The sequence below is a fragment of the Streptomyces sp. NPDC091387 genome (genome assembly GCF_044756945.1).
Classification (GTDB): domain Bacteria; phylum Actinomycetota; class Actinomycetes; order Streptomycetales; family Streptomycetaceae; genus Streptomyces.
In genome coordinates, this window is record NZ_JBIVTZ010000025.1 from 1 (window position 1) to 57,367 (window position 57,367).

47 protein-coding genes, 5 tRNA genes and 2 pseudogenes (1 of these 54 cut by a window edge) are annotated in these 57,367 nt (G+C 71.1%); 30 read left to right on the top strand and 24 right to left on the bottom strand.

The annotated features are described in order from the left end of the window. Positions 1 to 485 precede the first annotated feature (485 nt). The 6 genes from ACIQM0_RS35045 to ACIQM0_RS35070 form a co-directional block, all read right to left on the bottom strand. Complete coding sequence (locus ACIQM0_RS35045) at positions 486 to 866, bottom strand: GntR family transcriptional regulator (protein ID WP_401294618.1); 381 nt, start codon at positions 864 to 866, stop codon at positions 486 to 488. Then, the gene (locus ACIQM0_RS35050; protein WP_401294620.1) at positions 863 to 1,534 is read right to left on the bottom strand and encodes a hypothetical protein; all 672 of its coding nucleotides are present in this window, start codon (positions 1,532 to 1,534) and stop codon (positions 863 to 865) included. The genes ACIQM0_RS35045 and ACIQM0_RS35050 overlap by 4 nt, the downstream gene beginning before the upstream one ends. 432 nt (positions 1,535 to 1,966) lie before the next feature. Continuing rightward, positions 1,967 to 3,898 carry a caspase family protein gene (locus ACIQM0_RS35055; protein WP_401294622.1) on the bottom strand — a complete coding sequence of 644 codons (1,932 nt, stop codon included), beginning with the start codon at positions 3,896 to 3,898 and terminating at the stop codon, positions 1,967 to 1,969. A 119-nt stretch (positions 3,899 to 4,017) separates the two neighbouring features. After that, on the bottom strand, positions 4,018 to 4,560 hold the full coding sequence (locus tag ACIQM0_RS35060) for a hypothetical protein (protein ID WP_401294624.1): 543 nt from the start codon (positions 4,558 to 4,560) through the stop codon (positions 4,018 to 4,020). Then, positions 4,557 to 4,802, bottom strand: a complete 246-nt coding sequence (locus ACIQM0_RS35065; protein ID WP_401294626.1) for a helix-turn-helix transcriptional regulator — start codon at positions 4,800 to 4,802, stop codon at positions 4,557 to 4,559. Before ACIQM0_RS35065 ends, ACIQM0_RS35060 begins: the two co-directional genes overlap by 4 nt. Before the next feature lie 158 nt (positions 4,803 to 4,960). Continuing rightward, on the bottom strand, positions 4,961 to 5,581 hold the full coding sequence (locus ACIQM0_RS35070; protein ID WP_385030300.1) for a YceI family protein: 621 nt from the start codon (positions 5,579 to 5,581) through the stop codon (positions 4,961 to 4,963). A gap of 225 nt (positions 5,582 to 5,806) precedes the next feature. Here ACIQM0_RS35070 and ACIQM0_RS35075 point away from each other — a divergent pair, with 225 nt between their 5' ends. Then, positions 5,807 to 6,328, top strand: a complete 522-nt coding sequence (locus ACIQM0_RS35075) for a hypothetical protein (protein ID WP_363030139.1) — start codon at positions 5,807 to 5,809, stop codon at positions 6,326 to 6,328. Between the two features lie 85 nt (positions 6,329 to 6,413). Here ACIQM0_RS35075 and ACIQM0_RS35080 read toward each other — a convergent pair whose 3' ends face one another. Further along, positions 6,414 to 7,061, bottom strand: coding sequence for a peptidoglycan-binding protein (locus tag ACIQM0_RS35080; protein ID WP_401294629.1), 648 nt, complete (start codon positions 7,059 to 7,061; stop codon positions 6,414 to 6,416). Between the two features lie 262 nt (positions 7,062 to 7,323). Between ACIQM0_RS35080 and ACIQM0_RS35085 the strand changes: the two genes are divergently transcribed. Beyond that, positions 7,324 to 7,737, top strand: a complete 414-nt coding sequence (locus tag ACIQM0_RS35085; RefSeq protein ID WP_401294631.1) for a hypothetical protein — start codon at positions 7,324 to 7,326, stop codon at positions 7,735 to 7,737. A 79-nt stretch (positions 7,738 to 7,816) separates the two neighbouring features. Here the strand turns inward: ACIQM0_RS35085 and ACIQM0_RS35090 are convergent, their stop codons facing one another. Continuing rightward, a complete protein-coding gene (locus tag ACIQM0_RS35090; RefSeq protein ID WP_401294633.1) occupies positions 7,817 to 9,046 on the bottom strand; it encodes a glycoside hydrolase family 64 protein in 1,230 nt (409 codons plus the stop codon). Positions 9,047 to 9,453: 407 nt separating this feature from the next. Here ACIQM0_RS35090 and ACIQM0_RS35095 point away from each other — a divergent pair, with 407 nt between their 5' ends. The 9 genes and pseudogenes from ACIQM0_RS35095 to ACIQM0_RS35135 all read left to right on the top strand — a co-directional run bounded on the left by ACIQM0_RS35095 (position 9,454) and on the right by ACIQM0_RS35135 (position 25,318). Continuing rightward, positions 9,454 to 13,323, top strand: coding sequence for an endo-alpha-N-acetylgalactosaminidase family protein (locus tag ACIQM0_RS35095; RefSeq protein ID WP_401294635.1), 3,870 nt, complete (start codon positions 9,454 to 9,456; stop codon positions 13,321 to 13,323). A gap of 155 nt (positions 13,324 to 13,478) precedes the next feature. Further along, entirely contained in the window at positions 13,479 to 15,806 is a 2,328-nt protein-coding gene (locus tag ACIQM0_RS35100; RefSeq protein ID WP_401294719.1) for a polysaccharide lyase 8 family protein, read from the top strand. Between the two features lie 87 nt (positions 15,807 to 15,893). Further along, positions 15,894 to 17,284, top strand: a pseudogene (locus ACIQM0_RS35105) (serine protease). Next, positions 17,281 to 19,579 (top strand): annotated as a pseudogene (locus tag ACIQM0_RS35110) (tetratricopeptide repeat protein). The pseudogenes ACIQM0_RS35105 and ACIQM0_RS35110 overlap by 4 nt, the downstream one beginning before the upstream one ends. A 41-nt stretch (positions 19,580 to 19,620) precedes the next feature. Beyond that, entirely contained in the window at positions 19,621 to 21,051 is a 1,431-nt protein-coding gene (locus ACIQM0_RS35115; RefSeq protein WP_401294637.1) for a hypothetical protein, read from the top strand. Next, complete coding sequence (locus ACIQM0_RS35120; protein WP_401294639.1) at positions 21,051 to 22,067, top strand: hypothetical protein; 1,017 nt, start codon at positions 21,051 to 21,053, stop codon at positions 22,065 to 22,067. The genes ACIQM0_RS35115 and ACIQM0_RS35120 overlap by 1 nt, the downstream gene beginning before the upstream one ends. Next, positions 22,064 to 23,311 carry a carbohydrate ABC transporter substrate-binding protein gene (locus ACIQM0_RS35125; protein ID WP_401294641.1) on the top strand — a complete coding sequence of 416 codons (1,248 nt, stop codon included), beginning with the start codon at positions 22,064 to 22,066 and terminating at the stop codon, positions 23,309 to 23,311. The genes ACIQM0_RS35120 and ACIQM0_RS35125 overlap by 4 nt, the downstream gene beginning before the upstream one ends. Positions 23,312 to 23,464: 153 nt before the next feature. After that, complete coding sequence (locus ACIQM0_RS35130; protein WP_401294643.1) at positions 23,465 to 25,048, top strand: acyl-CoA carboxylase subunit beta; 1,584 nt, start codon at positions 23,465 to 23,467, stop codon at positions 25,046 to 25,048. A gap of 66 nt (positions 25,049 to 25,114) precedes the next feature. Next, a complete protein-coding gene (locus ACIQM0_RS35135; RefSeq protein WP_362965348.1) occupies positions 25,115 to 25,318 on the top strand; it encodes an acyl-CoA carboxylase subunit epsilon in 204 nt (67 codons plus the stop codon). A 113-nt stretch (positions 25,319 to 25,431) separates the two neighbouring features. Here the strand turns inward: ACIQM0_RS35135 and ACIQM0_RS35140 are convergent, their stop codons facing one another. From ACIQM0_RS35140 to ACIQM0_RS35175, 8 genes are all read right to left on the bottom strand, one after another. After that, positions 25,432 to 26,013: an ATP/GTP-binding protein gene (locus ACIQM0_RS35140; RefSeq protein ID WP_123461870.1), complete on the bottom strand. Its 582-nt coding sequence runs from the start codon at positions 26,011 to 26,013 to the stop codon at positions 25,432 to 25,434. Next, positions 25,994 to 26,683 carry a DUF742 domain-containing protein gene (locus tag ACIQM0_RS35145; RefSeq protein WP_401294645.1) on the bottom strand — a complete coding sequence of 230 codons (690 nt, stop codon included), beginning with the start codon at positions 26,681 to 26,683 and terminating at the stop codon, positions 25,994 to 25,996. The genes ACIQM0_RS35140 and ACIQM0_RS35145 overlap by 20 nt, the downstream gene beginning before the upstream one ends. Positions 26,684 to 26,772: 89 nt before the next feature. After that, entirely contained in the window at positions 26,773 to 27,186 is a 414-nt protein-coding gene (locus ACIQM0_RS35150; RefSeq protein WP_037779127.1) for a roadblock/LC7 domain-containing protein, read from the bottom strand. 10 nt (positions 27,187 to 27,196) lie between these two features. Then, a complete protein-coding gene (locus tag ACIQM0_RS35155) occupies positions 27,197 to 30,418 on the bottom strand; it encodes a nitrate- and nitrite sensing domain-containing protein (RefSeq protein WP_401294647.1) in 3,222 nt (1,073 codons plus the stop codon). A 347-nt stretch (positions 30,419 to 30,765) separates the two neighbouring features. After that, positions 30,766 to 31,347, bottom strand: a complete 582-nt coding sequence (locus ACIQM0_RS35160; protein ID WP_073738725.1) for an ATP/GTP-binding protein — start codon at positions 31,345 to 31,347, stop codon at positions 30,766 to 30,768. After that, positions 31,328 to 31,735, bottom strand: coding sequence for a DUF742 domain-containing protein (locus ACIQM0_RS35165; protein ID WP_073738726.1), 408 nt, complete (start codon positions 31,733 to 31,735; stop codon positions 31,328 to 31,330). The genes ACIQM0_RS35160 and ACIQM0_RS35165 overlap by 20 nt, the downstream gene beginning before the upstream one ends. Positions 31,736 to 31,868: 133 nt before the next feature. After that, positions 31,869 to 32,282 carry a roadblock/LC7 domain-containing protein gene (locus tag ACIQM0_RS35170; RefSeq protein WP_024495006.1) on the bottom strand — a complete coding sequence of 138 codons (414 nt, stop codon included), beginning with the start codon at positions 32,280 to 32,282 and terminating at the stop codon, positions 31,869 to 31,871. 9 nt (positions 32,283 to 32,291) lie between these two features. Then, a complete protein-coding gene (locus tag ACIQM0_RS35175) occupies positions 32,292 to 36,092 on the bottom strand; it encodes a nitrate- and nitrite sensing domain-containing protein (protein WP_401294650.1) in 3,801 nt (1,266 codons plus the stop codon). Positions 36,093 to 36,677: 585 nt separating this feature from the next. Between ACIQM0_RS35175 and ACIQM0_RS35180 the strand changes: the two genes are divergently transcribed. The 9 genes from ACIQM0_RS35180 (at position 36,678) to ACIQM0_RS35220 (ending at position 40,584) form a co-directional block, all read left to right on the top strand. After that, positions 36,678 to 36,869 (top strand): hypothetical protein, encoded by a 192-nt coding sequence (locus tag ACIQM0_RS35180; protein WP_363025016.1) that lies wholly within the window; start codon positions 36,678 to 36,680, stop codon positions 36,867 to 36,869. An 83-nt stretch (positions 36,870 to 36,952) separates the two neighbouring features. After that, a complete protein-coding gene (locus ACIQM0_RS35185; RefSeq protein WP_401294652.1) occupies positions 36,953 to 37,729 on the top strand; it encodes a fumarylacetoacetate hydrolase family protein in 777 nt (258 codons plus the stop codon). Then, positions 37,722 to 39,194, top strand: coding sequence for a glutamate--tRNA ligase (gene gltX / locus ACIQM0_RS35190; protein ID WP_401294654.1), 1,473 nt, complete (start codon positions 37,722 to 37,724; stop codon positions 39,192 to 39,194). The genes ACIQM0_RS35185 and gltX overlap by 8 nt, the downstream gene beginning before the upstream one ends. Before the next feature lie 88 nt (positions 39,195 to 39,282). After that, positions 39,283 to 40,002: an HAD family hydrolase gene (locus ACIQM0_RS35195; protein WP_401294656.1), complete on the top strand. Its 720-nt coding sequence runs from the start codon at positions 39,283 to 39,285 to the stop codon at positions 40,000 to 40,002. Between the two features lie 87 nt (positions 40,003 to 40,089). Then, a tRNA-Gln gene (locus ACIQM0_RS35200) sits at positions 40,090 to 40,161 on the top strand. 33 nt (positions 40,162 to 40,194) lie between these two features. Next, a tRNA-Glu gene (locus ACIQM0_RS35205) sits at positions 40,195 to 40,267 on the top strand. 60 nt (positions 40,268 to 40,327) lie between these two features. Further along, positions 40,328 to 40,400, top strand: a tRNA-Glu gene (locus tag ACIQM0_RS35210). A 12-nt stretch (positions 40,401 to 40,412) separates the two neighbouring features. Further along, a tRNA-Gln gene (locus tag ACIQM0_RS35215) sits at positions 40,413 to 40,484 on the top strand. A 27-nt stretch (positions 40,485 to 40,511) separates the two neighbouring features. Next, a tRNA-Glu gene (locus tag ACIQM0_RS35220) sits at positions 40,512 to 40,584 on the top strand. Positions 40,585 to 40,785: 201 nt separating this feature from the next. On the opposite strand, the gene ndgR is transcribed toward ACIQM0_RS35220, so the two are convergent. Further along, complete coding sequence (gene ndgR / locus ACIQM0_RS35225) at positions 40,786 to 41,502, bottom strand: IclR family transcriptional regulator NdgR (RefSeq protein WP_024490257.1); 717 nt, start codon at positions 41,500 to 41,502, stop codon at positions 40,786 to 40,788. 174 nt (positions 41,503 to 41,676) lie between these two features. On the opposite strand from ndgR, the gene leuC reads away from it, so the two are divergent. The 4 genes from leuC to ACIQM0_RS35245 all read left to right on the top strand — a co-directional run bounded on the left by leuC (position 41,677) and on the right by ACIQM0_RS35245 (position 44,889). Beyond that, a complete protein-coding gene (leuC, locus tag ACIQM0_RS35230) occupies positions 41,677 to 43,140 on the top strand; it encodes a 3-isopropylmalate dehydratase large subunit (RefSeq protein ID WP_401294659.1) in 1,464 nt (487 codons plus the stop codon). A 5-nt stretch (positions 43,141 to 43,145) separates the two neighbouring features. Continuing rightward, positions 43,146 to 43,739: a 3-isopropylmalate dehydratase small subunit gene (gene leuD, locus ACIQM0_RS35235; RefSeq protein ID WP_401294661.1), complete on the top strand. Its 594-nt coding sequence runs from the start codon at positions 43,146 to 43,148 to the stop codon at positions 43,737 to 43,739. 104 nt (positions 43,740 to 43,843) lie between these two features. Continuing rightward, on the top strand, positions 43,844 to 44,071 hold the full coding sequence (locus ACIQM0_RS35240; RefSeq protein WP_123461880.1) for a hypothetical protein: 228 nt from the start codon (positions 43,844 to 43,846) through the stop codon (positions 44,069 to 44,071). 143 nt (positions 44,072 to 44,214) lie between these two features. Further along, complete coding sequence (locus ACIQM0_RS35245; protein WP_401294663.1) at positions 44,215 to 44,889, top strand: HU family DNA-binding protein; 675 nt, start codon at positions 44,215 to 44,217, stop codon at positions 44,887 to 44,889. A gap of 117 nt (positions 44,890 to 45,006) precedes the next feature. On the opposite strand, the gene ACIQM0_RS35250 is transcribed toward ACIQM0_RS35245, so the two are convergent. Together ACIQM0_RS35250 and cofC are read right to left on the bottom strand one after the other, a co-directional pair. Then, positions 45,007 to 45,210 carry a hypothetical protein gene (locus tag ACIQM0_RS35250; RefSeq protein ID WP_362963580.1) on the bottom strand — a complete coding sequence of 68 codons (204 nt, stop codon included), beginning with the start codon at positions 45,208 to 45,210 and terminating at the stop codon, positions 45,007 to 45,009. A 10-nt stretch (positions 45,211 to 45,220) separates the two neighbouring features. Continuing rightward, positions 45,221 to 45,904, bottom strand: a complete 684-nt coding sequence (gene cofC, locus ACIQM0_RS35255; RefSeq protein ID WP_401294665.1) for a 2-phospho-L-lactate guanylyltransferase — start codon at positions 45,902 to 45,904, stop codon at positions 45,221 to 45,223. A 159-nt stretch (positions 45,905 to 46,063) separates the two neighbouring features. On the opposite strand from cofC, the gene ACIQM0_RS35260 reads away from it, so the two are divergent. The 3 genes from ACIQM0_RS35260 to ACIQM0_RS35270 all read left to right on the top strand — a co-directional run bounded on the left by ACIQM0_RS35260 (position 46,064) and on the right by ACIQM0_RS35270 (position 49,075). Further along, positions 46,064 to 46,816 carry a lysophospholipid acyltransferase family protein gene (locus tag ACIQM0_RS35260; RefSeq protein WP_401294667.1) on the top strand — a complete coding sequence of 251 codons (753 nt, stop codon included), beginning with the start codon at positions 46,064 to 46,066 and terminating at the stop codon, positions 46,814 to 46,816. Next, complete coding sequence (locus tag ACIQM0_RS35265; protein ID WP_401294669.1) at positions 46,813 to 47,823, top strand: NAD(P)H-dependent glycerol-3-phosphate dehydrogenase; 1,011 nt, start codon at positions 46,813 to 46,815, stop codon at positions 47,821 to 47,823. Before ACIQM0_RS35260 ends, ACIQM0_RS35265 begins: the two co-directional genes overlap by 4 nt. Before the next feature lie 94 nt (positions 47,824 to 47,917). Next, positions 47,918 to 49,075 carry a D-alanine--D-alanine ligase family protein gene (locus tag ACIQM0_RS35270; protein ID WP_401294671.1) on the top strand — a complete coding sequence of 386 codons (1,158 nt, stop codon included), beginning with the start codon at positions 47,918 to 47,920 and terminating at the stop codon, positions 49,073 to 49,075. 48 nt (positions 49,076 to 49,123) lie between these two features. Here ACIQM0_RS35270 and ACIQM0_RS35275 read toward each other — a convergent pair whose 3' ends face one another. Next, positions 49,124 to 49,609: a DUF3515 domain-containing protein gene (locus ACIQM0_RS35275; protein ID WP_401294673.1), complete on the bottom strand. Its 486-nt coding sequence runs from the start codon at positions 49,607 to 49,609 to the stop codon at positions 49,124 to 49,126. Positions 49,610 to 49,629: 20 nt separating this feature from the next. Further along, complete coding sequence (locus ACIQM0_RS35280) at positions 49,630 to 49,863, bottom strand: Lrp/AsnC ligand binding domain-containing protein (protein WP_363025037.1); 234 nt, start codon at positions 49,861 to 49,863, stop codon at positions 49,630 to 49,632. 319 nt (positions 49,864 to 50,182) lie between these two features. Between ACIQM0_RS35280 and ACIQM0_RS35285 the strand changes: the two genes are divergently transcribed. Then, positions 50,183 to 51,154, top strand: coding sequence for a thiamine-phosphate kinase (locus tag ACIQM0_RS35285; RefSeq protein ID WP_123461888.1), 972 nt, complete (start codon positions 50,183 to 50,185; stop codon positions 51,152 to 51,154). A gap of 10 nt (positions 51,155 to 51,164) precedes the next feature. Beyond that, positions 51,165 to 51,974, top strand: a complete 810-nt coding sequence (gene thiD / locus ACIQM0_RS35290; RefSeq protein WP_401294676.1) for a bifunctional hydroxymethylpyrimidine kinase/phosphomethylpyrimidine kinase — start codon at positions 51,165 to 51,167, stop codon at positions 51,972 to 51,974. Between the two features lie 84 nt (positions 51,975 to 52,058). Here the strand turns inward: thiD and rpmB are convergent, their stop codons facing one another. Further along, positions 52,059 to 52,244, bottom strand: coding sequence for a 50S ribosomal protein L28 (rpmB, locus tag ACIQM0_RS35295; RefSeq protein ID WP_003965989.1), 186 nt, complete (start codon positions 52,242 to 52,244; stop codon positions 52,059 to 52,061). Positions 52,245 to 52,502: 258 nt separating this feature from the next. On the opposite strand from rpmB, the gene ACIQM0_RS35300 reads away from it, so the two are divergent. Beyond that, positions 52,503 to 54,149, top strand: a complete 1,647-nt coding sequence (locus ACIQM0_RS35300; RefSeq protein WP_401294678.1) for a DAK2 domain-containing protein — start codon at positions 52,503 to 52,505, stop codon at positions 54,147 to 54,149. A gap of 50 nt (positions 54,150 to 54,199) precedes the next feature. Here the strand turns inward: ACIQM0_RS35300 and ACIQM0_RS35305 are convergent, their stop codons facing one another. Beyond that, positions 54,200 to 57,154: a tetratricopeptide repeat protein gene (locus ACIQM0_RS35305; protein WP_401294680.1), complete on the bottom strand. Its 2,955-nt coding sequence runs from the start codon at positions 57,152 to 57,154 to the stop codon at positions 54,200 to 54,202. Next, positions 57,151 to 57,367: the final stretch of an HSP90 family protein gene (locus ACIQM0_RS35310; RefSeq protein WP_401294682.1), read on the bottom strand. 1,661 nt of this gene lie beyond the right edge of the window; 217 of the gene's 1,878 nt are visible here — the last part of the coding sequence; its start codon lies beyond the right edge, outside the window; its stop codon occupies positions 57,151 to 57,153. Before ACIQM0_RS35310 ends, ACIQM0_RS35305 begins: the two co-directional genes overlap by 4 nt.

Consider the following 57,367-nt stretch of genomic DNA (forward strand, 5'->3'; position numbering starts at 1 on the left):
ATGTCGCAATCCACACCGAACCCGGAAGGCCCTCACTTGTTCAAGATCACCCAGCCGTGGGATCCGTCACCAACCTCCGTGGACAGAACACCTAGGCCGGAAGTACAGCAGAGGAGTACCGCGAGCACAGCGACTCTCAGCAACCGCTGTTGGCCGCTACAGCCTTCCTGGACAGCCGGGCAGGCCTCAGCGATCGCTGTGCCGGTGGTTCCCATCGAGGGTGCAGTCAGCGGGAAGCGCCAGTGTTGAGCTCTCGCGCCTCTGCCCAGTCGATTGCCACGGACAAAGAGCCAGACTCAGTCCCACCGAGTCTGGCTCTTTGTCGTTCTCACCCGCCGATCGCGAGTGTGTGGCGAGCGAGCAAGCCCCCATCGTCGGAGGCGTTGGCGATTATTTCGGAATTCACTCCGACAGGGTTCACGCGGAAGCTGTCCCGTCCATGGCGCTTGCGTGCCATGCGCCCGCCCCGGGACGAATCCGCTGCGTCATTTCTCCGGGGGTGCGCTGAGGGCGACACGGACAGCGGCGAGCAGTTGGGCATCGTCTGCCCCAAGTCGGCGGCCGGTAGTGACGAATGTCCGGGCTGCCTGGACGAGCCCCGACTCAGGGGCGGGTGCGTGGCCCGGAGCGACGCGGGTCCCTGCACCACGCCGACTACGCACCAGGCCAGCTGATTCCAGTTCTCGGTAAGTACGGGCCACAGTGCCCGTGGCCAGTCCAAGGTCCGCAGCGAGTTGGCGCACGGTCGGAAGCCGGTCGTCCTCGACGAGATGGCCGCCGATAATGAGGTCGGCGATTTGGATGCGTACCTGTTCGTACGGCGGGACAGGACTGGCGGTGTCCACGCAAACGCTCAGCGCCTTCATACGGGAGCACCGCTGAGGCCGGGCAGGCGCGTCAGACGGACGAGCAGGTAGATCAGCCCAGCCGCGGAACTGGCAACCACTAGGTAGACGAGGATGCTGGGCGCCGCCAGCCCATGGTTGTTGCATGGAGCCGAGGCCAAGGACTCAAGGTAGATGCTTGCGATCGCGGCGGATGCGAGCAGGGATGACGCCACCAGGCACCCCCAGACCAAGGTCACCGCTTCGGCAGAGGCCGCGCGCAGAGCGTGGTCCGCCGCATCCGGAACCGGACTGCCGGGCAATGCGGGCCGGGTCACGATCCTCCGAACGGCGAAGAGGCACACTCCTGCTCCGCCGACGACGCAGACGACCACACCCAGGACCGCTGAAAGGATCTCCCGCTGCGAGACTACGAACTCCACGTCGCCCGGACAAGCGGCGTGGATGAAGCTGTCCGGGCCGACCATACTGCGCGTCACGGTGATGACGAACGTGAGGAGCACAGCCAAGGCCAGGACGAGTGCGCCGAGCAAGAGGCTGTACCGGCGAGGAAGGTAGTCCCGCACATGCCGCGGCGTCAGCATGGCCGCGCGCACTGCCCCCTCGGGGCGGGGGGCCCGCAGTTCACCGATCAGGACACCGGTGATGACGCACACACCGAAGACCGTTCCTGCCAGCAAGGCACTCATTTCGAACATGAGGCAGCTGGCAGCGGCCAGGCCCGCCGCCAGGCCTCTTGTCCGCCACCGTGAGGCATGTTGGTGGTATCGCCCAAGTGCGCCAGCGAGAGGGGCCTCTCCTTGGCGCCGCGGACGCAAGAGCACCAGCAGCCCGACGACGAACGGCGCTGCAAGGAGAAAATTGATGGTCGGGACCACAAGACCTCCATTACTTGTATCAATGGCTTGCCACAATCTGACCGGTCGATGATCGATGTGTCAAGCTATTGATACAAGCTGGAACCGATCACCGTCCTACCCCTCTCGCTGTTCTGCGCATCAGCGACTGGCGGCAGCACTGGCCTTGGCGGGACCCGGGCCCGGACCAGGCGACGTCACCCGACAGGACTCGAACCCCGGTGTGTCGCCGGGTCCGGCCGCGCCGGTGTTCCGAGATGCGATCTACCGGGTGATGCTCCAGAGCTGTACCGCTCTGCCGCTGACGCCGGCGAGGTGCGTGCCGTCGGGGCTGAAGGCGATGTCCATGGTGCTGCCGGCGCCCGGGGTCGTTCTGAGGGGCGTGGCCTTCTGCGCGTCCCACAGCCGGATGGCGTCCAGGCCGGCGCTCGCGAGTACCTTCCCGTCGGGACTGAAGGCCAACGCGGTGATCGATTCGGTGTGTCCCTTGAACGTCTTCGTGCCGGAGTCGGGGCCGGTCCAGGTCCGGATCACCTTGTCGTACCCTCCGGCAGCCCTGACGTAGTCCTTGGGGACGTACGCCACCGCGGTGATGGCGTCGGACGACAGCTTCTCGTCGCGCCAGGTCCAGCTGCCGCCCACGTCGTACTCCGCGGCCGATCTCTCGTAGCTGCCGCTGAGGACGCTCTCCCCGTCGGGGCTGAAGGCCACGGCGAGCACGTCCTCCTTCTGGTCCTCGAATGTTTCGAGCGCACTGCCGACGCTGACGCTCCACAGGCGGACGGCGTCGCCTTGGCCACCGCTCACGAGCGTTCCCCCGTCCGGGCTGAAGGCCACCGAGTAGACCTCGCCGGGGTGGCTCAGGGTGTGGAGCGACGTGCCGCTGGACACGTCCCACAGGCGGACGGTCCTGTCGCTGCTGGCACTGGCCAGAGTGGAGCTGCCCGGATCGAAGGCCAGGCTCGTGATCCTCTCGCTGTGCCCGGACAGGATTCGCACCCTCTTGGCGGTATCGGCGTTCCACAGGTAGATGCTCCCGTTCTCGGTCCCGCTGGCGATGAGGCGGCCGTCGGGTGCGTAGGCGACAGCCGAGAGGAAACCGCTCTGCCCGACGTACGAGCGCGCGAGTGGGACCCGGACCCCCTTGTCCCCGGAGTGCGTCCGGGGTGTCGGGTCCGGGCCGGGCTGCTTGGGGGGTTTGCCGCTGGACGGGGTGGGGGACGCGCTCGGTGCGACCGCCGGTGACGGCCGCACCCGAGGCGCCGCCGAGCGGCCTCCGGATGCCCGGTCGTCCGTACCCTGAGCGGGCGGGCCGTCCGGGATGACCGGAGTGGCGAGGGCCAGCGTCACGAGGGGCATGCCGAGCACCCTCAGGACCCGTGCGGCCTTTCGCCGGCGCGCGGTTGACACCTGCGGGCCACGAGCCCGGAATCCGCCTCCGGCCGGCGCGCCGTGCGCCCGGTTCCGCACCCAGGGGAGCTGGCCCGCGGCGTTCTGGCCGAACTGCTGGGGCTCCGGATCTCCGCGCCGCAGGAGGGTGGCACGGGCGGCTCGCCAGGTCTGGCCCAGGGTGAGCTCGGGACCCGCCGAGGGGATGCCTTGTTCCAGCACCCCGATCAGCGCGCCGGTGAACTCCGGGTAGGGCCGGCCGTCGTGGGCGAAGGCCCGCTGGGTGCTGGAGGCGGAGGTGAGGAGATAGCTCCCCTCGATCGCCGCCTGCTGCAGCTCCTCATGGGGAGCTGCCTGCTGCCCCATGCCGCCCGCCGGCCCGCTGTAGCAGCAGTCGAGCAGAACGATCCTGCGGCGCGCCTGGTGTCCGGCGGTGAGGATGTCCCGGATGTCATGGTAGGCGATGCTGCCGATCTGCGGATGCTCGTCGTCGGCACCGGTCAGCGCCAGGTGCAGCTGCTGGGCGCTCCCGCCCCTGCTGCGCAGACCATGCCCCGCGAAGTAGAGCAGGAACGTGTCCGTCGTCTCCCGTGCGGCCCGCTTGACGGCCGTGAGGATGTCATCGCGAGAGGCCTGCGCTCCCAGCACCGTGACATGGCGCTGATCCAGCCCCCACACGGTCGGGTCCCTCAGCGGCTCGGCCAGCCGGTCGCGGCCCCGGCCCACCGGGCGCAGTGAGGGCAGATGCCGGTACTTGTCGACGCCGACGAGAACCGCCCGGCTGGCACCGGGGTCAGGAAGAGCCACCAGGCGCTTCCTCGTCGTCGGAGCCGGTACATGTGTGCGGTCGCCGATCGGCCTTCGGGAAGAGCTGCCCGGCCGGACGGGACTTCCGGAACACGCCCCACGGCCCTCCGTGACACGTCCTACAGCGACTCGGGCCCCTGCTCCGCTTCCCCCGCCGGCTTGTCCCGCGCCATGAGGCCGGCCACCCACAGCGGCATCAGCCAGTGCGTGACGAAGACCGCGGCCAGGACGGGGACGAGCAGGGCTCCGGCCCGTACCTGACCGCTCCAGTCGGCCGCGGCGACACCGAGGACCGCGCAGGCCGGCAGATACGTGGCCAGGCGGTGCGCCCGCGCCCGTACCCCGTCCCGCTCCGCGCGCCGGCGTTCGTCCAGGACGTGCGTGCGCAGTTCGAGCAGCCCCCGGGTGGCGCCGTTGATCACGCCGGTCGCCAGGCACCAGGGGGCGAGCAGGACGAGTGCGGCGACGGCGGGCCAGGGCCGGTCGCTCGCGTAGGCGCCGGTGCCCGCGGCCACGCCCGCCGCCGTGAGCACCACATGGGCGGCGACGGCCGTGCGGCGGCGCGCGGCCGTCGCGTGCAGCGCGCCCGCCCGGGGGTTGTTCATCACGGCGAACATGCGCCGGTCGTAGCGGGTGTGCCGGGTCGCGCCCGTGGTGGTCATTGCTTCCTCCCGTAGACCTCGTCCGTGAGCGGGCGGAACGGCCGGAGGGAGAACAGGGCCTCCACCGGCAGATCGAAGAACTCGGCGACGCGCAGCGCAAGATCGAGGCTCGGGTTGTACTGCCCGCGCTCGATGTACCCGATGGTCTGGTAGTGGGCACCGACCGCTTCGGCCAGCGCCTGCCGCGACACCTTGCGTTCCGCGCGCACCATCGCCAACCTGTTGTAAACCTGCTCGCTCATGTATAAGAAGTACTACATTCGAGGGCAGGTTCACAACAGGTTGGGTGGACGGGAGCGGTAGCGGTCGGACCGACGGGCCCCGAGACGCCGAGCGCCCGCCGTCCTCCCCCGTGCAGGGGTGGGCGGCGGGCGCGCTCGGGCCGGGGGTTCCTCCGGTGTCAGGCCTGCGGTGCGGCGGCCTTGATCGCGGAGATGTCGAAGTTCAGCTTCACCTTGTCGCTGACCATCACGCCACCGGTCTCCAGCGCCGCGTTCCAGGTCAGGCCCCAGTCGGAGCGCAGGATGTCCGTGCCGCCCTCGAAGCCGACGCGCTCGTTGCCGTACACGTCGGTCGCGGAGCCGTTGAACTCCAGGTCGATGGCGAGCGGCCGGGTGACGTCCTTGATGGTGAGGTCGCCGGTGACGCGGTACTTGTCGCCGCCGAGCTGCTCGGCGGAGGTCGAGCGGAACGTCATGAGGGGGAACTTCTCGGCGTCGAAGAAGTCGCCGCTGACCAGGTGGCCGTCGCGGTCCGCGATGCCGGTGTCCACGCTGGCGATCTTGACGTCGATCGACACGGCGGAGTCGGCCGGGTTGCTGCCGTCCAGCCTCAGGCTGCCCTCGTGCTCACCGAAGGAGCCGCGCACGTTGGTGACCATCGCGTGGCGCACGGTGAAGCCGATGCTGCTGTGGGACGGGTCGATCGTGTAGTCGCCGGTGAGGGCGGCCAGGGCCGGGTCGACGGTGGCGGTGGTGGTGGCGGTCCGGGTGTCGTTGTTCTTGCGGTTGAACAGAGCCATGGCTCCTCCTCGGGGACGTGATCGAGTGGGACTCGAAGTAGTTGTTTAACCTTCAACGAGATTCACTGTAGACCCATCTAGTTCAAAGTTCAACATCAAGGCTCCGGGTGTTACGCGCGGTGCCATGCATTCACGCGACCGTCACTCCACGCCCTCTGGCGGACGCGCGTAGAACTCGGGCACTATCTCCCTGCCCCCACGTTGTCATGCCCAGGAGGAGTCCTCATGGTGTCCCGTATGACGCTGCGCCCCGTCCTGACCGCTCTCGCCCTCGTCCTCGGAGTCCTCTTCGCCCCCGGAGTCGGCGTCGTCTCCGGCGCGACGGACGCCTTCGCCGTCAGCAAGCTCACCCACAGCCAGGCGACCGCCAGATTCAGTTCGTCCGGCGTCACCTGGTCGTCCTCCGGTGGCTGCTCCAACCGCAACGTCGCCACCTGCACCTCCTTCGACCAGGTCAACCTGCCGACCGCCCAGGGCGCCCAGACCCTCAAGAGCGCCACGGGCTGCGCGCTCAACATCACCGGCGGCACCGAGACCGGGCACGCCAGTGGCACGTACTCGCACTGGAACGGCTACAAGCTCGACTTCGGCAAGACCACCTGTCTCACCAACTACATCCACGGAGTGTTCAGCTACATCGGCCTGCGCGGTGACGGCGCACCCCAGTACCAGTCCGGCTCCGGCAACGTCTACGCGGACGAGGGCAGCCACTGGGACGTGACCTACTACAACTGCGGCGGCTGCTGACGCCCCGGCCCCGCGCACGACGGCGCCCCCGCCCAAGGGCGGGGGCGCCTGTGTGTGGGGGTAGCGACTGCGGGTGACGGCTGTCTCAGTAGATCGGGTCGACGGTGGGGCCCTCCTGGGCCAGCAGGTCGCGGGCGAACTGCTCCCACTGCGCGTAGGCGTCGGGGAACGCCGACACCTGCACCGCCTGGCACACCTCGCCCGGCGGCCTGTTCTGCCAGTCGGAGATCTGGATCAGGCCGGGGTTGCTGCCGAACGGGGCGACTCCGTAGAACGACTTGGACGACGTGGGGACGTCCGTGATCTGTTCCGGGGTGCCCCAGCCGGTGCTCGGCCGCTGCTGGAAGATGCCGAGCGAGTCGTGGTCGACCGGGGTCAGGTAGTTGACGAACTTGGATTCCTGCATGGCCGTCATCAGGGCGATGACCTGCCCCTGGTCGGGAATCTGCGCGCCCTTGCCGACGCCGATGACGGTCCGGGCGTTGGCGAGCTCGGCCGGGCCGAGGTCGGCGGCGACCCTGAAGACCGTCCGCAGTTCGCTGTCCGGAGCCGCCTGCAGTGACCTGGCGGTCGCCGCGTCGACCGAGCCGGTGGGCCGCAGGCCGTGGGCCGCCTGGAAGGAACGCAGACCGTGGGGGGTGGGTGCCGCCTGGGCGGTCGCCGGAACGGAAAGGAGTATTCCGGCGGTGGCCGCGGCGGCGGCTATGAGCTGAACCATTCTCTTCTGTCGCATGACAGGCACGGTGTCGCGGACCGGAATATGGCGTCAAGGGCCTTGTCGGTAACGGGAGTTGACAGGCTGCGATGAAGTGGCCGTCTTCCCAGGTGAGGGGGCCGGCGGCGACGGGGAATGGAGCGGAATTCGGGGCCGGTGAGTGTGCGCCGTCACCGGTTCCACCAATGGAGCAATTCCCATTTGTTGCCCGTTGTCGTAAGTGCTTGCTGTGAACTCCAGTTTGCGAGACGGGCGTTCGCGATCCGGTGAGAATGGCGTGATGAATCCACTCACCCGCTGGACGGCACTGGTCTGCGCCGGATGCGTCGCCCTCCTGTCCGGCTGCACCACGGACAGCGCCCCGGACCCGGGCCGCTCCCGTGCCGTGCCCGGCCCCACGGCCACCTCCACCGTCGCGCCCGCTGCCGCGGCCCGGCTGGCCGAACGCTACCGCCGGTCCGGCGGGGAGAAGCACGTGTACGGGATCCAGCGGAGCGCCGGTCCGGACGGTGTCCCTCTGCTGATCGTGCGGACCCGCAATCCGGATGAGGATGCCGAGATATTCGATGACCTCAAGGAGTCGATCACGGGGTATCTGGAGCGCGAGGAAGGGATCTCGCTGGGGCGGGGCTACTTCATGGACGTCTTCGGCCCGGACGGCGGGCTGCAGCACCGCCTCGACGCCCGGCGTTAGGCCGTGTCCGCACGGGCCCGCACAGGGCAGTGCCCCCGTCCCGCCCGGACGGGGGCACTGCCGGTCTCCGTGGGGGACGTCAGGAACCGACGCTCACGGTGAAGCGCCGCGGGTTGCCGTCGTTCGCGGCGCCCGAGACGTCCGGCTCACCGTCGGGGCGTACGTCGTCGTACGGGAAGGCGTAGCCGATCGGGCTGTTGGCGTGCACGATCCGCGACCAGTGGTTGGTCACGTCACCCTTGTAGTAGTCCGCCACCGTGGTGCCGTTCGGCTGGTCCGGGTGGCTGAGCATGATCGAGCGGTTGAAGCCGGCCCCGAGCCGGGCCAGCAGGCCCTTCTTGTCGTCGGAGTCCGCCGGGTTGTTGGCGAACGGGCCGCCGTTGCAGGTGAAGATGTCCTGCGAGGTGGGCTTGGAGAAGGTGTGCCCGCCGTTGAAGGTCAGGGTGTCGCCGGTGACCCGCCCGGTGAAGACGCCGCGTCCGCCCTGATTGTCGATCCGCAGGTCCGTCGAGCGGTACTTCTCCCAGACCTCGTCGACCTGTGCGGTGAACAGATCCCCGAACGGCATCCCGTTCGGGTCGCCGGCGGACGAGGCCATCAGGTTCTGCGGCGAGATGACCCGCAGCACGTTGCCGTCCGAGCCGCGCTTCACCAGCTGGTCCCAGGGCTGCCCGTCGGTGGCGGCCTGGGCGGTGAGGGCGTCGGCGATCTTCTGCACGGCGCCGTTCGGGAGCGGGGCCACGGTGTGCGTGGTGTCGCCCTCCAGGGTCAGACCGATCGGCAGCGCGGTCACCAGGTCGACGTAGCTGATGTTCGCGTACAGCTGCTGCGGGTTGAAGGTGAACTCGCAGAACGACCAGGTGCGCCCGTAGTTCGAGTCCGTGGGGGTGGCGAAGGCCGGCTCGACCAGGGAGGGGCCCGGGTTGAGGTAGAAGTCCAGGGTGTCGTCGTGCACGAAGTAGACCCGGGCCCCGTACATCTGGGGCAGCGTCACCACGACGGGCGCGCCGCCCGCGGCGTTCAGCGGGATGGCGCAGTCGACCGGCAGCGGGGTCTGCGGCGCCGAGGGGGACTCGGGGTGGTAGACGCTGCCGTCGGCCCGCAGCAGCACCCACCGGTCGGTGCCCTGTTCGTGGCCGGTGACGTAGGCGTTGACCTTGCCGGACAGGGATTTGTTCTCCAGGGCCAGTTCGCAGGTCGCGGCGGCCGCCGACGCGCGCGGGCTCAGCGCGCTTCCCCACAGGGGGTAGGTGAGTGCGGTCGCGGAGGCGGCGGCGCCGCCCGTCAGGAACAGTCTGCGCGAAATCACGAGGGGACTCCTGAGGCGTGGGGGGTGGTGATGTGGGGGGTGGGAAACGGTGGAGGGCGGGAGGGTCGCGGACGGCGGGACGGTACGGGAGGTGCGGGGAGGTGGAACGAGCGCGTCCGCGGTGCGCACCACTCTCGCGAGGGCTGCGCCGACCGTCAAGACTTGTGACTGAGAGCGCTCTCAAAAACCGAAGGTCTTCACAACTCGACGCCCTCAGTTGCTACTTGGCGTGTCCACCCACCCCGCATCCGGCCACCGTGATCAACATCTGAACGCTGAACCGGTACCGCTTCCCGCACTCCCCACGTGGACATACTTGGACTTACGCAGAGCGGTTGTTGGACTGGAGAGGCCCTCGGAGCCGTACGTCGTTGACGGTGTCCGGACATGGCGACTACGCAGAGCACATGTCGCCAAGATTCACTACGGCGGGCGCTGCTGCCGCCGCCTCAGCCGCCGTCCTGGCTCTGGTGGGGACCGCCCTCCCCGCCTCAGCCGCCGCCCCCGCGCCCGCCGCGGCCGAATCGGCCGTCCCGGCAGGCGCCGTCATCGGGTCCGCGCAGCTCGCCGTCGCCGTCGCGGACGACTTCCCGCGCGTCCTGACGTACACCGACCGTGCCTCCGGGAACCAGCTGTCCGGCAGCACCCGGCCGGTCACCGCCGTCACGCTCAACGGCACCGCGCACGACGTGAAGCTCAAAGGCGCCCCCAGGATCACCAAGTCGGCCGCCCGCTACACGCTGACCTTCGCCGATCTGCCCGGCGTCGAGATCGACGCCTCGCTCTCGGTCTCCGGACGCGCCACCACCTTCAAGGTGACCGCCGTCCGCGACACCGCGGCGTTCCGGGTCGGCACGATCGACATCCCCGGCCACGACCTGGTCTCCGTCGCCGGCACGGACACCGGAGCCGCGACCGCCTTCACCCAGCTGGACCCCGACTCGACGAAGACCGCGGACGTCTTCGCGAAGGTCACCGACGCCACGAAGGCCGACGCCGCACCGATCGGCGCCACCTACGCGTTGCTCAACACCGGATCGCTGGCCGCCGCCGTCGAGTCCAACTCCTCGTACGACAAGCCCGCCGGCGCCACCGGCGGCGACGACGCCCGCTTCTGGCACCAGGCCCGCAAGACCGACGACGGCTCCACCCGGGTCGGCGTCTGGTCCGGCCAGTGGACCTACCGCGGCGACGGCGCCCCCAAGCCCGAGAGCGGCGACAACCTGCCCTGGGCGAAGGTCGTCGTCACGCCCGACGCCAACGGCGACAAGACCGTCGACTGGCAGGACGGCGCGGTCGCCTTCCGCTCCATCGGCGTGGTCGCGCCCGGCAGCAAGGACACCGCGGACCGGGTCATCACCCACATCCCGTTCAACTTCGCCAGCCAGGCCACCCACCCCTTCCTGCGCACCCTCGACGACGTCAAGCGGATCTCGCTGGCCACCGACGGCCTCGGGCAGCTGGCGCTGCTCAAGGGGTACGCCTCCGAGGGCCACGACTCCGCCCACCCCGACTACGGCGGCAACTACAACAAGCGCGCCGGCGGGCTGAAGGACCTCAACGAGCTGCTGAAGGACGGCAAGAAGTGGGGCGCCACCTTCGGCGTCCACGTCAACGCCACCGAGGCCTACCCGGAGGCGAAGGCCTTCGACGAGAAGCTCGTCGACAAGTCCAAGCCCGGCTGGAACTGGCTGAACCAGAGCTACTACATCGACCAGCGCCGCGACATCAACAGCGGCGACCTGGCCAAGCGCTTCCAGCAGCTGCGGAACGAGACCGACAGCAACCTCAGCATGCTCTACATCGACGTCTACTACACCCACGGCTGGATCGCCGACAAGACCCTCCAGTCGCTCCAGACACAGGGCTGGAACGTCGCCAGCGAATGGGCCGACAAGTTCGAGCGCGGCTCGCTCTGGTCGCACTGGGCCAATGACCTCGACTACGGCGGCGCCACCAACAAGGGCCTGAACTCGCAGATCATCCGGTTCATCCGCAACGGCGAGAAGGACGTCTGGAACAACGACCCGGTCCTCGGCCAGAGCGCCATCGACGAGTTCGAGGGCTGGACCGGCGAGACCGACTGGAACGCCTTCTACGACAACATCTGGCAGCGCAACCTGCCCGCCAAGTACCTCCAGCAGCAGAAGATCACCCGCTGGGACGGCAACGACATCGCCTTCACCGGCGGGGTCAGCGGCACGGTCGAGGACGGGAAGCGGACCTTCTACGACCACGGCCGCAAGGTGCTCAGCGGCACCGACTACCTGCTCCCGTGGGACGGTGGAAAGAAGCTCTACCACTACAGCAAGTCCGGCGGTACGAGCAGCTGGGCGGTGCCCTCCAAGGGCGCGTACACCGTCTACGAGCTCACCGACAACGGCCGGGTCAAGACCGGCACGGTCCGGCCCGTGGACGGGAAGATCACGCTGAAGGCCGAGGCCGGGCAGCCGTACGTGCTCTACCCGGACAAGGCACCGAAGGCCGCCGACGCCAAGTGGGGCGAGGGCAGCCCGGTCGACGACCCCGGCTTCAACGACAACGGGCTGACCGACTGGTCGAAGACCGGCACCGCCGCCCGCAACACCGACGACCAGGGCCGCAACAGCGCCGAGCTGTCCGGCACCGGCACGGCCGCGCTCTCGCAGCGCATCGACGGACTGAAGCCCGGCACGCGCTACACCGCCTCCGCCCTCATCGAGGTCCAGCCCGGCAAGACCCGCCGCACCACCCTGTCGGCCGGCGGGCAGTCCGTGACCGTGGACCGCTCCACCGCCAAGGACCAGGTCGCCGCGTCGGACTGGCACGGCACGTACTTCCAGCGGGCCAAGGTGAACTTCACCGCCCCCGCGGGCGGACGCACCACGCTGCGCATCGAAGCCGCCAAGGGCAGTGCGGCGACCGTCCGCGCCGATGACGTACGCGTCGTCGCCAACGCCCCGGCCACCAAGAAGAACACCGTCGTGTACGAGGACTTCGAGGACGTCGACCAGGGCTGGGGCCCCTTCCTCAAGGGCGACGCGGGCGGCTCCACCGACCCCCGCACCAGCATCTCCCAGCTGCACGCCCCATACACCCAGGCCGGCTGGAACGGCAAGCTCATCGATGACGTCCTCGGCGGCAAGGAGTCCCTCAAGGCCCACGAGGAGAACGCCGGAATCGTCTACCGGACGGCCCCCTGGACCGTGCCGATGGCCGACGGCCACCGCTACAGGGTCGAGTACGACTACCAGTCCAGCCACGCCGGCGCCTACGAGTGGGTCGACGGCTACGACCGGATCACCGCGGACGGCAAGCCCGGCTCCGTGACCACCCGGACCACCGCGATCGGCGCCCAGCACACCACCGGCCACTTCGCCGAGACCGTCACGGCGGGCTGCGGCGACACCTGGACCGGGCTGCGCAAGCGCGACGACGCACCCGAGGGCGCCGACTTCGCCCTCGACGGCTTCACCGTGACCGATCTCGGCAAGGCCCCCGCCGGAGAGCAGGCCGCCTGCGGCACCCTCACCGTCCAGCCGGCCGCGGAGACCTTGGAGCCGGGCACCGCCAACACCGTGAAGGCGAGCTTCACCAACTACGAGGCCACCGAGGTCACCGGCGTCTCGGTGGACCTGACCGTCCCCGAGGGCTGGAAGGCCGAGCCCGCGGGCGCCGTCACCTTCGACTCGGTCGCGGCCGGTGCGAAGGTCACCGGAAGCTGGCAGGTCACCCCGCCGGTGGACGCCAAGTACCAGGCGTACCAGCTGAGTTCAGAGGCCGCCTACACCGTGGGCGGTGCCCGGCGCACCCTCGGCGCGCAGACCTCGGTGCGGACCCTGCCGCCGCCGCCCACCACGGATAGCTGGGCCAGTGACCTGGACTGGACGGCCTCCGAGAACGGCTGGGGACCGGTCGAGCGCGACCTCTCCAACGGGGAGACCGGCACCGGTGACGGCACCCCGCTGACCATCGGCGGCACCGTCTACCCCAAGGGCCTCGGCACCCACGCACCCGCGAAGGTCCGCTACTACCTCGGCGGGAAGTGCACCTCGTTCACCGCGGAGGTGGGCGTGGACGACGTGCAGAAGAGCGCCGGCAGCGTGCAGTTCTCCGTGACGGCGGACGGCACGGAGAAGGTGAAGTCGCCGGTCGTCAAGGCCGCCGACACCGCCTGGTCGCTGACGGCGGACGTCACCGGCGCCAAGTACGTCGAGCTGGTCGTCGGCGACGGCGGCGACGGCAACGGCAACGACCACGCCGACTGGGGGAACGCCCGCTTCCACTGCGGCGCCTGATCGGCGGAACGACTGAAGGGGGCGGGGCCGTCGGCGGCTCCGCCCCCTTCGCGTCGTCGCGGGCGCGTGCCGGGGCGCTGCTTTCGGGACGCGCCCTTGACCAACCACCGCCCGGTCTGAACCACTTGGATTCCGGAGGTACTCCCGTGACACTTCTGCCCGCCTGGTCCCGCCGCGCCTTCCTCGCCACCGGCAGCGCCACCGCACTCGGCCTGGCGCTCGCCCCCGCGGCCCGCGCGGCCGAGGACGAGTTCGAGACGCTCCGGCTGCGCTGGAACGACCTCTCGCTCGGCACCGGCTACGACCCCGCCACCGAGCCCTACGCCTCCCGGCTCGCCGGGACCGGCGAACTCGCCGCCGGATTCCGCTCGGCCATGGCACCCGCCGCCGACTCGCTCTGGGCCGGGCACACCTTCGACCCGCCGTCCGGCATCACCTGGAGCTACTCCCGGCTGTGGACGATGACCCAGGCGTACGCCCAGCAGGGCACCGGCCACACCGGCGACGCGGGGCTGCTCGCCGACATCGTCCGCGGACTCGACCACCTCTCCGCGACGGTCTACCACCCCGCCACGGACCGGTACGGGAACTGGTGGGAGTGGCAGATCGGCAGCCCGCGCCTGCTCATGGACATCGTCTCCGTGCTGCGCCCGCAGCTCGGCGAGGAGCGGGTGTCGGCCGCCTGCGCCGCCGTCGACCACTTCATCCCCGACACCATGCTCACCGATTACAGCGGCACCTCGACCGGCGCCAACCGGGTCGACCTGTGCCGCTCCGTCGCGCTGCGCGGCATCCTCGGCCGCGACCCCGCCAGGACCGCACTCGCCCGCGACGCCCTCTCGCCCGTCTTCCCCTACGTGACCGAGGGCGACGGCCTCTACGCCGACGGCTCGTTCGTCCAGCACACCTGGATCGCCTACTCGGGCACGTACGGCCAGGTCATGCTCGACGGGCTCGGCCGGCTCTTCGCACTGCTGGCCGGATCCACCTGGGAGGTCACCGACCCCGGCCGCCAGATCATCCTGGACAGCGTCGAACACGCCTACGCGCCGCTCATCCACGACGGCCTGATGATGGACAGCGTCAATGGCCGGGCCATCAGCCGCGGACTCCTCAAGAGTGACGAACTCCAGGTCATGCGCAGCGACCACTTCCACGGCCAGGGACTGATCGCGGCCGTCGCCCTGCTGGCGGGCGGTGCCTCCGACGCCGAGCGGGACCGGTGGAACGGCATGATCAAGGGCTGGATCGAACGCGACACGACCAGCCCGGTCCTCACCGCCCCGCAGTTCGGTGTCGCCGACCTCTCCCGGCTGCACGCGGCCGCCGCCGCGCCGGTCCCCGCCGCGCCCGAACCCGTCGGCCACACCCTGTTCGCGGCCATGGACCGGGCCGTGCACCGGCGCCCCGGGTGGGTCGCCAACCTCTCCATGGCGTCGGAGCGGATCAGCTCCTACGAGTGCGGCAACGGCGAGAATCCGCGCGGCTGGCACACCGGTGCCGGAATGCTCTACTGGTGGCAGGGCCCCGACGGCGGCGGCCAGTACACCGACTGGTTCTGGCCCACCGTCGACTGGTACCGGCTGCCCGGCACCACCGTCTCCACCAAGCGGCTCGCGGACCGGGCGGGCGGCGAGTGGGGCGAACCCCGGCCGGACGTGCGATGGGTCGGCGGCGCCCACGACGGGGAGTTCGCCGCGGTCGGCCAGCACGTCAAGGGCCTCGGCTCCACCCTGGAGGCCCGCACGTCCTGGTTCTGCGCGGCGGACGCGGTCATCTGCCTCGGCGCCGGCATCAGCGCGGCCGACGGGGTCCCCGTCGAGACGGTCGTCGACAACCGCAACCTGGGCCCGGACGAGGGCGGGCAGACCCTCACCGTCGAGGACCGCGCACACCCCCGCTGGGCCCATCTGGCGGGGCACGGCGGCTGGGTGCTGCCCGGCGGCGCAGCGCTGCACACCCTGCGCGAGGCCAGGACCGGAGCCTGGTCCGACATCAACACCACCAGCTCCGCCGAGCCGCGCACCCGCCACTGGCAGACCCTCTGGCTCGACCACGGCACCGACCCGGCCGACGCCGGCTACCTCTATCTGCTGATGCCCGGCGCCTCCCGGCGCACCGTCGCCGCCCGCGCCGCCGACCGGCACTGGCTGACGGTGCTCGCCAACACCGCGGCCGTGCAGGCGGTGGCCGTGCGCTCGCTCGGGCTGACCGCCGCCAACTTCTGGCAGCCCGGCGCGGCCGGACGGCTCTCGTCGACCGGTCCGGCGAGTGTGCTCGTACGCGAGCGCCGGGGCACGACCACGGTCCGGATCAGCGGCCCCGACCGCGCCGGCCGCCCCTTCGAGGTGGTCTGGGACCGGCCGGTGCGCGAGGCCGTCCCGGCCGACCCGGGCATCGAGGTCCGCGCCACCGGCCGGCGGCTGGTGCTGGGCGTGGACCCGGGGACGGCGGGTGCCACGCTGAGATGTGATCTCCGGTAGCCCCTCGGGGTGACCCGGAGGGTGGAGTCTGCCGGGAGTCCGGGAAGGACGGCCGCCACGCGCGTACTCTCGGACGTTATGGGGGAGTTGGGGGAGCTGAGAGCGGACTGGCGGCTCCGGTTGCGCCGCGGCGGTGCGGACGGCCCGGTGTGCGGGGCCGGTGTGCTGCTCACCCAGGACCGGATGCTGACCTGCGCGCACGTCGTCGGCGAACCGGACGCCCGGATGTGGGTGGAGTTCGCGGAGAACCCCGGAATCCCGCCGGTCGCCGCCCGGGTCGCGCCGGACGGCTGGCTGCCCGGCCTGGACGGGGCCGCCCGTGAGGACATCGCCGTACTCGCCCTGGACAGCCCCCGGCCGCAGGCGGCGCCCGCGCCGCTGGGACGGCGGATGGAGCGCGGCCGGGAGGTGTGGATCGGCGGCTACTCCCAGGCCTTCGACGACGGCATGTGGCTGACCGGCCGGATCCCGGACTGCACGGCGCGTGGGTGCAGCTCGACGCCGGGACCAACACCGAGGTGGTGCGTCCCGGGTTCAGCGGCGCCGCCGTGCAGACGCGGGGCGAGGGGCCGCACACCGAGCAGGTCGTCGGACTGGTGGTGAGCTGGCGCGGCGATCTGGAACTGGCGCTGCCCACCGAGAACGACCTGGCGTTCTCGTACATGATCCCGGTCGACCGCGTCGCCGAACTCGTGCCGCTGGTGGCCGAACTGAGCGGGCCCGACGGCTGGGACAGCGGGCTGTCCCAGCGCCTGCGCGACTGGTTCGCGGACGGCGACCAGCCCGCGGTGCGGTTCGGTGTCGTCCCGCACGGCGGCGGCCGCGACCGCACCCTGCAGCACCAGCTCCACCGGGCCCACCTGGTCTACCGGGGCGGCCGCACCCGGCCGGAGGAACTCGTCGAGACGCTGGTCGCGCAGCTGCGGCCGCCCCGGCACCAGCGCAACGAGTACCGCGACTGGCTGCTGGAGGGCGGTGACGAGCCGGAGCGCTCGGTCGCCGGCCGCCCGGCCGGATCGGGCCCGGTGCTCGCCGTGATCGGTCTGGACGAGGACCCGGACCCGGGCGCGCTGGTGCCTGTGCTGGCCCGCGTCCGGACACTCGGCTTCCGGTTGCTGATCATCTTCCGCAGCGGCCGGGGAGCGGCGCTGGCCGAGGTGGCACGGGACCTGCTGGTGCCCGCTCTCGACGAGCGGGCCGAGGAACTGGTGCGCAGGACCGAGCGCTTCGAGGAGGAGCGGGTCAGGCTGAGCGGCCTGCTCGACTCGGCGTCCATGGTCCCCCGTCCCGTCATCGACGCGGCCACCCGCCGCCGCCAGCTGCGCGCACTGCGCTCACTCGCGGACCCGCGGGAACGACTGGCCGCGCTGAAACAGCTGTTACGTGAGTTACGCGGCGACCTCGAGGAGCCGTCCAGGTCCGGGCGCCCGGACCTGCCGGGGCAGCGCACCGGCCCGGGTCCGGCGGGTCGCCCATGAGGATTCCGTGCCCGCACCGCCGCTTCACCGGAGCCCCCTGCGACGGGGCCGTCCTGTCCACCGGCTACTGCGACACCTGCGGCCGCGACGAGGCGGCCCCCGGACTCCCGCCGCTGCCCGCCGCCCCCGAGGCGCACGGCCCCGCCGGACTCCTCGAACTCCCGCTGCTGGAACCGGGCAGCCCGGCCGACCGGCTCACCGCCGCCGAGCAGCCGGTGCGCATCGTGATGACGTGCTCGGCCAAGGCCTGCGGGGTGGCGTTCGTCCCGCCGTACACCGCGGCCCCGCCGCCGGACGAGGGCCACTGCCCCTGCTGCGGCGCCCCGTACTCCTACCGCCCGGAACTGACGAAGGACGGGCCGCCGCTCCAGGACCAGTACCGGATCCGCGGCCCCATAGCGCACGGCGGCCAGGGCTGGGTCTACCTGGCGGAGGACACCCATCTGGAGGACCTCGTCGCGGTCAAGGGACTCCTCAACCGCTACGCGGAACGCGGCGCCGCCCAGGCCGGCGAGGAACGCCGGAGCCTCGTCGCCATCCGGCACGAACGCATCGTCCAGATCCGCGACTTCGTCAGCACCCGCAACGCCGACGGCACGGTCTCCGGCGGCTACATCGTGATGGAGGATGTCGGCGACCGGACGCTCTCGGCCGTCGTCGAATCGGCCCGGCAGGGCGCCTTCGTCCTCGACATCGAGCACGTCATCACCTACGGCTGCCAGATCCTGGAGGCCCTCGCCCATCTGCACGGCATGGACTTCCTGTACGGCGACATGAAGCCGTCCAACGTCATCCACCACCGCGACGGCATCAAGGTCATCGACCTCGGCGGGGTCCGCAAGGCGGGTGCCACCGACCCGCCCCCCCGTGATCACGCCCTGGTTCGCCGCCCCCGAGATGGACGGCGGCGGACCGCTGACCGTCGCCCACGACCTCCACACGGTCGGCGTCACCCTCGCCGAACTGGCCGGCTGGGCGGTCGGCGACGACGTGCCCGGACTCGGCATCAGCTCGTTCCGGCTGGTGGTGGAGCGGGCCACCGCGCACGACCCGGAGCGCCGGTTCGGCTCCGCCGACGACATGGCCGGACAACTGCGCGGTGTGCTCCGCGAGATCCGGGCGCTGCGCGGCAAGCGCGACCAGCCCGAACCCTCCGAGTACTTCACCCCCTCCACCGAACTCCTGGGTGCCCGGCTGGGTTCGGTGCCCGACTACGCGCACTGGCTCAGCCGCCCGGTCTACCGCCGCCACGAGCCGCCCGAGTCACCCGCCCTCGACTCCGGGCTCCCCACCCCGACCGAGATCGCCCGCCGGCTGCCGGTCCCGCGGCCCTATCCGGGCGACCCGCAGGCCGCCCGGTTCGGGGTCAGCAGCTACGACCCCGGACAGCCGCTGACCCAGCCCGTCCACGGCGAGCAGTCGGTGGAGATCTGCCTGCACAACGCCCGGCTGCTGCTCGGCCAGGAGGGCGACGAGGCACTCGCGGCGGCCCGGGAACAGGTCGAGGCGGCCGCCGCCATACCGGGCCCGGGGCCGGTCCGGGAGTGGCGGCTCAGCTGGCACCGGGGGCTCGTCGCGCTGCGCGGCGCCGACGTGCTGGAAGACCGGGAGCCGATGCTCGAAGCGGCGCTGGAGCAGTTCTCCGCCGTGCACCGGGCACTGCCCGGCGAGTACGCGGCCAAGCTGGCGCTGGCGTACGGCGCGGAACAGCTCGGCGCGGACGGGCCGGCGGCCGCCGGGCCCTCGGCGTACGAACTCTTCCGGGCCGTGCACGCCCGCAACCCCTCGCACGTCGGCGCCGCGCTGGGGCTGGCCAGGCTCGCCCTGGCACGCGGCGACCGGGCCGCGGCGATCGAGGTCCTCGACCTGGTGCCCGACGAGTCGCGCGACCACACCGTCGCGCGGATCGCCGCGTTCCGCATCCGGGCAGCCCGGCTCGCCACGGGGGAGCGGCCGCTGCCCGGTACGGCGGAGATCGACGCCTGCCTCGCCCTGCTCACCCCGGCACGGGGTGCGCAGGCACCGGTGGTCGCGGGCGACGAACCCGCCGGGCTGCTCCGGACCGAGCTGTACGAGTGGAAGCTCGACGCGGTAATCGCGGCGGCCGGCGGGCCGCGGCCACGCGGCAGACGGCTGCGGACGGGCCTGCCGCCCCCGGCCGTGCCCGGGGAGCGGGACGTCCGGCGGAAGCTGGAGCAGTGCTACCGCTGGCTGGCCCGGCAGCGGCAGGCGCCCGCCGAGCACGAGTGGCTGATCGACCTCTCGCACGCCGTCCGCCCGCAGACCCGGTTCTGAGACCCGACCGACCCGCAACGACCTCCACCGGAGGCAGTCCCTTGGGAGCTACCGACCCGTCGCCCGCCCTCCGGCTGCCCGTCGGCCTGAAGGTGTCCATCGACGTCCGGCGCGATCAGCAGCCGCATCACGACGCACACATCGATGCCCATCTGCGGGTCAAGGCGGTCGGGGTGGGGCCGAGCGACGAGGTGCCCGCCCTGGAACTCGCCGTCGTCCTCGCGCTGGACGTCGCCGCCGAGCGCCGGGAGGCCGCGGCGGCCGCGCTGGCCGCCGCCCTGCGCGCCCTGCCCGACGGCCTCTCCTTCACCGTTCTGGGCGGCGCCGACGCGAGCGGGGCACCGACCGGCTGCTACCCGCTGCGCGGCCGGTGGGCGCTGGCCGGCACGGCGGAGAAGCGCCGGGCCGCCTTCAGCGCGGGCCGGATCGCCCCGGCCGCCGCCGGCCGGCCGCCCACCGGATACCCGGTCTGGCTCGCCGCCGCCCGCGAACTGTTCGCCGAGCGCCCGCTGCCGGTACGCCACCTCCTCCTGATCACCGACGGGAGCGGCCACGACGAGGCGGACGACCCCGAGCTGCCCGACAGCGCGCTGCAGTGCGAACTGGCCCGCTGCGCCGGGAGGTTCACCGCGGACGTGCTCGCGGTCGGCAGCGACTGGGACCCCGCCCCGCTGCTCGCCGTCGTCGAGCGGCTGCACGGCAGCCCGGTCGACGCGCCGGACCGCTTCGCCCCCGCGGTCACCGAGGCCGTGCAGCGGCTCCGCCGGGTCCGCAGCCCCGAACTGCCCGTCTCGGTGACCGTGCGCCCGGCGGTGCGCGAGGTCACGCTCACCGAGACCGCCCCCCGCCGGCAGGCGCTCGAAGCGGTGCACCGGCCGGACGAGCCGCGCCGGTTCGACTTCCCCACCCACCAGTGGGAGCCGGGCACCCGCGACTACCTCCTCACCCTGCACGTCGACGCGAGCACCGACCCCCTGGGCGTGCTGCTGCAACTGGCCACCGTCTCCATCGGCGACTCCACCGCGCCGCTCCTGGTCCGCTGGCTGCCGCCCGGAGTCGCGGTCGGAGCGGGCGGCACCGGCGGCGGGGGCGGCACCCTCCAGGCGATGAACGTCGCCACCCAGATGCGGACCGCCCTCGACCGCGGATACATCGCCCTGGACCCGCTGACCCGGGGCGAGGCCGAGCAGCAGTTCGGCCTCGCGGTCAGGCTGGCCAACGAGATCGGCGCCGGCTGGGTCCTGGACAAGGTCCGCGAGGTGGCCGAGATCCTGGACGGCTCCCGGGGCGTGGTCCGGGTCGGCCCGACCGTGGACCGGGGCACCGTGCGCCGGGGCCGGCTGCACATCGCCTCCGGCCACCTGCTGGACCTGCCCGAACACGCCACCGGGAAGCCCGTGAAGTGCCCGGACTGCCGCCACCTCGCCGGGCCCCGCGCCCTGTACTGCATCGCCTGCGGAAGGCGGCTGTGATGCCCCGGCCGACGCGCGCCCCGCGGCCCCGCGGACGGAGCGGCTCGCGCACCAGACGGCTGCTCGAACTGCACCTGGCCGTACTGGTGGTGACCGCGCTCGCCTCGATGACCGTCCTGCTCGCCTCCTACCGCGAGGTGCAGAACTCCGCGGGCGAGATGCGCACCCACGGCGCACCCGCCGTCCAGGGAGTCGCCGCCACCCAGCTCGCGCTGCTCCGCGCCCACCAGGAGGCACAGGACTCCGTCGACAGCGGGATCGACAACGTGATCGGCGCCGGGGCGCGGTACGAGAACCAGCTGGCCGCCGCCGACCAGGGCCTGTCCCGGCTCTCCGACGTACAGATCGACGGTGAACGCGGCCGGGGCGTGCTCAAAACGGTCAACGGCCTGCTGACCTCGTACAGCAGCTCCATGACGCCCGGCGCGGTCAAGTACGTGGACGACGACTTGATGCAGCGGGAGAAGTTCGACGAGGCCGAACGCATCCTCAGACGGGAGGGCACCGGAGTGGTGCCGCGCCTGGACGTCCTGCAGAAGCACCAGATGCGACGGGTCGGCCGGGTCAGCTCCATGGGTGCGCTCCAGCAGACCGGCTGGGCCGTCGCCGAACTGGGCCTGCTGGTCCTGGCCCTGACCGCGCTCTCCGCGCTGTGGGTGCTGCGCGTCCGCTGCGGACGCAGCCACGACCCCTGGCTGCTGCTGTCCCTGCTGGCGGCCGTCGCCCTGGCCGTCGTCCCGCTCTGGGCGACCACCGTCACCCAGGAACGGCTGGACACCGCCCGCGGCCGGCTGGTCGCGATCGAGCAGCACGCCCACCAGGACGACCGCCTGGAGCTGGCCCGGTCCCAGCGGTTCGTCACCGCCGGCTCCACCACCGTGCGCGGCGGGCTGGCCGCCCAGCCCTGGCAGAGCTGGACGTACTACGGGGCCCTGGGCGGCGGCGCGCTGATCGTCCTGCTGCCGGCCGTCGGTATCTGCCGGCGGCTCAACGCCGACTACTGGAGGGCCGGATGACCCGGCGAACCCGCGCCCTGCTGTGCGTCCTCGCCCTGCTCCTGACCGCCTCCGGCTGCGGGCTCTCGGCCCCCGGTGGCAGCGACGAGGAACCGAAGGTGACGATCCTCGGCCCCTGGACCGACGACCAGGAACGGCACTTCAAGGAGGTGCTGGACGGCTTCGGCATCCCGTACACCTACCAGGGGACCGCTGCCACCCGCGAGGTGCTGCTCGCCGAGGTGCAGGCCGGCAACCCGCCCGACATCGCGATCCTGCCGGGCGTCGGCGAGCTCGTCGAGTACGCCGCCGAGGACCGGCTGCTCCCGTTGAGCGGGCTGTACGACCCCAGGGAGTACGGGAGCCCGTGGCGGCCCCGCGCGCAGGGCGTGGGCGACGATCTGTGGGTACCGCTCAAGGCCGACCTCAAGTCGATCGTCTGGTACCGCGAGGACGGGGAGGGCGCCGCCCCGGGCCGGTATCCCGCACCGCTGACATCCTGGTGCGTCGGCATGGGCGACGACGGCTCCTCCGGCTGGCCCGGCAGCGACTGGATCGAGGACCTCATCCTCCAGCGCGCGGGCCCGGTGCTCTACGCGCGCTGGGCGACCGGCGACCTGAAGTGGACCGACGACCACGTGGCCGGCGCCTGGACCGCCTGGGCCGGGCTGCTGGCCCAGGACCGGGACGCGGCCCGCGGCGCGCTGCTGGACGACCACCGCGGTCCGGTCGGCGGCCACGGGCTGCTCTTCGGCGGTGGCTGCGACCTGGAGCACCAGGGCTCCTTCGCCCGCGCCTTCTACGGGGACCGCGAGGAGCTGGCCGGCTTCGTGGACTCGGCGAGCCTGCTGCCCGGCGGCCCGTACACGGTGAAGGCCCACGAGGTCTCGGCCGACTTCGCCGCGCTGTTCGGCCGGAGCGGCCGGGCCCGTGACATGATCAGGCGACTCGCCTCCCGGGACGGCCAGGAGGACTGGGGGCGCAAGGGCGGGGTGTTCTCACCGAACGCGGCGGTCCCGGCCAAGGGGGGCGCGGTCGAGAAGCGGATCAGCGGTCGCTTCACCGATCAGCGGGTGCCGCTCTGCCTGGACGCCTCCGACGTCATGCCGGCCGCCGTGCGGGACGCTTTCTACGAGGCGGTCCTGCTGACCGTCGCACATCCGGAGCAACCGGTGCGGGAGCGGCTGGAAGGCATCCAGAAGGTCCAGGACGCCCAGTCGTCCGACACCCCCCGGCTGACCGGGGTGTGCGGCAGACCACAGTGATCCCCTGTGGGGTTCCCACAAACGGCGAGGGGTGCGGGCTAGCACTTCGCCTGCATGGCCCACGGCTTCTGTCAGGCTCCACCAGGAAACCGGGCAGGAGACTGTACGGAGTCGACGGCAGCGTTTTCTTGTTGGGCTTCGTAGGGTCGACACATGACCGTTGTGGACGAAACCCCGGGCGATCCGAGCGACACCCGTGGCCGTGTGGCCGAACTGCTGGCACTGCGCGAGCAGGCCCGGCGCGGACCGAGTGACCGGGCGACCGAGGCGCAGCACGCCAAGGGAAAGCTGACGGCGCGCGAGCGCATCGAGCTGCTCGTGGACCCGGACTCGTTCCGGGAGGTCGAGCAGCTGCGCCGGCACCGGGCGACCGGCTTCGGCCTGGAGGCGAAGAAGCCGTACACCGACGGTGTCATCACCGGCTGGGGCACGGTCGAGGGGCGGACCGTCTTCGTCTACGCGCACGACTTCAGGATCTTCGGCGGCGCGCTGGGCGAGGCCCACGCCACGAAGATCCACAAGATCATGGACATGGCCATCTCGGCCGGTGCGCCGCTGGTCTCCCTGAACGACGGCGCCGGCGCCCGTATCCAGGAGGGCGTCTCGGCGCTCGCCGGGTACGGCGGGATCTTCCAGCGCAACACCCGGGCCTCCGGTGTCATCCCGCAGATCAGCGTGATGCTGGGCCCGTGCGCGGGCGGCGCGGCCTACAGCCCGGCCCTCACCGACTTCGTCTTCATGGTCCGCGAGACCTCGCAGATGTTCATCACCGGACCGGACGTCGTGAAGGCGGTCACCGGCGAGGAGATCACCCAGAACGGCCTCGGCGGCGCCGATGTGCACGCCGAGACCTCGGGCGTCGCGCACTTCGCATACGACGACGAGGAGACCTGCATCGCCGAGGTCCGCTACCTGATCGGGATGCTGCCCTCGAACAACCGTGAGAACCCGCCCACGGTCGCGAGCGACGACCCGGCCGACCGGCGCGGCGACGTCCTGCTGGACCTGGTGCCCGCCGACGGCAACCGCCCGTACGACATGCACAAGGTCATCGAGGAGCTCGTCGACGACGGCGACTACCTGGAGATCCACGAGCGCTGGGCCCGCAACATCATCTGCGCCCTGGCCCGCCTCGACGGCCAGGTCGTCGGCATCGTCGCGAACCAGCCGCAGGCCCTGGCCGGTGTCCTGGACATCGAGGCGAGCGAGAAGGCCGCCAGGTTCGTCCAGATGTGTGATGCGTTCAACATCCCCATCGTCACTCTTTTGGACGTACCCGGCTTCCTGCCCGGTGTGGATCAGGAGCACGGTGGAATCATCCGGCACGGGGCGAAGCTGCTCTACGCCTACTGCAACGCCACGGTGCCGAGGATCTCGCTGATCCTGCGCAAGGCCTACGGCGGTGCGTACATCGTCATGGACAGCCAGTCCATCGGCGCCGACCTCACCTATGCCTGGCCCACCAACGAGATCGCGGTGATGGGCGCCGAGGGCGCCGCGAACGTCATCTTCCGTCGGCAGATCGCCGATGCCGAGGACCCCGAGGCCATGCGGACCCGCATGGTCAAGGAGTACAAGGCCGAACTCATGCATCCGTACTACGCCGCCGAGCGCGGCCTGGTCGACGACGTCATCGACCCCGCCGAGACCCGCGAGGTCCTGATCGCCTCGCTCGCCATGCTCCGGTCCAAGCACGCCGACCTGCCGTCCCGCAAGCACGGCAACCCGCCGCAGTAGTCAGCCGGTCCCGCAGCAACCCTGCAAGGCCCCGCGAAGACCTGCCGAGAAGACGGAGAGACATTCATGAGCACTGCCGCCGAGTCCGTGCTGCGCGTCGAGAAGGGTCTTGCCGACCCCGAGGAGCTGGCCGCCATAACCGCGGTCCTGCTCGCCCGCGCCGCCGCCCAGCCCGCAGCCGCCCCCACCCACCGAGGCCGCAACACAGCCGGCTGGCGCCGTCTGGAGCGCACCCCCGGCTTCCGGGCCCCCCACAGCTGGCAGGGCTGACCCCCGGCCCCTCGGGCCCGCCCTGGCGAAGGCCCGGCGCCCGAGGGCCCCGCACGCCGAAAGGCCCCGCACTCCCGAAGGAGTGCGGGGCCTCACGTACGTCCGGGGCGCCCCTACCGCAGGCGCGCCATCAGCGCGTGCTCCACCAAAGTGATCAACGCGCTCTTCGCATCTGCCCGATGCCGCGCGTCCGTGACCAGAATGGGCGTGTCGGGTCCGATCTGGAGCGCTTCGCGCACCTCGTCGGGGGTGTAGGGCTGGTGTCCGTCGAAGCCGTTGAGGGCGATGACGAAGGGGAGTCCGCTGTTCTCGAAGTAGTCGACGGCGGGGAAGCAGTCGGCGAGTCGGCGGGTGTCCACCAGCACGACGGCGCCGATGGCGCCGCGTACGAGGTCGTCCCACATGAACCAGAAGCGGTCCTGTCCGGGGGTACCGAAGAGGTACAGGATCAGGTCCTGGTCCAGGGTGATGCGTCCGAAGTCCATGGCCACCGTCGTGGTGGTCTTGTCCCCGGTGTGTGTGAGGTCGTCGATGCCCGCGGATGCGGACGTCATCACGGCTTCGGTGCGCAGCGGATTGATCTCCGAAACGGCACCGACAAACGTGGTCTTACCCACGCCGAAGCCCCCTGCCACCACGATCTTCGCCGAGGTAGTGGAGCGGGCCGCTCCGCCGCTAGAGCTTGCGAAGTCCACTGAGCACCCTTTCGAGCAGTGTCACATCTGGCTGGCCGCCGGCGGACTCTTCGCCGCCGGGCTGGTGGATAGCGACGAGTCCGGCCTCTGCCAGGTCGGCTACGAGGATCCGGGCAACGCCGAGAGGGATCGAGAGCAGGGCCGAAATCTCGGCCACTGACTTGATCTCGATGCACAGCCGGCAGATCCGCTGGTGCTCGGGCAACTGCCCTTGCAGCCGGGACGGATCAGCCGTCGTACTGACCAACGCCTCAATGGCGAGTTGGTAGCGCGGTCGGGTCCGTCCACCTGTCATGGCGTACGGACGGACCAGCGGATTGTGCGCTGAGGGAGCATCCGGCTCGGGGGCCCACCGGGGCTCCACCGGCTGGATACGGGGCGGCGGCTGCGGGGAGTCGTACCGGTGGGGGCGCTGCGGCCGCTGGGGCTGCTGCGGCTGCTGAGGCCACTGCGAACCCTGCGTGTTCTGCGGCCAGTCGTCCGAGCCCCGCGCGTCCTGCTGCGGCCAGTCGTCCGCGCCCTGAGCACGCCTTGCCTGCCGGAACGGCCGGAAAGGCTGCTGCCCGTCCTGTCTGCCGGACGAGGAGGGGGAGTCGAAGCCGTCGCCCCTGTGCTCACCCGGTACCTGCTGACCACCGTTGAACTGGTGTCCGCCTGGGGGTGTACCCACGATTCCTCCTCCGCCTGCCGGTCCCGGTCCCAGTGGGTCCGCGCCACCGCACCTTATGGCGCGGTGACGTGAAACGCACTGTCTGTCTACTAGTTAAGAAGACTTCCCTGTAGTTCGGCGCGGAGGTCCGGAGTGAGGACACCACCGGCGCGATCGACCAGAAGTGCCATTTCGTACCCAACCAGACCGATATCGGCATCCGGGTGTGCAAGAACGGCCAAGGAAGATCCGTCGGAAACGGACATGATGAAGAGGAATCCTCGCTCCATCTCCACAACTGTCTGATTCACGGCGCCGCCCTCGAAGATCCGGGAGGCACCCGCGGTCAGCGAGGTCAGACCGGAGGCGACAGCCGCCAGCTGGTCGGCGCGGTCACGCGGAAATCCCTCGGACATCGCCAGCAGCAGGCCGTCCGCGGAGACCACCACCGTGTGCGACACCCCGGGGGTGTTGTCCACGAAGTTGGTGATCAACCAGTTCAGATTCTGCGCCGCCTGGCTCATCGGGCTCACACTAACGCTCCTGGTTGTAGGTATTACTGCTGTCCGAACCCGCGTTACGTCCCCGCAGGACGCCCCGCCGCAGGTTGCTCAACCTGCCGCGCACGTCCTCCGGGGCGCGGGAGACCTGGGGGCCGCCCTGCTGGGTCTGCTCGGCCGTGCCCTCGATCAGATTGGCCTTGGGCACGCGCCGGGGGAGACCGGACGGGGTGACCCCGCCCGCCTTCGGGTCCCGGAGCTTCTCGGCCCGCTCCCAGCGCTCGTCGTTCGCCGAACGCCAGTCCTCCGGCCCGTCCGCGCTCTCCTGCTGCGCGGGCGACGGCTGCTGCGGTTCCTGCTGCTGCGGCAGCTCCTGCGCGGCGGCGGGCCGGTCCTTCCCGCGTCCGGTGGGCTGCCAGTGCTGCTGGCCGCCCCGGCGCGGCAGACCGGCCTCGGTGACCTCGTGGCCGGAGTTCGGGACGGGGCCCGAACGCTCGAAGCCTACGCTCTCCTGCGATGCGGCGGGGGTGCTCCCGACAGATTCCGGTTCGGCCTGAGTCAGGGGTTCGTACCCCCCCTGGTAGGCGCCCTGAGCTGGCCACTCCTCCTGCTGGGGCTGGGCGTTGTACTGCCCGTCGTAGTCCTGCTGAGGGGTCTCCGGGGCCGCGTACGCCGACTCCGGATAGCCGTTCTGCCCGTGCTGGTCGGGCTGTTGGACGTAGCCGGTGTCACCGCGGAACGGGTCGTAGCCGCCCTCGTACGCGGCCTGTCCGTACTGCGGCTCCTGCTGCCCGTCCTGCTGCGGCTGCTGGGCGTACGGGGCAGCGGTGTACGGGTCCGCGGCGTAGGGGGCCTCGCCGAACGGGGCCTGCGCGTACTGCTCCTGCGACTCCTGCCGCGGGAACGGCGGGTTCTCGTCGCCGGCCTGGGGCTCCAGCGCCGCGCGGCGCTCCCCCCGCATCAGCGAGCGGCCCACCGGGTCGAGCTGCGCGGACTCCTGCGACGGCTCCCCGTAACGCGAGTCGTCGAAGCCGAGCTCCGCCGCCGTACGCATCGGGGGCTGCGGCGGCGGCAGCGTCGCGTCGAAGGACTGCTGCTGCGGAATGATCGAGGACACCGTGAAGTCGTCCTGCGCGGGGGCGCCTTCGCCGCCGCCGCCGTGGGTGATCGCGTCCGGCAGCATGACCAGCGACGTGGTTCCGGCCTGCTCGCCCGAGGGGCGCAGCTGGACCCGGATGCCGTGCCGGTCGGCGAGCCGGCCGACCACGAACAGGCCCATGCGCTGGGAGACCGCGGCGTCCACCGTCGGCGGGTTGGCCAGCTTGTGGTTGATGTCGGCGAAGTCCTCGGCGGTGAGGCCGATGCCCTTGTCGTGGATCTCGATCATCACGCGGCTGTCGGGCAGCCGGGTCGCGGTGACCCGCACCTTGGTCTGCGGCGAGGAGAACGTCGTGGCGTTCTCCAGCAGCTCGGCCAGCAGGTGCACGAGGTCGGTGACGGACTGGCCGTGGATGTCCGTCTCCGGCACGCCCGAGAGCTCGATGCGCTCATAGGACTCCACCTCGGAGGAGGCGGCCCTGAGCACGTCCACCAGCGGCACCGGCTGGTTCCAGCGGCGGCCGGGCTCCTCACCGGCGAGGACCAGCAGGTTCTCGCCGTTGCGGCGCATCCGGGTCGCGAGGTGGTCCAGCCGGAAGAGGCTCTCCAGCTGGTCGGGGTCGGCCTCGTTGTTCTCCAGGTCGGTGATGAGGGTCAGCTGGCCCTCGATGAGCGACTGGTTGCGGCGCGACAGGTTGGTGAAGATCGCGTTGACGTTGCCCCGCAGCATGGCCTGCTCGGCCGCCAGCCGCACCGCCTCGCGGTGCACCTGGTCGAAGGCGCGGGCGACCTCGCCGATCTCGTCCTGGCTGTTGATCGGGATCGGCTGGACGCGGGTGTCCACCCGGCCCGGGTCGGCCCGGGACAGCTGGTCGACCAGCGAGGGCAGCCGCTGCTCGGCGATGCCGAAGGCGGCGTTGCGCAGCCGGAGCATGGAGAGGCTCATCTGGCGGGCCATGAGGCCGGCCAGGACGAAGGCGGCCAGCAGGGCGACGAGCACGATCGCCGCGTTGACGACGGCGTCGGTCCTGGCGCCGGACGAGATGTCCGCGGCCTCGGTCACGGCCTTGTCGACGAGCTCTTCCTCGACCGTGGTGTATCCGTCGAACTTCGCGGTGGCCGCGGCCATCCAGGTCTCGGGGGTGATCCCCTTCGCCTTGAGCTGGGCGGGGCTCTTGCCGAGCGCGAGCTGCTGGGCCATCCCGTCGTAGACCGAGCCGTCGACGGTGGGCGGCGTCACGAACGGCGTACCCGCCGCGTCGGCCTGCTCCTTGGCGCTCTTGACCTTCGCCGCGCCCTCCGCGGCCTTGTCGGCCATGACGTTCTTCAGCCGGGCCGCGTCCGACTCCGTACCACCGGAGACGAATTCACCGAGGGCGATCTGCTCCAGGTAGTTGTACGAGCCGAAGGCCTTGACCTGGTCGTTGAACTTGCCGCCCACCTGGCTGGGCCGCACCAGCAGATGCATTCCGATGGAGCGCTGAAGCGATTCTGCAGCCTTGGCCAGCTCGATTGCGTAGACGGTACGGCCGTAACTGGTGATGTTTCCGGTGCCGAGCCCGAGCTCGTTGCAGAACTCCATGAGGGAGTGCTGCACCTGGACATAGCCCTCTTCCGTCTTCACCGGGTCCATGGCCTCGGCGTAGGCGGCCTTGCGCAGGTCGGGAAGGGTGGGCTCCTCCAGCCTGAACAGCTTGAGACGCCGCTCCAGGCCCTGCTTGGCCGGCATGTCCTTCACGGCCGTGTCGAACTTCTCCGCGGCCGCGTCGGTGGTGGCCCGCACCTGGGTGACGACCGCCGCGTCGCGCTTGTTGGACAGGAGGGGCTGGGCGGAGAGGTCGCGCTCGTTCAGCAGCGCCTGGCCGTACTCGGAGGCCGCGCGCACGATCAGCGCGGTCCTCTCGGCGTCCTTGGCCTCCTGCCAGGTGTCGATCGACCCCTTCACCTGGAAGCCGCCCATGACCAGGCCGACCAGCACGGGGATGAGGAGGATCGCGTTCAGCCGGGTCGGCACCCGCCAGTTGCGCGGGGACATCCGGCTGGTGCTGCCACCGGCAGGCATCCTTCCGGACACGTCGGCGGACGACGCCGCGGCGCGCGGCGGGGTGAAGTTGCCCCGCTCCGGCTGCGCCGTGGAGCCCTCGTTGTTACGCCTCACTCGACCAACAACCTCTCGGCGTCGGCACCTACGCTGTGCCGTTTTTTGTTCAGGGCCCTACTACTCGGGAGTCCGTCGAATTGCAGCACGGGGAACGGCCGCGTTCCAAACAGTCGGAATAGGCCATTCCGAGTGGTACAGGCCTCAGATAAAACGGGCATAAAGAACGAGCCCCGCCAAAAGGCGGGGCTCATGTGAGCACAGCGGTACCGTTCGTACGCATCGGGTATCGACCGTGAGGTAATTCTCTTTCGAAACGTTATGAACACGGGGGTGGATCGTGTCTAAGGACACAGTCCACCCCCGTTTGACTACTTTAACTGCCGTACGGCAATACCGACTTGTGCCTACTTGAGCCGCGCCATCAAGGCGTGCTCCACCAGCGTGATCAGACCGCTCTTGGCGTCACCGCGGTGCCGCGCGTCGGTCGTGATGATCGGGGTGTCGGGTCCGATCTGGAGCGCTTCGCGCACCTCGTCGGGGGTGTAGGGCTGGTGTCCGTCGAAGCCGTTGAGGGCGATGACGAAGGGGAGTCCGCTGTTCTCGAAGTAGTCGACGGCGGGGAAGCAGTCGGCGAGTCGGCGGGTGTCCACCAGCACGACGGCGCCGATGGCGCCGCGTACGAGGTCGTCCCACATGAACCAGAAGCGGTCCTGTCCGGGGGTACCGAAGAGGTACAGGATCAGGTCCTGGTCCAGGGTGATGCGTCCGAAGTCCATGGCCACCGTCGTGGTGGTCTTGCCTCCGGTGTGTGTCAGGTCGTCGATGCCCGCGGACGCGGACGTCATCACGGCTTCGGTGCGCAGCGGATTGATCTCCGAAACGGCACCGACAAACGTGGTCTTACCCACGCCGAACCCGCCCGCCACCACGATCTTCGCCGAGGTGGTGGCACGGGCCGCACCGCCACTAGAGCTTGCGAAGTCCACTGAGTACCCTTTCGAGCAGTGTCACATCCGGCGCGCCGCCGGCCTCTCCGTTGCCCGGCTGGTGGATGGCCACCATGCCGGCTTCCGCCAGGTCCGCTACGAGGATCCGGGCCACGCCGAGCGGCATCGACAGCAGCGCCGACACCTCGGCCACCGACTTGACCTCACGGCACAGGTGGCAGATCCGCTGGTGCTCGGGGAGCAGCGTTCCCAGGTGCGCGGGGTCGGCCGTGGTGCTGACCAGCGCCTCTATCGCTAGTTGGTAGCGCGGTCGGGTCCGTCCGCCGGTCATGGCGTACGGACGAACCAGCGGCTGGTCGCCTTCACCTTCGTACGACGCGTGGTTCAGCGCGCCGTACGGATCGGGTGAGGCGGGTGGCGGGGTCATGAATCCTCCGGGCGTGACAGCAGGGTGTCGGCGTGCCGTCTGAAGGGGCCGGTGGGGGGCTCTAAGCGGCCGGACGGGCGAGGGTTGATTGCGGTACCTGGGGTAATCGTCTGTGTCACCGATTCATGGCCGCCTAGTGGAGCAGGCTGCCCTGGAGCTCGGCACGGAGGTCCGGGGTGAGGACAGTGCCCGCCCGGTCCACCAGCAGAGCCATTTCGTACCCGACCAGACCGATATCGGCGTCCGGATGGGCCAGTACGGCAAGTGAGGAACCGTCGGAGACGGACATCAGGAAGAGGAACCCGCGTTCCATCTCCACCACGGTCTGGCTGACGGCGCCGCCTTCGAAGATCCGGGAGGCACCCGCGGTCAGCGAGGTCAGACCGGAGGCGACAGCCGCCAGCTGGTCGGCGCGGTCGCGCGGGAAACCTTCGGACATCGCCAGCAGCAGGCCGTCTGCGGAGACCACCACCGTGTGCGACACCCCGGGGGTGTTGTCCACGAAGTTGGTGATCAACCAGTTCAGATTCTGCGCGGCCTGACTCATCGGGCTCAACTAACGCTCCTGCTGGTGAGTGGGGCCGAGTGGGAAACTGCCGGTCGACTGGCCGTTGTTGGCCTGACGCCCCTGCTGGATACCCCGGCGGAGATTGGTGAGCCGCCCGCGCACATCATCGGGCGCACGCGACACCTGGGGACCGGACTGATGGTTCTGCTGCTGGGCGGTGCCCGGTACCAGATTGGCACGCGGTACCCGGCGGGGCAGGCCGGAAGTGGTGATTCCGCCTGCTGCGGGCTTCTTGACCCGCTCCGCCTGCCGGACGAGTTCGTCGTTCGGCGAGGCGCGCCAGGAGCTCGTGACGCCGTTGGTGTCACCCGTGTCGCGCTGCGGTGCGGGCGGAGCGGGGCGCTCGTCGGCGGACTGCTGGGGGAAGTCCGGTGCCTGTGGCGCGGCGGGCGGCTGCTGGCCGTTCTGCTGCGGACCGTGGAACCAGTTCGTCTCCAGCGTGTCGTACAGCGGCGTACGGCCGTCGCCGGGCCCGGAGGCCGGCGGAAGCGCCTCGGGCTGCCGGTACTGCGGCTCCTGCTGCGGCTGCGGCGCGGGCGGCCGCGGAGCACCGAAGTCCTCGTCGCCGCGGTCACGCGGGACCGGCGCGGGCCGGCCCTGTCCCTGGTCCTGCGGACGGCCGAAGTCGGGGCGGGCGAACTGCGCCGTGCTCGCCGGGTCCGGCGTCTGCGGCGCCCCGGTCCCGTACTGCTGCGCACCCGGAGCGGGCGCGGAGAAGTCCGGGCGGGCGAAATCCGAGGTGGAGCCGGGGCCCTGGCGGTCGTCCATCGGCGGACGCGGGCTGAGCGGCGGGTTCAACGGCCGCTGGAACTGGCTGGTGGACTCGGGCTCCTCGTGACCGCGGGGGGCGTCGAGCGGGGAGCGCTGCTGGGGTGCGGACTGCTCCTGCGAGCCCCAGCTGGGGGTCTGCGGCCGCTGCGGACCGGGGTACCCCTGGCCCGGCGAGTTCGGCGCGGGGCTGCCACCGGGCAGTTCCGCGCGCGGACCGCCGACGGGGGGCAGCTGGCGGCCGTTGTCGCCCGGACCGCCGGGCTGCTGGAAGCCGCCCTGGTCCGCCGGGTTCTGCCGGCCCTGCGGAGCCTGCCGGCCGGGGCCGTTGCCCGCACCCTGGCTGTTCTGCTCCGGCCGCCGCTGGGCGAACAGCCCGCCGGGCTGGCCCGAGTCGGTACGTCCGGCGCCGTCGCCCTGGCCGCGGGCGCCCAGCCGGGCACCGCCGCCGAAGGCGCCGGAGAGCCCGCCGCCCTGACGAGGCGGCCCCTGGCGCGGGCCGTCCTGCGGCGGCCGGCCCTGCGGACCGGTGCCGGACAGGCCGGCGCTCTGGAAGCCGGAGTTCTGCTGGCCGGGCTGGCTGTTCTGACCGGGACCGCCGGGCTGGCCCGGCTGGCCCTGCTGGTTCTGGGACCGGCCGGAGGTGTCCCGGGCGGGCAGTGCGGCCCGCGGACCGGAACCCGCGCCGACCTGGCCGCGGTTGGCACCCGGACCTGCCGGGAGCGGGCCGCCGGGGGCCGACGGAGAGCTGTCGAGACCGGGGCGCGGAGCGTTGCCGCCCGCGAGCAGTCCACCGGAGGGCGCGCCGCCGGCGAGCAGGCCGCCGGGAGCGGGCGGCTGGCCCTGGGCCTGCTTCGGAATCGGCATCTTGCCGCCGTGCGCGACGTCGACGGGGAGCATGACCAGCGCGGTCGTACCACCGGAGTCGGAGGGCCGCAGCTGGATACGGATGCCGTGACGCAGGGACAGCCGGCCGACCACGAACAGACCCATGCGGCGGGAGACCGAGACATCCACGGTGGGCGGCGAGGCGAGCCGCTCGTTGATCGCCGCGAGGTCCTCGGGGGAGAGCCCGATACCCGTGTCGTGGATCTCGACGAGCACCCGGCCGTCGGGCAGCGCGTGACCGGTGACCCGGACCTTCGTCTGCGGCGAGGAGAACGACGTGGCGTTCTCCAGCAGCTCGGCGAGGAGGTGCACGAGGTCGTTGACGACGCGTCCCGCGACCTCGGTGGCGGGCACCGCGGCCAGTTCGATGCGCTCGTACTGCTCCACCTCGGAGGCGGCGGCACGGAGCACGTCGACCAGCGGCACCGGACGGGTCCACCGGCGCCCCGGCTCCTCGCCCGCGAGGACGAGGAGGTTCTCGCCGTTACGGCGCATACGGGTCGCGAGGTGGTCGAGCTTGAAGAGCGAGGACAGCTGGTCCGGGTCGGCCTCGCGTGACTCCAGCTCGGAGATGAGCGAGAGCTGACGCTGGATGAGGCCCTGCGAACGGCGCGAGAGGTTGGTGAACATCGCGTTGACGTTGCCCCGCAGGAGGGCCTGCTCCGCGGCGAGCCGGACGGCCTCGCGGTGCACGTCGTCGAAGGCCGCGGCGACCTTGCCGATCTCGTCGCGGGAGTGCACGCCGACCGACTCGACCGAGGTGTCGACGTCCTGCGGGTCGGCCTCGGAGAGCTGCTTGACGAGCTCCGGGAGCCGGTCCTGCGCGACGCGCGTCGCGGTGTCCTGGAGCCGGCGCAGCGAGCGGATCATGGACCGGGCGACGACGAACGCGCCGACCAGCGATACGCCGAGCACCAGCAGGATGAGCGCACCGCTGATGATCGCTTCGCGCTGGGACTCGTCGCGCAGTTCGCGCGCCTTGCCCTCCATGTCGCTGAGGAGCGTCTCCTCGATCTGCTTCATGGCCTGGATCTTGTTGGAGTCCTGGTCGTACCAGTCGAGGTACGAACGCCGGGCCGTCCCGGACATGCCGGTCGGGCTGTCGAGCACCTTCTTGGCGTAGGTGTCGGCGGCCTTGATCTCGGGGTTGCCCTCGTCCAGCGTCGCGGTCAGCTCGTCCGCGTTGTTGCCGGTGGTCGTGTAGATCGACCCGAACGAGCGACGCGCCAGGTCTTCCTTGCGCAGCGCGGCCAGACCGAACTGGCGGTCGTTCGAATCGAGGCTCGGCTGCTTGTCGTTGCCGCCCGGCAGCGCCGCGGCGATGATCGCGCGCTGGACCGAGGCGTACTCCTTGGCGGAGGAGAAGGCCGCCAGGGCACGGGTCCGCTTGATCATCTCGGGGCTGCTGGTCGCCTGCGCCATGTCCTGCGAGAGGCTCAGCAGGGAGGTGATCAGCTGGCTGTACGCGTCGACGGTCTGCAGGCTCGGGGTGCCCTTGGCGAACGCCTGCTTGCGGATGTCGCGGATGCCGCCCAGCTGCGAGGCGATCTGCGTGACGCTGGAGTGGATGCTCTCCAGGGCCTCGTCGCCCTCGGTGTCGCCGATGTCGTTCGTCGCGGCGAGGAACGCCTTCTTCGCGCGGTCGGCCTTCTTCCGCGGCTCGGTGACCTTGAAGTCGGTGGCGGGCACGCCATTGGACAGCGGGCCGGCCGAGTGGTCGCGCTCCTCCTGGAGCGCCTGGGCCAGCGACGTCGCCTGCTTGGTCATCTTGGTCAGCAGCTGCATGTGCTCCAGCTGCTGTATGTCGTTCATGGAGTCGTTGATGCGGAGGCCACCGAGGGTCGTCGCCGCGACCACGGGGAGGGCCAGCAGGGAGACCAGACGCGTGCTGATGCGCCAGTTGCGGAGAGCTACTCGCGATCCTGTGTTGACGGGGCCCTGCGGCTTGAGCGACGTGATCGGATCGGAGCCGCCGTTCGTCGCCGTGCCGGAGCGCTTGGAGCGGTCGGTGCTGTCGCCGGCCGCGGCCGGTCCGGGGTTCTGGGCGTGCTGGGGCGAGGAGCCGCGGTCGGTCCCGCCGCGCGGCTCCTGTTCAGCCGCTGCGCTGCCATCCCTCTTGAAACGTCCCTGCACTAGCGTCGCAACCTCTGGACCAGGCGTTCCCCCCGTCATGGACGGATGGAACGGTGTCGGCGTCGTGGGGCGTTGTACCGCCCCATGGTGGTCTTGAGTGACCGGCGTTCTTCCCCTTCCCGCCGCCACTCGGCTCGGCGCTGCGTTGCGCCCCCTGCGCGCCGGCCTGAAACCTGCGGCGGTGCGTGGAATTCCAGCACAGTGCAGGATCTCCAACAAGGGCCAGGTACCGGGCTGTGACCTGCGTGACACGTTGTGATGACGGCGTAACAAGCCGTGGAGCCGGTTCGCTGCCATAACGGACTATTGCGGGTGAATCAGGTGAGGGTGACGGGTGTCCCAGACGACATGATCAGGAGCGGAATGGTTGATTCAGTGGTGCAATGTCCGGTTCCTCCAGCCGGATCGGCTGCCCGTATTGGGGTAATTGTCGGGGCTCTGGTGAGCAAACTCACATGATGATCGTCGTCTCTTCCGGGTTCCCGGGGGGAATCAGATGTTTAGCCTGACGCTTTACAGGGATGGCAGAACCGACAACCGGCGCCCCTCCGGGCGGCGCCCCTACCGACAGGGTCCGAACGGCAGATGAAGACGACGATGATGTTCCGCAACATTGCCAACCCCCGGCGTACGACGCTGGCGCACCTCGAGGACGCCGAAGCGCTGCGGACGCCGGAGCGGCCGGAGCACGCGCTCGACCTGCCGACGCAGACGGCCAACCCCCGCCGCACGATCCTCATGGTCGCCCCCGGGACCACCACCGCCGCCGCGGAGTAATGCGCGCGGTGTCCCCTCCTCACCCGCGCTAGCCTGGAGCATCAGTCTTCAGTCAGCCAGCAAGTGAGGGGCCACAGCTTCCCGTGCGCATCGCCAGGTTCTCCATCGACGGCAATGTCGCCTTCGGCGCCGTCGAGGGCGACGGGCCCGATGGTCTCGTCCTCGACATCATCAAGGGCATCCCGTACGCCGAGTTCGAGCTCTCCGGGACCAAGGTCCCGCTGAACAAGGTCCGGCTGCTGCCGCCCGTGCTCCCCAACAAGGTCGTGGCCATCGGCCGCAACTACGCGGAGCACGCCGCGGAACTCGGCAACGAGGTCCCCGACGTCCCCGTCGCCTTCTTCAAGCCCACCACCTCGGTGATCGGCTCCGGCGACGCCATCGAGTACCCCTCGTTCTCCGACGACCTGCACCACGAGGCCGAGCTGGCCGTGGTCATCGGCCGGATGTGCCGGGAGGTGCCGCGCGAGCGGGTCAAGGACGTCATCTTCGGCTACACCTGCGCCAACGACGTCACCGCGCGTGACGCCCAGAAGCGCGAGAAGCAGTGGGCCAGGGCCAAGGGCTTCGACACGTCCTGCCCGCTCGGCCCCTGGGTGGAGACCGACCTCGACCCCAGCGACCTCACCATCCAGGCCACGGTCAACGGCGAGCAACGCCAGCTGGGCCGGACGAGCGAGATGATCCGCTCCATCGAGGACCTGGTCGTCCACATCACGGAAGCCATGACACTGCTCCCGGGCGACGTGATCCTCACCGGCACCCCCGCGGGGGTCGGACCCCTGCACGTCGGCGACGAGGTCGCCGTCACCATCGAAGGCATCGGCACTCTCACCAACAAGGTGATCAAGCGTGGTTAACGGACCGGTCCGTGTACGTTTCTGTCCCTCCCCGACGGGCAACCCCCATGTGGGCCTGGTCAGGACGGCTCTCTTCAACTGGGCCTTCGCCCGGCACCACCAGGGCACCCTGGTCTTCCGCATCGAGGACACCGACGCGGCGCGCGACTCCGAGGAGTCGTACGAGCAGCTCCTCGACTCGATGCGCTGGCTCGGTCTCGACTGGGACGAGGGCCCCGAGGTCGGCGGCCCGCACGCCCCGTACCGCCAGTCGCAGCGCATGGACATCTACCGGGACGTCGCCGAGAAGCTCCTCGCCGCCGGCCACGCGTACCCCTGCTACTGCACGACCGAGGAGCTCGACGCCCGCCGCGACGCAGCCCGCGCCGCCGGCAAGCCGTCCGGCTACGACGGCCACTGCCGCGACCTGAGCGCCGAGCAGAAGGCCGCGTACGAGGCCGAGGGGCGCACGTCCATCGTGCGCTTCCGGATGCCCGACGAGGCGATCACCTTCACCGACCTGGTCCGCGGCGACATCACCGTCCAGCCGGAGAACGTGCCGGACTACGGCATCGTCCGCGCCAACGGCGCCCCGCTCTACACACTGGTCAACCCGGTCGACGACGCGCTGATGGACATCACCCACGTCCTGCGCGGCGAGGACCTGCTCTCCTCCACCCCGCGCCAGGTCGCCCTGTACCGGGCGCTCATCGAGCTGGGCGTCGCCAAGCAGACCCCCGCGTTCGGCCACCTGCCGTACGTCATGGGCGAGGGCAACAAGAAGCTCTCCAAGCGCGACCCGCAGGCCTCGCTCAACCTCTACCGCGAGCGCGGCTTCCTGCCCGAGGGGCTGCTCAACTACCTCTCGCTGCTCGGCTGGTCGATCGCCGAGGACCGCGACATCTTCGACATGGACGAGATGGTCGCCGCGTTCGACATCGAGGACGTCAACGCCAACCCGGCCCGCTTCGACCTCAAGAAGTGCGAGCACGTCAACGCCGAGCACGTGCGCCGGCTCGACGTGAAGACCTTCACCGAGGCCTGCGGCCCGTGGCTCCGCGCCCCGTTCGCCCCCTGGGCCCCTGAGGCCTTCGACGCGGACCTGTTCGCGGCGATCGCCCCGCACGCCCAGACCCGCGTCACGGTCCTCTCGGAGATCACGGCCAACGTCGACTTCCTCTTCCTCGACGAGCCCGTGACCGACGAGGCGTCCTGGACCAAGGCGATGAAGGAGGGTTCCGACGCCCTGCTCGTGACGGCCCGCGCCAAGCTGGCCGACGCCGAGTGGAACGCGGACGCCCTGAAGGCCGCCGTCCTCGCCGCCGGTGAGGAGCACGGCCTGAAGCTCGGCAAGGCCCAGGCCCCGGTCCGTGTCGCCGTCACCGGCCGCACGATCGGCCTGCCCCTCTTCGAGTCCCTGGAGATCCTGGGCCGCGAGAAGACCCTGGCCCGGGTGGACGCGGCACTGGCGAAGCTGGCCGCGTAACGGTCGTACGTACCCAGGGGCCCGGCAACCGCGAGCGGCGGCTGCCGGGCCCCTGTGCGTGCGCCGCGCCGCGGGTAGGCTCGGGGCCATGCCGATCAGAGCCGTCCTCTGGGACGTGGACGACACCCTCTTCGATCACACGACGGCATCCGTCGACGGGATGAGCGGGCACCTCGCCGCCGAGGGCCTGCCCGGCGGGTACGCCACGGCCCACGAGGCCGTCGACGCCTGGCAGCGGCTCACCCGCCGCCACTGGGCCCGGTTCGCCGCGGGGGAGACCGACTGGCAGGGGCAGCGTCGCGACCGGGCAAGGGACTTCCTGGGCCGCCCGCTGGACGACGCCGAGGCCGATGGCTGGTTCGACCGCCACATCGCCCACTACGAAGCCGCCTGGGGGCTCTTCCCGGACACGGTTCCCGTGCTCGACGCCCTGGCCGGGACGTACCGGCACGCCGTGCTGTCGAACTCCGCACTGCCGCAGCAGCACCGCAAGCTGACCGTGCTCGGTGTGCGCGACCGTTTCGAGTCCCTGCTCTGCGCGGCGGAGCTGGGCTTCGCCAAGCCCGACGCCAGGGCGTTCCTCGCCTCCTGCGAGGCGCTGTCGCTGCCGCCGGCGGACGTCGTCTACGTCGGGGACGAACCCGACATCGACGCCGCCGGAGCGACGGCCGCCGGGCTGAGGGGGATCTGGCTGGACCGGACCGGCCGGGGCGGACGTCCCGAACTGGTCCGGATCACGGCCCTGAACCAGCTTCCCGGCCTGCTGGCAGGCGATACCCGTTTTGGAGCGCCGGACACCTTCAGGTAATGTTCTTCCTGCGTCGCCCGAACGGGCCGAAAGATCCGGCCGGGAAACGCACACAGAATTGAAACCTCTACAGGGGTTGCTTTTCAGTGGGCTATGGTGTAATTGGCAACACTACGGTTTCTGGTACCGTCATTCTAGGTTCGAGTCCTGGTAGCCCAGCGCAAGACAGTAAGACGCACGTAGTAAGTGCAAGCCCCCGTTGTGTAGCGGCCTAGCACGCTGCCCTCTCACGGCAGTAGCGCCGGTTCGAATCCGGTCGGGGGTACAGATCCTTCCCGCGAGAACATCTGGGTCGCACCCACGCTCTCGATGCAGGATCGCTAGGGCCCCCGTTGTGTAGCGGCCTAGCACGCTGCCCTCTCACGGCAGTAGCGCCGGTTCGAATCCGGTCGGGGGTACTTGTAACACCATGGGCTATGGTGTAATTGGCAACACTACGGTTTCTGGTACCGTCATTCTAGGTTCGAGTCCTGGTAGCCCAGCGCAAGACAGCAAGTCGCAGTATCCAAGCCCCCGTTGTGTAGCGGCCTAGCACGCTGCCCTCTCACGGCAGTAGCGCCGGTTCGAATCCGGTCGGGGGTACAACAGAGCATCAGACAATGGCCCTTCACTTCGGTGAGGGGCCTTCTGTTTGTGTCCGCAAGGGTGTTGGGGCCGGGACGGCCTGTTGCTCCCGCACCGGCCGGTTGGAGGTCCGGTCGACTCCGGTGTGGGTCACGGGTGTTGAGAGGGCCGCCACAACGCTGGGGCGGCCTCTTGCGATACGCGGAGAAGGGGGCGCGGTCAGCCGGTGCGGCGCAGGGCCTCGCTCAGCCGGGCGGCCGAGTCGATGATGGCCTGGGCGTGCATCCGGCCCGGGTGGCGGGTCAGCCGCTCGATCGGCCCGGAGACCGAGACCGCCGCGACCACCCGGTTCGAGGGGCCGCGCACGGGGGCGGAGACCGAGGCGACGCCCGGTTCCCGCTCGCCGATCGACTGGGCCCAGCCCCGGCGCCGTACGCCCGAGAGGGCCGTCGCGGTGAAGCGGGCGCCCTGGAGGCCGCGGTGCAGGCGCTCCGGCTCCTCCCAGGCCATCAGGATCTGGGCGGACGACCCCGCCTTCATGGTGAGCGTGGAGCCGACCGGCACGGTGTCCCGCAGGCCGGACAGCCGCTCCGCCGCCGCCACGCAGATCCGCATGTCGCCCTGGCGGCGGTAGAGCTGAGCGCTCTCGCCGGTGATGTCGCGAAGGTGGGTGAGCACCGGTCCCGCCGTGGCGAGCAGCCGGTCCTCGCCCGCCGCCGCCGCGAGTTCCGACAGCCGGGGGCCGAGAATGAAGCGGCCCTGCATGTCCCTCGCCACCATGCGGTGGTGTTCCAGTGCCACGGCCAGCCGGTGGGCCGTGGGTCGTGCGAGCCCGGTCGCCGCGACCAGCCCGGCGAGGGTGGCCGGACCGGACTCCAGGGCGCTCAATACCAGAGCTGCCTTGTCGAGAACGCCGACGCCGCTAGAGTTGTCCATACGACGATACTCGCGTCTCACTCTGTGAAACGCAAGTTCAATTTTCCAGGGAAGTTGCGAACCTGTACGGGCGGCCCCACAACGGCCCGTAGCCACCGCCCCGCACGGGGGTCCGGACGGGGGCGCACCGAATCTCTAGTTGGGCCGGCGACGACGCCGGCCGGAGGGAAAGCGATGGGTAGGACACTCGCGGAGAAGGTTTGGGACGACCATGTCATCCCCAAGGTCTCGGCTCCGCTCGATCAGGGGAGTCCCCACGGGCGCGCCGAAGGTGAGCCCGATCTCCTCTTCATCGATCTGCACCTGCTGCACGAGGTGACCAGCCCGCAGGCCTTCGACGGTCTGCGGCAGGCCGGGCGCCCGGTGCGGCGCCTCGACCTCACCATCGCCACCGAGGACCACAACACCCCGACCCTCGACATCGACAAGCCGATCGCCGACCCGGTCTCCCGCGCGCAGCTGGAGACCCTGCGCAAGAACTGCGCGGACTTCGGCGTCCGGCTGCACCCCCTGGGCGACGTCGAGCAGGGCGTCGTGCACGTGGTCGGCCCGCAGCTGGGCCTGACCCAGCCCGGCACCACGGTCGTCTGCGGCGACTCCCACACCTCCACGCACGGCGCCTTCGGCGCGCTGGCGTTCGGCATCGGCACCAGCCAGGTCGAGCACGTACTGGCCACCCAGACGCTGCCGCTGGCCCGCCCGAAGACGATGGCGATCACCGTCGAGGGCGAACTGCCCGACAGCGTCACCGCCAAGGACCTGATCCTCGCGATCATCGCGCGGATCGGCACCGGCGGCGGTCAGGGCTACATCCTCGAATACCGCGGCTCCGCCATCGAGAAGCTCTCGATGGAAGCCCGGATGACCATCTGCAACATGTCGATCGAGGCCGGAGCGCGGGCAGGCATGATCGCCCCCGACCTGACCACCTTCGACTACCTGCAGGGCCGCGACCACGCCCCGCAGGGCGAGGACTGGGACGCCGCGGTGGCGTACTGGAAGACGCTGCGCACCGACGACGACGCGGTCTTCGACGCGGAGGTGGTCATCGAGGCCGCCGAACTGGCGCCGTTCGTCACCTGGGGCACCAACCCCGGCCAGGGCGCGCCGCTGTCGGCCAACGTCCCCGACCCCGCTTCGTACGAGGACGCCTCGGCGCGCAACGCCGCGGAAAAGGCCCTGGAGTACATGGGGTTGACCGCCGGGCAGCCGCTGCGCGAGATCAATGTGGACACCGTCTTCGTAGGTTCCTGCACCAACGGCCGGATCGAGGACCTGCGCAACGCGGCCGCGATCCTGGACGGCCGCAAAGTCGCCGACGGGGTGCGGATGCTGGTCGTCCCGGGCTCCGTGCGGGTCGCCCTGCAGGCCGTCGAGGAGGGCCTGGACAAGGTCTTCAAGGCCGCCGGAGCCGAATGGCGGCACGCGGGTTGCTCGATGTGCCTCGGTATGAACCCCGACCAGCTGGCCCCCGGCGAGCGCTCCGCCTCCACCTCGAACCGTAACTTCGAGGGCCGGCAGGGCAAGGGCGGCCGGACGCACCTGGTCTCCCCGCAGGTCGCCGCCGCCACCGCCGTGCTGGGCCATCTGGCCTCGCCTGCCGATCTGTCCGACGACCGCACGCCCGCCGGAGTCTGAGAATCATGGAAGCTTTCACCGCACACACCGGCCGGGCCGTCCCGCTGCGCCGCAGCAACGTCGACACCGACCAGATCATTCCCGCCCACTGGCTGAAGAAGGTCACCCGGGACGGCTTCGAGGACGGGCTCTTCGAGGCCTGGCGCAAGGACGAGAGCTTCGTCCTCAACCGCCCGGAGCGCGAGGGTGCCTCGGTCCTGGTGGCCGGCCCCGACTTCGGCACCGGCTCGTCCCGCGAGCACGCAGTCTGGGCCCTGCAGAACTTCGGCTTCAGGACCGTCATCTCCTCCCGGTTCGCCGACATCTTCCGCGGCAACTCGCTGAAGAACGGGCTGTTGACCGTGGTCCTGGACCAGCAGGTCGTCGACACCCTGTGGGAGCTGACGGAGGCCGACCCGAAGGCCGAGATCACGGTCGACCTGGAGGCCCGGCAGGTCCGCGCCGAGGGCATCACCGCCGCCTTCGAACTCGACGAGAACGCCCGCTGGCGGCTGCTGAACGGGCTGGACGACATCAGCCTCACCCTGCAGAACGAACCGGACATCTCGGCCTACGAGGCGACCAGGCCGGCCCACAAGCCACGTACCATTAACGCCTGAGCAGCGCTTTCTCAGTACTGCGCCCCCTGCCTTCTGGTAGGGGGCGCAGTCGCTTGTTGAGACCCCGTCGGGCGACAACTCGCCCCAGATGGCACAATCGGTGCATGGAACGCGACAGCCAACTCAAGCTTTACGGCCAAGTCGCCGACCAATTGAAGGAAGCGCACTCGCGAGTGCGTGCACTGCAAGTCCCGGAGGGCGTACGGATGGCGCTGTCCCGGAAGCTGCTGGTCGTCACGGCCGCGGCGAAGCACGATCTCCCAGATGCAGCAAGGCGTCTGGACCGGTTGATGAAGGACCTCGATGAGGGCCGATTCCCCGAAGGTGACTGACTCTGCGGAACTGCGCAGCGGTCGACTTCGTTGCGGCACTAGGGTGATTAGCCCGTTTCGTGTTTGATTTGCGGTATATATCTGCCTAACGTGCGAAAAAGCTTGAACACTTTCGTTCTGGCTATGTCTCCGAAGGGGAAGACGTGAACAAGGCGCAGCTCGTAGAAGCGATTGCCGACAAGGTCGGCGGCCGTCAGCAGGCCGCGGACGCCGTCGATGCGGTACTCGACGCGATCGTTCGTGCAGTCGTCGCAGGTGACCGGGTCTCGGTCACCGGCTTCGGCTCGTTCGAGAAGGTCGACCGCCCGGCCCGCTACGCCCGCAACCCGCAGACGGGTGAGCGCGTACGGGTCAAGAAGACGTCCGTGCCCCGTTTCCGTGCGGGACAGGGCTTCAAGGACCTGGTGAGCGGCTCGAAGAAGCTCCCCAAGAACGATGTGGCCGTCAAGAAGGCGCCCAAGGGCAGCCTCTCGGGCGGATCTTCCACCCGTACGACGGCCAAGGCGGCCGCCAAGAAGGCGACCGCGAAGAAGGCCGTGGCGAAGAAGGCCACCGCCAAGAAGACCGTGGCAGCGGCGAAGAAGACCACGGCCACCGCCAAGAAGACCACCGCGAAGAAGACGTCCGCGGTGGCGAAGAAGACCACGGCGGCCGCGAAGAAGGCGGCCCCCGCAGCGGCGAAGAAGGCGACGACCGCGAAGAAGGCGGTCGCCAGCAAGACCGCGCCCGCCAAGAAGACCACGGCGAAGAAGGCGCCCGCGAAGAAGACCACGGCGCGCAAGACCACGGCCAAGAAGGCCACTGCACGGAAGAAGTGAGACCGAGCAGTAAAGGGCTCCTCACACGCGCCGGGCCGGGCTCCCCTCGGGGGGCCCGGCCCGCGGGCTGTTCGGGGCAGGGCGGCAGGGCTCAGCGGGCCGGCGCCGCAACGGTGCTCAGAAGGTCTGGAGCGTCACCAGGGTGATCCGCAGTCCGGCGCCCTCGCCGCTGCCCTCGATCCGCACCCGCTGGCCCGGACGCAGCAGCCGCAGGCCGCCGGCGTCGAAGGCCGGGGCATCGAAATCCACCGGGGTGCCGTCGTCGAGCAGCACGCTGCCGGTGCGGGTCTCGGGGTCGTACGTGTACGAGGTCGCCTGCATGAACGGCAGCCTATCGGTCCATCGCGGGGACCCCCGCGGCCCAGCGCCCCGCCGTGTAGGGGCCCACGCCCAGGGTGAGCGCCGCCCGCAGATCGTCGCCGGTGTCCACGTCCTGGCGGACCGAATCGATGCCGGAGAGCGTGATTTCCGCGGCGCCCGACGCGAGATGGCGGGCCCGGGACGGACCGCCGAAAGCCGGGCGCAATTCCACTCCTGGCCCAGCGGCCAGAAATGTTGTTCCGATTCCCGCAGCATCGGTCACAAATGCCCGGGAAAAAGCGGCTGAGGAATCGAGCACGAGCGCCAATTCCATGGGGCGCAGCGCGGGCAGATCCGCGTTGAGCGCGGCGACGGCCGCTCCGGGCCGGGCCGCCCGCACCGCACGCTCACCGTGCGCGAGGGCCGCGTTCAGCCCGGCGGCGGGGGAGTCGGCCACGATGCGGGCGCCGAGGGCCGCCAGCGCGGCGCCGGCCGTCGCGTCGTCCGTGACTACCACCACATCGGCGACGGCCCGGCAGGCCAGCGCGGCGTACACGGTGTCCTGGGCGAAGGCCAGGGCCAGCCGGGGCCGCAACAGGGCGCCGGACGAGGGCACCAGCCTGCTCTTGGCCCGCGCAAGGGGTTTCAACGGGACGACCAGGGACCAGTGGCCGGTCGGGTCGGTGTTCGTGGCGGTCTCCCCCTCGATGCGCATGGCCGCCTATTCTCGCCTGCCGGTGCGACAACCCGGAGGATCGGTCCCGAAGGTGAGGCGTACGGTGTTCTCGACAGAGCAGGGGCCTGGGGCGAGACTTGACCGTCGGTAGTCAGGCAGCACAGCTCCGCAGTCAGGTCCCTAGAGAAAGGTGTCCGGGTGTCCCGCCGCAGAATCGGCTTCTGGTACCGCTTGGCAGCGGCCATCGCAAAACCGCCGCTGGTGGTTCTGTTCAAGCGCGACTGGCGGGGGATGGAACACATTCCGGCCGACGGCGGATTTATAACTGCGGTCAATCACAACTCGTATCTGGACCCTCTTTCGTACGGGCACTTCCAGTACAACACCGGCCGGGTGCCGCGGCTCCTCGCCAAGGCGGGGCTCTTCAAGGCCCCCTTTGTCGGAATGATGCTGCGGGGCACCGGCCAGATTCCCGTGTACCGCGAGACCACCAACGCGCTGGACGCCTTCAGGGCGGCCGTCGACGCCATCGAGCGCGGTGAATGCGTCGCCTTCTACCCGGAGGGCACCCTCACCCGCGACCCCGAGATGTGGCCGATGGGCGGCAAGACCGGCGCCGCCCGCGTCGCGTTGATGACCAGGGCCCCGGTCATCCCCGTCGCGCAGTGGGGCGCCAACCTGGCGATGCCGCCCTACGCCACGGAGAAGAAGCTGCGGCTCTTCCCCCGCAAGACCCTCCAGGTCCAGGCGGGTCCGCCCGTCGACCTCTCCCGGTTCTACGACAGGGAGCCGACGCCCGAGGTGCTGCGCGAGGCGACCGAGGTCATCATGCTCGCGATCACCGAGCAGCTGGCCGACGTACGCGGACAGCAGGCCCCCACCGAGCTCTACGACCACCGCAAGGCCCGCGCGAAACTGCGGCGCAAGCCCGAAGGAGAGGGACCCAAGTGACGCACCCCGTAAAAGCAGCCGTCTTCGGAACCGGCTCGTGGGGTACGGCCTTCGGCATGGTCCTCGCGGACGCCGGCTGCGAGGTCACCCTGTGGGGCCGCCGTGCCGAGGTCGCCGAGGCCATCAACACGACCCGTACCAACCCGGACTACCTGCCGGGCATCGAACTCCCCGCCTCGGTCCGGGCCACCACGGACGCCGCCGAGGCGCTGCGGGGCGCCGACTTCGCCGTGCTCGTCGTGCCCTCCCAGACGCTGCGCGCCAACCTCGCCGACTGGACCCCGCACCTGGAGTCGAAGACGGTGCTGGTCTCCATGATGAAGGGCGTCGAACTCGGCACCGCGAAGCGGATGAGCGAGGTCATCGCGGACGTCACCGGTGTCTCCGCCGACCGCATCGCCGTCGTCACCGGGCCCAACCTCGCCAAGGAGATCGCCGAACGCCGGCCCGCCGCGGCCGTCGTCGCCTGCCAGGACGAGTCGGTGGCGCGCCGCCTCCAGGCCGCCTGCCACACCCCGTACTTCCGCCCGTACACCAACACCGACGTGGTCGGCTGCGAGCTCGGGGGCGCCGTCAAGAACGTCATCGGGCTCGCCGTCGGCATCGCCGACGGCATGGGGCTCGGCGACAACGCCAAGGGCTCGCTCATCACCCGCGGCCTCGCCGAGACCACCCGGCTCGGCCACGCCATGGGCGCCGATCCGCTGACCTTCGCCGGACTCGCCGGACTCGGGGACCTGGTGGCGACCTGCTCCTCGCCGCTCTCGCGCAACCACACCTTCGGCACCAACCTCGGCCGCGGCATGACCCTCCAGGAGACCATCGCGGTCACCAAGCAGACCGCGGAGGGCGTCAAGTCCTGCGAATCGGTGCTCGATCTGGCACGCCGGCACGGGGTGGAGATGCCCCTCACGGAAACGGTCGTCGGCATCGTCCACGAGGGCAAGCCCCCGATGGTCGCGCTCAAGGAGCTGATGTCGCGCAGCGCCAAGGCCGAGCGGCACTGAGACCCGGGCACGGGCCGACTGCGGCCGGGTTGACCCGCCGGACGGCACCGGCGGCGCTGACGCGACCCGTACCAGCAGGTACGCTCATCGCGATATGAGCAGCGAGAACCTCCCCCAGAGCACGGAGCAGCAGCTCCGCAAGCCGCGTGTGGCCGTCGTGTTCGGCGGCCGCAGCTCCGAACACGGCATTTCGGTGGTCACGGCCGGTGCCGTCCTGAACGCCATCGACCGGACGAAGTACGACGTCCTGCCGATCGGCATCACGACGGACGGCCGCTGGGCGCTCACCGCCGACGCACCCGAACGCATGGCCATCACGGACCGGAAGATGCCGGACGTGGCCCAGCTGGCCGAGTCCGACGAGGGCGGCGTGGTGCTCTCCGTCGATCCCGGCAGCCGTGAAGTGGTCTACAGCGAACCCGGCTCGGTCCCCAAGGCGCTCGGCGAGGTCGATGTCGTCTTCCCCGTTCTGCACGGCCCCTACGGTGAGGACGGCACGCTCCAGGGCCTCCTGGAGCTCTCCGGAGTGCCGTACGTCGGCGCCGGAGTCCTCGCCTCCGCGGTCGGCCAGGACAAGGAGTACATGAAGCGCGTCTTCACCTCCTTCGGGCTGCCCGTCGGGCCGTACGTCGTCGTCCGCCCCCGCGAGTGGGACCAGGACCCCCAGGCCGCGCGCAAGCGCATCGTGGACTTCGCCGGCGACCACGGCTGGCCCCTCTTCGTGAAGCCCGCACGGGCCGGCTCGTCGATCGGCATCACCAAGGTCGACGACCTCTCCGGCCTCGACGAGGCGATCGAGGAGGCCCGCCGCCACGACCCCAAGTTCCTCGTCGAGTCGCTGCTGCGGGGCCGCGAGATCGAGTGCGGGGTGCTGGAGTTCGAGGACGGGCCGCGCGCCAGCGTGCCGGCCGAGATCCCGCCGGTCACCTCGCACGACTTCTACGACTTCGAGGCCAAGTACATCGACGCGGCGCCCGGCATCGTGCCGGCCCCGCTCACCGAGGACCAGACCGCGGAGGTCCAGCGGCTCGCCGTCGAGGCCTACGAGTCGGTGTCCTGCGAGGGCCTGGTGCGTGCCGACTTCTTCCTCACCGAGGACGGCGGCTTCGTCATCAACGAGATCAACACCCTGCCGGGCTTCACCCCGATCTCCATGTACCCGCGCATGTGGCAGGAGAGCGGCGTCGACTACCCGCAGCTGGTGGACCGGCTCATCCAGGCGGCGCTGAACCGGCCGACCGGACTGCGCTGACCCGCGACCGACGGCCTCGGGCGTGTGCTCCGCACCGGAGCACACGCCCTACAGGCTGGGAACGGTCTTCCTGACCGCCGGGGCGAAGGCCGCCAGCGGACTCGCGTCATGCGCGTACACCGCCGACAACGTCACCTCGACGTACGCCCTGCGCAACGTCGTCGTGAAACGCGGCCGGCCGTCCTCCTGCTGCTCCAGCATCCAGTTGACGCCGCTCGCGTCCACCGCCTTCGACTGGGCGTCGTCCATCTTCGCGGGGCGCGGGACACCGCAGCGCAGTACGATCTCCCCGTCCCCCCACCCGGCGGTCAGGTCCGAGCCGGAGCCGGGATCACTGCGCTCCTGACCGGCGACGGTACGCGGCAGCTCCTTGTGCAACGCACGGCAGTAGGCTGCGGCTTCCGACGACGGGGTGGGAACCGTGACCGATGCCGACGCGTCGCTGGAGGAGCAGCCCGCCGCGGCCATGAGCACCAGGGCAGCGGACGGACCGAGGAACACGGGGCGGGAGAGCCGGCGGCGGGAAGACGTCACCGGCCCAGCCTAGACGGGGGTTACAGGTGCACGACCGGGCAGGTCAGGGTTCTGGTGATGCCGTCCACTTGCTGGACCTTGGCAACGACCATGCGCCCGAGCTCATCGACCGTGTCGGCCTGAGCGCGCACGATCACATCGTAGGGGCCGGTGACGTCCTCTGCCTGGATCACTCCCGGGATCTTCGCGATGGTCACGGCGACTGTCGACGCCTTGCCCACCTCGGTCTGAATAAGGATGTACGCCTGTACCACGGAACCTCCAGGGCGGCCACGAGGATCATGTGGGGGAAAGGGACGCCACGGTATCGCGTTGCCGCGGGCCGCGGGGAGACCCGCGGGCCGGATGACGCCCACAGCGTGGCGTACAGAACGCACAAGTTGACGTATCTCTTGACAGTACCGACAGCAGTGACGGCCCGCGACCGCAAGTCCAGCGGTGCGGACGGGGGACGCGCGTGCCCGTGACCACCAGGACGGACCGCCCCCGGGGCCGGTTCACGGTCCGGGCGCCGGCAGGCCGCCGAAACAGGCCGGACGCCCGTCCGGCGCGACAGATGAGGGGTGAGACTCGGTGAAGGGAACCGTGGGCGAGTTGGGGGAGTTCGGGCTCATCAGAGAGCTGACGTCCCGGCTCACCACCACTCCGGCGGTACGGCTCGGCCCCGGCGACGACGCCGCGGTCGTGACCGCTCCCGACCGCAGGGTCGTGGCCAGTACCGACATCCTGCTGGAGGGGCGGCACTTCCGGCGTGACTGGTCGACGGCGTACGACGTCGGCCGCAAGGCCGCCGCGCAGAACCTCGCCGACATCGCCGCCATGGGAGCCGTGCCCACCGCGTTGCTCCTCGGTCTTGTCGTCCCCGCCGAACTCCCGGTGACCTGGGCCGGGGAGCTCATGGACGGCATCCGCGACGAGTGCCAGGTCGCCGGGGCGGCCGTGGTCGGCGGCGATGTGGTGCGCGGGGACACGATCACCGTCGCGATCACCGCGCTCGGTGATCTGCGCAACCACGAACCCGTCACCAGGGCGGGCGCCCAGCCCGGCGACGTCGTCGCCGTCACCGGCTGGCTCGGCTGGTCCGCCGCCGGATACGCCGTGCTCTCCCGGGGCTTCCGCTCGCCCCGCGCCTTCGTCGAGGCCCACCGGCGGCCCGAACCGCCGTACCACGCCGGTCCCGCGGCCGCCGGACTCGGCGCCACCGCGATGACCGACGTCAGCGACGGACTCGTCGCCGACCTCGGGCACATCGCCGAGGCGAGCAAGGTCCGGATCGACCTGCGCTCCGGACGCATCGACATCCCGTCCCAGATGTCCGACATCGGGCAGGCCGTCGGCGTGGACCCCCTCCAGTGGGTGCTCACCGGGGGAGAGGACCACGCGATCGTCGCGACGTTCCCGCCGGACGTGAAGCTGCCGGCCCGCTGGAAGGTGATCGGCGAGGTGCTCAACCCCTCGGCGCTGCCCCAGGTGACGGTCGACGGGGCGCCCTGGACCAGCAAGAGCGGCTGGGACCACTTCGGGGACATCGAGGACGCCCAGTAGATTGCGGCGCATGCCCATAGCCTCCGCCGTACCTCCCCGTGTGCTCACCGTCGCCGGATCCGACTCCGGCGGCGGTGCCGGCATCCAGGCCGACCTGAAGACGATGCTGGCGCTCGGTGTGCACGGCATGAGCGTGCTGACCGCCGTCACCGCCCAGAACTCGCTGGGTGTGCAGGGCGCCTGGGAACTGCCCGCGGAGGCCGTGCGCGCCCAGTACCGCAGCGTGGTGGACGACATCGGCGTGAACGCCGTCAAGACCGGCATGCTGTCCTCCGCCGCCCTCGTCGAGACCGTCGCCGCACTCATCGCCGCGACGGACGCCCCGGCCGTCGTGGACCCGGTGGGCGTCTCCAAGCACGGCGATCCGCTGCTCGCCGCCGAGGCGCTCGACTCGGTGCGCACGAAGCTGCTGCCCGTCGCGACCGTGGCGACGCCGAACCTCGACGAAGTGGCGCAGCTCACGGGCATGACGGTCACCGACGAGGCAGGGATGCGGCGGGCCGCGGCACAACTGCTCGGCCACGGGCCCCGCTGGGTGGTCATCAAGGGCGGGCATCTGCCCGGCGACCCCGTCGACCTGCTGACGGACGGCTCGCAGGAGCACTGGCTGCGCGCCCCCCGCCACGACAACCGCCACACGCACGGCACGGGCTGCACCCTCGCCTCCGCCATCGCCTGCGGGCTGGCCCGGGGCCAGGACGTGCCCACGGCGGTACGGTCCGCGAAGTCCTATGTCACCGGGGCCATCGCGGCGGGCTTCGCGCTGGGCGCCGGGATCGGCCCGGTCGACCACGGGTGGCGGCTGCGGAACGCCCGCTGAGGAGCCCGAGCACAGCAAAAAGCCGGTCCACCGAGGTGGACCGGCTTTTTGGGCAACCGGTAAGGCTGCGCTACGACGGGAACGTCAGCGCGCGACCTTGCCGGCCTTGATGCACGAGGTGCAGACGTTGAGCCGCTTCGGCGTCCGCCCGACCACGGCACGCACGCGCTGGATGTTGGGATTCCAGCGACGGGACGTACGGCGGTGCGAGTGCGAAATGCTGTTGCCGAAGCTCGGCCCCTTGCCGCAAACGTCGCAGTTGGCAGCCACGGGTCACTCCAAAACTTCAGATGCACTTACAGTGAATTCCGGCACGCCGGATTCATTGACTGAAGTGGCGGTACCGGGGGAATGTCCCGACTCTCGTCGGGCAACCGAAGCAGCATACAACGCCTGCGTCGGAGATACGAAACTACCATGGGTTCCACAGCTCCCCGCCCCGCCCCTGACCCCGCCCGGCCCGCCGGCCGGGGCTACCCTGCGGTGCAGCCCGCCGCCCCCAGGCCCCGTTCCGAGGAGGACCATCAGGTGCCGCAGACCGCCGACGACCTGGACGCCGTCGCGGTGCGTACCTGGTGCTCACTGGCGCTGGACGCACTCGGCCGGGAGCGCGAGGCGATCGACGCGATCAACGTGTACCCCGTCGCCGACGGGGACACCGGCACCAACCTCTACCTGACCGCGGAATCCGCGGCGGCGGCCGTCGAGGCGGTGTTCGCCGCCCACGAGACCGGCACCTCGGTACCCTCCACGGCCGACGCGGTACGGGCCATGGCGCACGGGGCGCTGATCGGTGCCCGCGGCAACTCCGGCACGATCCTGGCGCAGTTGCTGCGCGGCATGGCCGGGGTGCTGGCCGACGAGGCCCGCGAGCTGTCCGGTGCGGACCGGCTGCGCCTCGCGCTGACCCGGGCCGCGGTATCGGCGCGCGAGGCCGTCGCCCACCCCGTCGAGGGCACGGTCCTGACAGTGGCCACCGCGGCGGCGGAAGCCGCGGGGCGTACGCCGGGCGGCGCCCGTGTGGGCGTGGTGGCGCAGGCGGCGTACGAGGGGGCACGCACGGCCCTGGAGGCGACGCCCGGACAACTCGCCGTACTCGGCAGGGCAGGTGTCGTGGACGCCGGCGGGCGCGGGCTGGTGGCGGTCCTCGGCGCGCTCGTCGAGGCGGTCTCCGGACGGGCGCCGGAGCGGCTCTACGAGCCGACGGCCGCTCCCGCCCCGTTCACCGCCGCTGCCGGGGACTGCCCCGCGGCGGACGATCCGCAGGGCGGACCCGCCTTCGAGGTCATCTACCTGCTGGAGGCCGGGGACGGGGCCGTGGAGCGGCTGCGGACCCGGCTCGACGCCCTGGGCGACTCCCTCGTGGTGGTGGGGGGCGACGGACTCTGGAACGTCCATGTGCACGTCGACGACGCGGGTGCGGCGGTGGAGGCCGGGGTCGAGGCCGGGCGGCCCCACCGCATCCGGATCACCCACTTCGCCGCGGACCGGGTGCACGCCCGCCCCGAACCCGCCCAGCGCGCGGTCGTCGTGGTCGTCCCGGGCGACGGGCTCGGTGGCCTGTGCGCGGAGGCCGGGGCGACGACGGTGCTCGCCCGCCCCGGGGAACCGCCCGCCAGCGGCGAACTGGTCGACGCGATCCGCCGCGCCCACGCCCGCGAGGTGGTGCTCCTGCCCAACGACGGGGACCTGCGCCACACGGCCGCGGCGGCGGCCGAGCAGGCCCGCGCCGAGGGCATCCGGGTCGCCCTCATCCCGACCAGGGCCGCGGTCCAGGGCATCGCGGCGCTGGCCGTCCACGAACCGGACCGCAGCTTCGACGAGGACGTGGTCGCGATGACCGCGGCGGCCGGCGCCACCCGGTACGCCGAACTGGCCGTCGCGGAGCGGCAGTCCTGGACCATGGCGGGGATCTGCCAGGCCGGCGACATCCTGGGCCTGATCGACGGAGACGTGGCCGTCATCGGCGAGAACGTCCCGGAGACGGCCCGCGGCGTGCTGGACCGGATGCTGGCGGCCGGCGGCGAACTGGTCACCCTGGTCCTGGGCGAGGACGTCCCGGACGCACTGGCGGACACCCTGGAGGAACACGTCCGGGAGGGCTACCTCGCGGTGGACACGGTGGTCTACCGCGGCGGCCGTCAGTGCGCCCCGCTGCTGATCGGCGTGGAGTAGGGGACCGCTGACGGGCGGGCCCGTGCGGCCCCGCCCGTCCGAGGATGTCCTCAGCCGCCCGACGGGCCCGGACTCCCCGCCCCCTGAGCCACGTACGCCCGCACCGACGCCGCCTCTCCCCGCCGCGCGTCCGCCGTTTCGTCCGCGCCCTCCGGCACCTCCTCGTAGGCCGCGACGACCTCCGCCGCCCGGGACAGCGCCGCGTCCGCGCGGCCCAGGTCCGCTTCCAGCCAGGCGGCCATCAGCCAGGCGGCCGTCCCTGCGGCGAGGTGGCCCGGGCCGGCCCCGGCGAAGGCCGCCGACGCCCGCTCGACGTACCCCAGCGCTTCCTCGTACGCCCTGCGCGCCGGATCGTCCGCCTCCTCGCCCGGCTCGCCCTCGCACGCGTTGGCGATCATCTCGGCGGTCTGGCGGAAGGTGTCCGCGAGCTCGGCCAGCAACTCCGGACCCGCCGCCTCGCACTCCCGCTCCGCCGCGGCCATGAACGCCCGCGCCGCGCCGAGACCGGGCTGCCCCTCCCGGAGCGCGATCCAGGCCCGCACCCGCAGGGTCCGTACCAGCGAGGGAACGTCGCCCAGGGCCCGCCACAGCTCCCCGGCCCGCTCGTACGCCCGCTCCGCCTCCGGGTTCAGCTCGGCCCGGTACAGCGCCTGAGCCGCGAGGTTGGCGAGCATCGCGTGATCGTGCTGCTCGGGCCAGCCGCGCGCGATGTCCGCCGCCCGCAGCCAGTGCTCCGCCGCGGCCCGCGGTTCACCGAGCGTCGACAGCCCGTCACCCAGCCACCACAGCGTCTGGACGACCATGCCCTCCCCGTGGTCCTCGGACGTGAGGTCGGGCAGCACCGCCTCCAGTACCGCCGCCGCCTCCGCCGCCCGCTCCAGCCTGAGCAGCAGGCCGCCGAGCCGGTGCCTGGCATGGACGCCCAGCGTGGCGCTCTCGTCCGACTCGTCCGCCCAGTGGGCCGCGTCGAGCGCGTGCTCCACCGCCTCTGCGAACCGTCCCGTGGCACCGAGCACTTCGGCGAGCAGCAGATGCAGCCGGGCCCGCCCCGGCCCGGACAGCGATGTGCCGCCGTGCTCCAGCGCCGCGCGGGCGGCCCGCTCCGCCGTCGCGTGGTCGTCGAGCTGCGCGGCGATCCGTGCCGTCCTGGCCTCGTACTCGGCGGCGTACCAGGGCAGTTCCTCCTCGTGGACCGCGGCGGCGGCTCGCGCGTACAGCTCCGCCGCCTCCGGACCGTCGCCGCGGTACGCCGCGACGTCCGCGAGGAAGCCCAGCGCCTCGGAGATCCTGGTGGCCACCTTTTCCCGCGTGCGCAGCGGTTCGGCGAACGCGAGCACCTCGCGGGCCGCCTCTTCCAGGGCGGCGACCGCCGCGTCCGTGGACTCCTCGTCCGCCGCCCGGAACATCCGCTGCTGGACGATCCGGGCCCGGCACACCAGCACACCGCCCGTCTGCCGCCCGGTGGCCGCGCCCTCCGCGTACAGGGCGAGGGCCCGGTCCACGAGAGGAGCGATCTCCGCCGCCGCGTCGGCATCGGCGTCGGCGTCGCCGTCCGCCGTCGAGCGGAGAAAGGCGCGCCTCGCGCTCGCCGCGACGGCCTCGCCCCGGTCGCCTGCCTCCTCGTACAGCGAGGCGGCCGTCCGGAACGCCTCCTCGGCCTCCGCGGGCGGCAGCGAAGGATCCATCGCGCGGTGGTCCGCCACGTTCGCCCGGTCGTGGGCGGTCAGCACGTCCGTGTCCCCGGCCCGCTCGGCGACGGCCCGCCAGGCGTCCCCGGCGTCCGGGTGCTGGGCCTCGGACAGCCGGCGCGCCTCGGCCAGCAGAGCGGCCAGGTCCCGCACCGGCTCCGGAGCGGAGGACGGCACGGCGGCCGGTGCCACCGGCGGCGCCGCGAGCCGCACGGCGCGCACCCCGAGCGGCAGCCGGTCCAGCAGCGGCCGGCGCGCCAGCCGCTCCCGTACCAGCTCACCCACGTACGTGGTGCCGTTGCGCTCGTCGAAGCGGGCCGCGAGCGCCAGGGCCCGGCTACGGGCGTGGACGGCCAGCGAGGCGGCGGTCCAGTCCGTTCCCGCCGGGCCCGGCACGGACTGCCCGCCGTGCCCCAGCGCGGTCAGCCGGTCCATCAGCACCGCGGTGACGGCCATGAAGTCCATCAGGCTGGCGGGGTTCCCGCTGTCGGTGAAGTACGCCGGCCGCTCCGCGAGGATCTCCAGCCCCCGGGCCTCGTTGCCCGTCAGGGCACAGAACTCGATGTGCAGCGCGACGGAGTACCGCATGCTCTCCATCGGCCGGACCATCCGGTACCCGCGCAGATGGTGCGCGCGGGCCTGCTCCGGACGCCCCGCCCGCAGCAGCGGGAGGAGCGAGGCGGCCAGCACCGCATGGGGTTCGTGCGCGCAGACGTGCTCCCCGTCCAGCACCGGCGCCCAGCTGTTCAGCGCCTCCTCGTCCTGGCCGCGCTGCACCTGCCAGCCGCCCTGTTCGTGGAGTTCGCAGGCGTGGCAGTTGGCCATCCGGTCCCGGTCCGCCGCCTGCCAGGCGGTGTACGCCCGCGCGGCCCGCTCCACGTCGCCCAGGTGCCGCGCGATCTCCAGCTCGCCCTGCCGCACCGCCCGTTCGGAGTGGCCCGCCAGCCGGTAGCGGTGCGCCATCTCGCCCTGCCACTTCTCGATGGAGGCGAGCGGGATGTGCGGCTGGTCGATCATGGAGCTGGAGACCCACTTGAACATCCAGAACAGATGGTGGGTCATGACCGGGTCGAAATCGCCCGGCCGTTCGTCCCACACGCGCAGCAGCCGCGCGAACGGGACGAACATCTTGTCCTTCTCGGAGCTGTAGTTGTAGACCTGCAGCTGATGGACGAGCGCCTCGACCAGCAGCGCCGCGTCCCCGCTCTGCTCGGCATCGGCCAGCAGCCGCTCCGCGCGGGCGTTGCGCGCGGGCCCCTCCGGCTCGTCCTTGTTGTCCCGCAGGGCCTGCCGGACCTTCGTGGCATCGGCGCTCATCGGCCGTCCTCCTGGGGGTTCGCGGGGGAGTGCCCCGGTGCGGCGGGGTGCGTGGCCCACTCCAGCAGGCCGAGGAACGCCCGGTTCAGCAGCGCCGAGTCGGCCGGCCGCAGCGGCCGCTGCGCCATCAGCAGCGCCTGCCCGTACAGGGCCTCCGTCGCGGTCACCGCCAGCTCCGGGGAGTCCAGCGAACTGATCCGGCGGATCAGCGGA

Bases quoted from the DNA above. Each gene is read 5' to 3' on its own strand.
- ACIQM0_RS35045 (WP_401294618.1), bottom strand. From the start codon at position 866: ATGAAGGCGCTGAGCGTTTGCGTGGACACCGCCAGTCCTGTCCCGCCG.
- ACIQM0_RS35050 (WP_401294620.1), bottom strand. From the start codon at position 1,534: ATGAGTGCCTTGCTGGCAGGAACGGTCTTCGGTGTGTGCGTCATCACC.
- ACIQM0_RS35060 (WP_401294624.1), bottom strand. From the start codon at position 4,560: ATGACCACCACGGGCGCGACCCGGCACACCCGCTACGACCGGCGCATG.
- ACIQM0_RS35065 (WP_401294626.1), bottom strand. From the start codon at position 4,802: ATGAGCGAGCAGGTTTACAACAGGTTGGCGATGGTGCGCGCGGAACGC.
- ACIQM0_RS35070 (WP_385030300.1), bottom strand. From the start codon at position 5,581: ATGGCTCTGTTCAACCGCAAGAACAACGACACCCGGACCGCCACCACC.
- ACIQM0_RS35075 (WP_363030139.1), top strand. From the start codon at position 5,807: ATGGTGTCCCGTATGACGCTGCGCCCCGTCCTGACCGCTCTCGCCCTC.
- ACIQM0_RS35080 (WP_401294629.1), bottom strand. From the start codon at position 7,061: ATGCGACAGAAGAGAATGGTTCAGCTCATAGCCGCCGCCGCGGCCACC.
- ACIQM0_RS35085 (WP_401294631.1), top strand. From the start codon at position 7,324: ATGAATCCACTCACCCGCTGGACGGCACTGGTCTGCGCCGGATGCGTC.
- ACIQM0_RS35095 (WP_401294635.1), top strand. From the start codon at position 9,454: ATGTCGCCAAGATTCACTACGGCGGGCGCTGCTGCCGCCGCCTCAGCC.
- ACIQM0_RS35120 (WP_401294639.1), top strand. From the start codon at position 21,051: ATGCCCCGGCCGACGCGCGCCCCGCGGCCCCGCGGACGGAGCGGCTCG.
- ACIQM0_RS35125 (WP_401294641.1), top strand. From the start codon at position 22,064: ATGACCCGGCGAACCCGCGCCCTGCTGTGCGTCCTCGCCCTGCTCCTG.
- ACIQM0_RS35130 (WP_401294643.1), top strand. From the start codon at position 23,465: ATGACCGTTGTGGACGAAACCCCGGGCGATCCGAGCGACACCCGTGGC.
- ACIQM0_RS35135 (WP_362965348.1), top strand. From the start codon at position 25,115: ATGAGCACTGCCGCCGAGTCCGTGCTGCGCGTCGAGAAGGGTCTTGCC.
- ACIQM0_RS35150 (WP_037779127.1), bottom strand. From the start codon at position 27,186: ATGAGCCAGGCGGCGCAGAATCTGAACTGGTTGATCACCAACTTCGTG.
- ACIQM0_RS35165 (WP_073738726.1), bottom strand. From the start codon at position 31,735: ATGACCCCGCCACCCGCCTCACCCGATCCGTACGGCGCGCTGAACCAC.
- ACIQM0_RS35170 (WP_024495006.1), bottom strand. From the start codon at position 32,282: ATGAGTCAGGCCGCGCAGAATCTGAACTGGTTGATCACCAACTTCGTG.
- ACIQM0_RS35180 (WP_363025016.1), top strand. From the start codon at position 36,678: ATGAAGACGACGATGATGTTCCGCAACATTGCCAACCCCCGGCGTACG.
- ACIQM0_RS35195 (WP_401294656.1), top strand. From the start codon at position 39,283: ATGCCGATCAGAGCCGTCCTCTGGGACGTGGACGACACCCTCTTCGAT.
- ndgR (WP_024490257.1), bottom strand. From the start codon at position 41,502: ATGGACAACTCTAGCGGCGTCGGCGTTCTCGACAAGGCAGCTCTGGTA.
- leuC (WP_401294659.1), top strand. From the start codon at position 41,677: ATGGGTAGGACACTCGCGGAGAAGGTTTGGGACGACCATGTCATCCCC.
- leuD (WP_401294661.1), top strand. From the start codon at position 43,146: ATGGAAGCTTTCACCGCACACACCGGCCGGGCCGTCCCGCTGCGCCGC.
- ACIQM0_RS35240 (WP_123461880.1), top strand. From the start codon at position 43,844: ATGGAACGCGACAGCCAACTCAAGCTTTACGGCCAAGTCGCCGACCAA.
- ACIQM0_RS35250 (WP_362963580.1), bottom strand. From the start codon at position 45,210: ATGCAGGCGACCTCGTACACGTACGACCCCGAGACCCGCACCGGCAGC.
- cofC (WP_401294665.1), bottom strand. From the start codon at position 45,904: ATGCGCATCGAGGGGGAGACCGCCACGAACACCGACCCGACCGGCCAC.
- ACIQM0_RS35270 (WP_401294671.1), top strand. From the start codon at position 47,918: ATGAGCAGCGAGAACCTCCCCCAGAGCACGGAGCAGCAGCTCCGCAAG.
- thiD (WP_401294676.1), top strand. From the start codon at position 51,165: ATGCCCATAGCCTCCGCCGTACCTCCCCGTGTGCTCACCGTCGCCGGA.
- ACIQM0_RS35305 (WP_401294680.1), bottom strand. From the start codon at position 57,154: ATGAGCGCCGATGCCACGAAGGTCCGGCAGGCCCTGCGGGACAACAAG.